We start from the raw sequence: 57,671 nt of genomic DNA, 5'->3' as shown, positions 1-57,671 counted from the left end.
CGCTCGTAGCGAAAACAAAAGTTCGAGGGGAAATCGCTGTCGATGAGGTCGTAGACTACATCAAGACAGCGCTCACCGCGGATGATGACATCACATTAGCGGGTAATGAGGCCAATCTTTATCCTGTCATCCGTTCTGCTTCGTTCTCGACCGAGACGAAACGGGGCGAGACATTGGCGATGACGCCGCATACAGCTGAGACTGCCGTCTTTTACGCCCTAGATTTGGGTAACGGCTATCGCTTGATTGAAGAGCGACATTTGGGCGGGATGACGCTCGAACGCCTTGATGAGTTGGCGCGGGATAACGTCAAAAAATTACCGACCGATTTAAAAGAAGATACCGTTGCCGGCAACACGTTCTATTTCCTGGCGGCACGGGACGGCTACGAGGCGTCACGTATCTTGAACGATGACTTTTTACGAGTTATGGAACGCCGTATCGAAGGCGATATGCTCGTCGGGGTACCGCATCAGGACGTGATGATCATCGCGGACATCCGCAACGATCAAGGTTATGATGCGATGCAACAGCTCATGTTCGACTTTTTCACGAATGGGCGGATTCCGGTGACGGCTCTTTCTTTCCATTATGAGGACGGCGTTCTCGAACCAATTTTCATTGTCGGAAAAAAGAACCCACCAACGGACGCATAATCTGCTAAACTATTTGTGTCTAGTTTGAAAGAAGGGGCGTTTTTACGTATGCAAATCAATGCTTTTTATAACCGTGAAGGAATCGGCGATGTCCTCATGGTCTTGTTAAGAGAAGGCGATCGCCACCACCAAGTCGTTGAACGGAAAGATGATGTCGCCATCGTCAAATCGACGACGGGAAAAGTCAATGGCTATAACATCTTCAATGCCAGTAATTATTTTGACGTCAGCGACTGGCACGGGCCGGTCGAGTTGACGGCCGAGTTGATTGAGACGCTCGGTGTCATCTTGCGTAAACAAAATATCGAAGCCGAGCTTTCGGGCGTGGACTTCACCCCGAAATTTGTCGTTGGCTACGTCAAAGAAGCTGAGAAGCACCCGGATGCGGACAAATTGTCGATCTGTCAAGTTGAGACCGATCAAGGTGATGTCCAGATTGTCTGCGGCGCACCGAACGTCGCGGCCGGCCAAAAAGTCGTCGTCGCGAAACCGGGAGCGGTCATGCCGTCTGGTTTGATCATTCGTCCATCGAAGTTACGAGGTGAAAGTTCACACGGGATGATTTGTTCAGCACGAGAATTGAACTTACCTGATGCACCGCAAGAAAAAGGGATTCTCGTATTGGATGACGAATATGAAGTAGGGAAAGCATTTGAAATCGGTCGCTAAATTCGACCGATTTTTTGCTAAATAGGATTGAGTGAAAAAGCGAGGAATCAAGTATGGATGCATATGAACGTTCATTAAAACAACAAGCAGACCGAATTCGACGCGAACTATCCCAGGAAGGGAAGAAAGGTGCGCCTGCACCGAAGCCCGAGCCGAAGGATGAATTTGTACCGTCGGATGTGCCATCTCCGATTTATGGATACGCCCGACCGAAACCGAAAATCATTCTGCCGACTGAACATTCTCCGGAGACGCGTGACGATTCAGCGATCCGCCAAGCAAAGCGAGTGGCCGTCCCGGTAGAGGAAGTGTCAGAAGCGGTGCCGCCAATCGTAGAGCCTGAGCCTAAGAACGAACCGGTAATTGATTCCGTAGATGAACCGATGGTGGAGTCAGTAGACGAATCCGTGATGGAATCAGTGGATGAACCCGTGGTTGATTCAGTAGACAAATCCGTGCCGACCGTCGATGATGCGCCGACGTCACAGCCTGACCTCGATGTCGCAGCGGACGAATCGCCATCAGCGGAGACGCTTGAGGAAATGGTGTCCGAGCACGCGGATACGCCAAGCGAAGAGACGATTATTTCCACGGAAACGATCGAGGAAAGCCCGTTCGTCTCTGAAGACGAGACAGCTGAACAAGATACTAAACCGCTCCTCGGGGAAGTCTCGATTGTAGAGAGCGGGTTCGCCTCTGTGTTCATGGGTTCGACCGATTTGAAATCATCGAAGATTGCCGTCCGAGAAGAAAAGCAAGACGTGACCGAAGAGGACGTTTCGCTCGATGCGCCGGTTGAGACGGTGGCCCCGGTTGTCGAAGATGTTGCGAAAACATTACAGACTGATGAACCGATTGAAGTGCCTGACGAAGAAGAGTTGACGCCTGCGATGAGCGTCTCGTATAAAGCGGAAGGCCCTCCGCTCAATGTCATGATGACACCGCAAGACCGGATGGCGATGTATAAGAGTCGTCGTTTGGCGAAAAAAAACAATAATCTGTAATAGCATGACTCCTGGAGTTTTGCTATAATGACAAAGGTTTGTCGCATTTTTTCAACAGACCGCAATGAATTAGGGGGGCTATTTACAGATGAACCGTTATCACTTCGTCGGAATTAAAGGAACGGGCATGAGTCCTTTAGCTCAAATTTTAAATGACATGAACAATGAGGTCCGAGGTTCGGACGTTGACAAAGCATTTTTTACTGAAGAAGCATTGAATCGCAAAGGAATTGAAATCCTTCCGTTTGATCCTGAAAATATTACCGAAGGGCAAATCGTCGTACAGGGCAACGCCTTCGCTGACGATCACCCTGAAGTCGTTCGAGCGCGCGAGCTCGGATTGACGATATACAAATACTATGAGTTTCTCGGCGAATTGGCCGACCACTACACGAGTGTCGCCATTACGGGATCTCATGGTAAGACATCGACGACAGGTTTGTTGGCTCACGTCATGCGCGGCATCGAGCCGACGTCGTTCTTGATTGGCGATGGCACAGGAGAAGGGGTCGAAGACTCGAAGAACTTTGTCTTCGAAGCATGTGAGTACAAGCGTCACTTCTTATACTACCGTCCAGACTACGCTATCATGACGAACATCGACTTCGATCACTCGGATTATTTCTCGGGTCTCGATGACGTCATCGATGCGTTCCAAGAGATGGCGAAGCAAGTGAAAAAAGGCATCATCGCTTGTGGCGATGATGAGAACCTGCAACACATTCAAGCAAACGTGCCAATCGTCTATTACGGTTTCGGTGCCCATAACGACTTCCGTGCCGAGAACGTGAACTCGACGGACAACGGAACAACGTTTGACGTCTACTTGCGTGACGACTTCTATGGGACGTTCCGCATTCCGGGATATGGCAACCACAGCGTCTTGAATGCCCTTGCCGTCATCGCGACGTGTGACTATGAGAACTTACCGAAAGAATTGGTTAAAGACCGCCTCGAGACGTTTAACGGCGTGAAACGTCGTTTCAGCGAATCGACGCTCGGAAACCAAGTGTTAGTGGATGATTATGCCCACCATCCACGGGAAATCAGCGCGACAGTCGAAGCGGCACGTAAAAAATACGCCGGCCGTGAAGTTGTAGCCATCTTCCAACCACACACGTATACACGCCTGAAGTCATTCATGGATGATTTTGCTGCGGCATTAGCCGAAGCGGACGCTGTGTACTTGTGTGACATCTTCGGTTCGGCTCGCGAACAAGAAGGTACCGTCACGATCGAAGACTTGCAATCGCGTATCGAAGGCGCGAACGTCTTGAAGCGGGGCGGGGTCAGTGTCTTAAGTCAACATAAAGACGCGGTTCTCCTGTTCATGGGAGCCGGAGACATTCAAACGTACCAACGTGAATACGAGAATCACGTCCAACTCGAAGCGTGAATCGAGAGCGAATGGCTTAAGCCGTTCGCTTTTTTGTGTTTAACATCAAGTCAAGACGGTAATAGTATTAGCGACTGAATTTGGAAAAGGAGATGTTAATGATGGCAAGCCAAGGCGCATTGAGCACATTGAACAAAGAGGTGGCCAACTATGGCCTCTTATTCGTCAAACTGCATAACTACCACTGGTACATTAGCGGACCTCACTTCTTCACGTACCATGAAAAGTTGGAGGAACTGTATAACCTCGTCGCTGAACTGTACGATGACGTGGCGGAGCGGCTCTTGATGAATGACGGCGAACCGTATGCGACGATGAAAGAATATCTCGAACATTCGACGTTGCAAGAAGGGGATCGCCATGCGGATACCGATCAAATGATCAAGGACGTGATCAGTGACTTCAAACAGATCCGTCAAGAGATGCAAGACGCGATGGAAAACTTCGAAGACGGGGACGAAGCCATCGAAGACACGTTCGTCTCTCATATCGAGCGACTCGAGAAAGAGATTTGGATGATGTCGGCAGCGCTCGGCAAAAAGACGAAGCTATAATGAAAACAAGCGTGCCGATTGCGGCACGCTTGTTTTTTGTTATTTCAAATTTTCTGGATTGAGTGGCAAGAGCGAGTCGACGACAAAGCGTCCGTCCTTGCGAATCAATACGTCATCGAACCAAATCTCGCCGCCGCCATAATCAGGACGTTGGATGTTGACGAGATCCCAGTGGATTGAAGAGTCGTTCCCGTTATAGGCGTCGTCATATGCCTGGCCTGGTGTGAAGTGGAAACTACCGTCAATTTTTTCATCGAACAAGATATCTTTCATCGGGTGTTGGATGTACGGGTTGACGCCGATGGCGAATTCGCCGACGTAGCGTGCGCCTTCATCCGTATTGAACACGTCATTGATTCGGTCGGTGTCATTCGCCGTCGCGTTGACGATTTTTCCGTCTTGGAACGTCAACGACACGTTCTCGAAGGTGAAGCCATGATATGGAGATGGCGTGTTATACGTGATGACGCCGTTGATCGAGTCTTTGACCGGCGCTGTGAACACTTCACCGTCCGGAATGTTCATCTGACCGGAACACTTGATGGCCGGGATATCTTTGATCGAGAAGCTGAGGTCCGTTCCTGGCCCTTTGATCGTGACACGGTCGGTCTCGTTCATGAGCGTGACGAGTGCGTCCATGGCCCGGTCCATCTTGCCGTAATCGAGCGTACAGACGTTGAAGTAGAAGTCCTCAAACGCCTCGGTCGATTTGCCGGCGAGTTGCGCCATCGATGGGGACGGGTAACGCAGCACGACCCATTTCGTTCCTTTGACGCGGTCCTCGGTATGCATTTTACCGATGGTGGCCCCGACGAGTTTTTGTTGCTCGGCCGGAACGTCTGATAACTCGTTAATGTTGTCACCGGCCCGAAGTCCGATATAGGCGTCCATGGCCTGCATTTGTTTGCGCTCGATGTCGGCCATGAGCTCAAGTTGCTCTCGGCTTGCTCCGCTGTAGAGCTTACGCAAAATACGGCTCTCTTTCAACAAGACGAACGGATGCCCCCCGGCTTCGTACGCCTTCTCGACAAGCGCTTCGACGAGCGACTCCTCGACACCAAAATTTTCGATTAGAACGCGTTCCCCTGGCTTCAATTCGACCGAATAATTGATCAATCCGTCGGCGAGTTGCGTGATTCTTGGATCTCTCATACGTCCACCCCTTTAACTTTTTTAAATTTATTTCTATTTTAGTGTAATCGAAAACATAAAAACGGGTAAAGGAATAATCAGACCGGATGGCGAAAACGGTTGTGACAAATCTTTTCAGTCATAATGGTGCTATAATGAAAACACCACATTATCGAACAGGAGGAATGGATGCATGGAAATCACATTAGGAGGCATTGCAGGGCTCATCGCGGCACTCGCATTTGTCGTACTCGTATTTTTCTTGGCACGTGTCTTGTCGAACGTCAATCGGACACTCGGCAGCGTCGCCAACACGACTGAAAACTTAGAACGTCAATTAGACGGAATCACAATGGAAGTGACGGCGCTCTTACATAAGACGAACCGTCTTGTAGATAACGTCGAAGAGAAAACAGAATTGCTCGCACCAGTGGCTCACGCGCTTGATGAGCTCGGCACGTCGCTTAACGAAGTGACGGAGTCGGTACGGACGGTTTCTTCTTCTGTTCACGTGGCAGCAGACGAAAATAAAGAACAGATCGCCCAAGCGGTACGATGGGGATCTGTCGCTGTAGAATTATTTAAGAAAAATAAAACCGAGACCTCTTCTGACGAACGACCATCACGTCGTCGCGGACGTCGAGACCGGAAACAAGAACAAGAACCGACAACGGTCTCACCAGGCTTGATTGCGACAGACGATACAATCAAATCATAACCATCACAAGGAGGAAGTAACGATGACATACGACAAGAACAAAACATATAACAACGAACAACAACCGAGCGGTGGATTTTTGGCAGGTGTCGTTCTTGGCGGCGTAATCGGCGCGGCCGTGGCCCTCCTCACATCACCGAAGAGCGGTCGTGAAGTGCGTACGTATTTAGACGAGAAGACGGCGACGTCGCGTGAGCGATTGACGGTCAAATCGAAAGAAGTACGCGAGAAAGCAGAGCCGGTCGTCGGCGAATGGATCAAAGTGGCGAGCGATAAAGCAGCGCCTGTCTTGAACCTCGTCAAAGACAAGGCCCGTGAAGCAGCCGAATTGAAGCAACAAGTCGACGAAGACGAGTTGTCAATCGAAGAAGCGATGGAGAAAGCCGATCAACTCGTAGCCGAGGCAGAAGCCGAAGTGAAAGAACAACTCGACCGCGCTTCAGAAGATCAGTCGAGCGAAACAAAAAAATCGAACGACTCAAACGATTCATCGAAAGCAGACGCCAAAACGGATGCTTCATCTGATAAACCGAAGTCATCAGAAAGCAAGTCGAACGCGAACAAAGCAAACACAAACAAATCGGCGGCGAACAAACAAGAAGCATCAAGCAGCCGTGATCAGTCAGAAGACTATGAATCGGATTTTGAGGCCCCTGTAAAAGACTTACTCGACGATGAGTCGAAACAAGAATTAAAGGACTTGAAAAACGATCTTAAAAACGGCAACAAGTAATGCGTCGAGCGTCCGGACCATCCGGACGCTTTTTTTTGTTGATTTTGTGTCGCTAGCCCATTTCCCTATGACAAAGCGGTTAAAGTTCGATATAATTAGGTTTCTGGAAAGAACGGCTTAGAAATGAGAGGGTATTTATGAGTCCACAAGATCAATTGAATCGTTTACGTCGCGAGATGGATGAGTTGAATCGTGAGATGCTCGACTTGCTCAGCCGCCGCGGCACGCTCGCTGTCGAGATCGGTAAAGTGAAACGTCTGCAAGGCGTCGAACGGTACGACCCGGTCCGGGAACGAGAAATGTTAGACTTTATTGCGGCATCGAATCCTGGTCCTTTCGAGACGGCTCGCTTGCAGCACTTGTTCAAAGAGATGTTCAAAGCCTCGGCCGAGCTTCAAGGAGAAGACCGTGATAAGACGTTGCTCGTCTCGCGTAAGCGTCAAGCCGAAGATACGATTGTCACGCTCGATGATGTCACGATTGGGAACGGACGTCCGCAATTGATTGCGGGACCGTGTGCGGTCGAATCATTCGAACAAGTGAATGCCGTCGCTGAAAAGTTAGCGTTGTCTGGTGTCAAAATTTTGCGCGGCGGGGCGTATAAGCCTCGCACCTCCCCATATGATTTCCAAGGACTTGGGTTTGATGGATTGCAGCTGTTGAAACAAGCAGCGGATCGCCACGACTTGCGGGTCATCTCGGAGATCATGACACCAGGTGCGGTCGAGTCGGCCCTCCCTTATGTGGACATCATCCAAGTCGGCGCGCGTAACATGCAAAACTTCGATTTGTTGAAAGAAGTCGGGAAGACCTCGAAACCGGTCTTGTTGAAACGCGGTCTCGCGGCGACGATCGAGGAGTTCATCTATGCGGCGGAGTACATCATGGCGAGCGGAAATAGCCAAGTCATCTTGTGCGAACGCGGGATTCGGACGTATGAGCGGGCGACACGCAACACGCTCGATATTACGGCGGTACCGATTTTGAAGCAAGAGACGCATTTACCGGTCATGGTCGATGTCACCCATTCGACGGGACGACGTGATTTGTTACTGCCGGCGGCCAAGGCGGCGCTTGCGGTCGGAGCCGATGGCGTCATGGTCGAAGTGCACCCGAATCCGGCGATTGCCTTGTCGGATGCCCAGCAACAACTCGATTTCGACCAATTCGATCAATTCGTGGACGGGCTTACTGCCCAGTTCCCTCAACTTGATTTGGTGAAAAAGTAAGCTTTCCAATTGGAAACGTTTTATATAGCGTGAAGACAGGGTAAAATGATGACAGATACCTGTCTTCCTTTTTTGACACGTTTTTTGAAAATCGTTTGAAAATCATTGCTTGTAGGAGGAGTTTTAATGAATAGTAATAATGTAACCATCTATGATGTCGCACGAGAAGCCGGGGTGTCGATGGCAACCGTCTCACGCGTCGTCAACGGAAACCCGAACGTCAAACCGACGACCCGTAAGAAAGTCCAGGACGCCATCGACCGTCTTGGTTATCGTCCGAACGCCGTTGCCCGCGGACTCGCCAGCAAGAAGACGACGACGGTCGGCGTCATCGTCCCTGATATCTCGAACATCTTTTTCGCAGACCTCGCGCGTGGGATTGAAGACGTGGCGACGATGTACAAGTACAACATCATTCTCGGGAACTCGGACTCGAACCGTGACAAAGAAATCCATTTGTTGAACACGTTGCTCGGCAAACAAGTCGACGGCATCATCTTCATGGGTGGACGTCTGCACGAAGATCTCGTCAACGAGTTCAAGAAGTCGCCGGTGCCAATCGTCCTTGCGGCGACGCTCAACCAAGGATATGACCTTCCGGCGGTCAACATCGATTACGAGCAGGCAGCGTACGATGCGACCGAAATGTTGATCGGCCACGGCCACAAACAAGTTGGCTTCATCACAGGACCACTCGAGCAACAAATCAATGGCGAGAAGAAATTCTCTGGTTACCGCCGTGCCCTTGACGACGCCGGACTTCCGTTCCGTGAGAGTGACGTCGTCCTCGGGAATTACACGTACGCATCAGGCCTTGAGGCGATGCAGAAGATGCTCGAACGTGACGATTGCCCGAAAGCGATTTTCGCCGGTACGGATGAGATGGCACTCGGTGTCATTCACGCGATTCAAGACGCCGGTTTCTCGGTCCCGAACGATTTTGAAGTCGTCGGCCATGATAACACGCGTCTCGCGACGATGATTCGTCCGAAATTGACGACGGTCGTCCAACCGATGTATGATATCGGTGCCGTTGCCATGCGTCTCTTGACGAAAATCTTGAACGCCGAAGAAATCGAAGAGAAAAACGTCGTCTTGCCGCACCGCATCGAACGTCGCGATTCGGTACGTCAAGACTGAATAAAAATCCCCTCGCCAGTCGGAGTCACTCCGCGGACGAGGGGATTTTTTTAGACATATATTGATTTGCGATCGTTCGAGATGAACGGCCAAAAGGCGCGTTTTGACACTTCCCAATTCTTCTCCTCGATTTGTTGCTTTCGTGGAATGTGTTGGAACGTGTACGTGTGGTCATCCCACCGCGTCGGCAACGTTTGATCGGCTTTGGCCTGCCATTGTTCAATCCATTCGACCGGAATGTCACCGCGATACGGCGCCTCACGCGTCAGGCCGGCCCATACTTGGGACCAGGCGCGCGGCACCGTTCGATACCAGTCATACCCGCCGCCGCCAAGGGCGACGAGGCGACCTTCCGTGTACTCATCGGCGAGTCGAGAGGCGATTTGTGGAATCTGTTCGAACGTCCGAATCGTCGAGGCGAGGTGTGTCAGCGGGTCGAACGCATGGGCGTCGGCGCCGTTCTGTGTCAGGATGATATCGGGTTTGAACCACTCGCACGCTTCCCGGAACACGGTCTCGTAACAGCGCAGGAAGGAATCATCTTGGGTGAACGCATCGACCGGGACGTTCCAACTGTATCCATAGCCGTTCCCGTTACCACGCTCCGTGACCGATCCTGTCCCAGGAAACAAGTAGCGGCCGGTCTCATGGATGGATAAGGTCATCACATCCGCATCGTCATAAAACAGCCATTGGACGCCGTCACCGTGATGGGCATCGGTATCGACGTACAAGACACGCGACCCGTACGTCTGACGGACGTGAGCGATAGCGACGGCCGCATCGTTATAGACACAAAAACCTGACGCTTTTCGTCTCATCCCGTGATGCAGACCGCCTCCGACGTGAAACGCACGCTCGACTTTTCCGCTCGCGACCAAGTCAAGGGCGTGCATCGTCCCACCTACCAGCCGGGCCGCCCCTTCATGGATGGTTGGGAAAATCGGAGTGTCTTCAGTACCGAGCCCAAATTTGTTCGCTTTCAACGTCGACAGCTCACCTGCGGCAGCCGCTTGGACCGCCTCGATATAATCGAGGTCGTGCACGAGCGCCAGCGACTCGACTGAGGCGAGGGGAGGAGCGATACACTCGGAGGCCTGAAGCTTGCCTGAGGCGATCAGGAGAGACGTCGTCAGCTCCAGGCGAATCGGATTGAACGGATGATCTTCGTGAAAGCGGTACGAGTTCTCGTTCTCGCCGAATATGTAGGCCGGTCTCATGGGGACATCTCCGGACCGAGCACGTCGAAGCCCTCACGCTTCAACCGTTCGATGATGCGGAGCGGATTCATCGTCTGCACGCGGAACGAGATGATCCGTTTATATGGGTCGGCCGTCGGGTGGACGAACACGTTGATGATATTCACGTTCGTCTTGGCGAGGAGACGTGTCACTTTCTCAAGCGTGCCGGTCGTATTCTCGACTAAGATTTCAATTTGTGAACTTGGCTCGAGTGCACCGGTCAATTGGACGAAATAACGCAATAAATCTGTCTCGGTCAACACGCCGACGAGCTTTCCTTGTTCGATGATCGGAAGACACGTCAAACGATATTCATAAAACAAGGCGGCCGCGTCTTCGAAAAAATCGTACGGGTGCGCCGTCGTCACATCTTGACGCATGATGCTCGAGACGGGGTTTTTAAAGTCAGCGCTCTCGCTTTCGGGGTGGAACACACTCGTCGCACCGCTCATCTCGAACTGGCCGACGATTCCGACGACTTGACGGGCCGGATTTGTGACGATGAGATGGCGTACTTTGTGGTCGCGCATGAGCTTGGCGGCATGGGCAATCGTATTGGTCGGTTGAATCGTCACGACATGACGGTTCATCATTTGTTCAATCAGCATCCAGATCCCTCCTCAGTCATACATGAACCGGCGTCGCAGCCGGAGTGAATCGAAGTGGTCAATCGTCTCTTGCCGGACGTTCTTGCCAATCCGTGCCATGAGACAGTTGGCCGGGTGCGAAGCGATTTCCGGGTCGTCGGTCGGGAAGAAGACGAGCCCGCCGTGGTTCATCATCTTCTCCATCACTTTCCGATAGTCCCAAATGGAGAGTCCGCTTCCTTTTAGATCCCAGTGCCAATAATATTCCGTCGTCAAAATCAGGAAGTCGTCCATATGTGGATCCATCATCGACACTTCGAGCAGCTGTTTGCCGATTCGTTGACCGCGGAAGCGCGGACTCACTTCGATGGCGCCGAGCTCGAGAATGTAAGGGTCGTTCCCTTCGCTCCAACGTTCATACGGGTCTGGATATAAATACGTCACGTAGCCGATGACGAGATCGTCGACGCGGGCCACGATAATGCGACCTTCTTTCAAGTCAGCGATTTCAACGAGGGCCTTATGTTGGTCCTCTGGTTCACGAAATGCGGTCAATCCCTCATCGAGGCGATACGTCGCCAGTACATCGCTTTCGATGGGTCCATCGATGATTACGGCTCCGAGTGAGGTTTCCCACACCTTTGAATGATATTGTTTTTCCATGGAGTCACCACCTTTTCCACCTTCTATTATAGCGCTTTCATTCTCCTTCTTTCACGCTCTTTTGGAGATTTTGGAAATTCATTGATTTGTCACAATATTAACACTATACTGAAAGTGGTTATACCATTCATTACAGGGGAGGCGAATCTTTAGCGATGGAAAAATTGAAAGCGTTATCAGGGGAACATCAATTGGCGTCGTATGAAGAGGCTTGTCAGTCGTTCGAGTGGACTCAAGCAGAAGCACTATTTTCTTGGAATTTGACGGGGAACGTCAACATGGCGTACGAAGCGATCGACCGTCACGCCGAAGGTGAACTTGCCACAAAACTGGCATTGCTCTATTTCGATGGGGAACGAGAAGAGCGCTATACGTATGAAGATATGAAACGAGAAAGCAATCGGTCCGGAAACGTTCTGAAATCGGTTGGAGTGGAGAAAGGCGACCGCGTCTTCATCTTCATGCCGCGGAGTCCAGAACTTTATTTTATTTTGCTCGGCACACTTAAATTGGGCGCCATCGTCGGTCCGTTGTTCGAGGCGTTCATGGAACAAGCCGTTCACGACCGTCTGCTCGACTCGGAAGCGAAAGTCATCGTGACGACCGAGGCGCTCTTGCCGCGCATCCCGGTCGATCAGCTCCCGCACTTGGAAACGATTTTGATCGTTGGCGACGGGGTAGAAGAAGCCGGGAAAATCATCGACTATCGTAAATTGGCGGCTGAAGCTTCGACTGACCTCGACATCACATGGGTCGACCGTGAGGACGGCATGATCTTGCATTATACGTCAGGGTCGACCGGGAAGCCGAAAGGCGTCCTGCACGTCCATAACGCCATGGTGCAGCACTTGATGACGGGAAAATGGGTGCTCGACTTACAACCGGATGATATTTACTGGTGCACGGCCGACCCAGGCTGGGTGACGGGCACGAGCTACGGGATTTTCGCTCCGTTCTTGAACGGGGCGACGAATGTGATCGTCGGAGGACGATTCAATCCGGAGTTCTGGTATTCGGTCATCGAACGGTTCGGGGTCACCGTCTGGTACAGCGCGCCGACGGCGTTCCGGATGCTCATGGGTGCCGGCGAAGAAGCGTTCGAGAAATATGATCTATCATCTCTCCGCCATATCCTCTCGGTCGGTGAACCGCTCAACCCGGAAGTCATTCGTTGGGGGAACGAATCGTTCGGGTTACGGATTCATGATACGTGGTGGATGACAGAGACGGGTGCGATGATGATTTGTAACTATCCGACGATGGATATCAAACCGGGTTCGATGGGGAAAGCCATCCCGGGTTGTGAAGCGGCCATCTTAGACGACCGTGGTCAACCGCTCCCGCCACATCGGATGGGCAACTTGGCCCTCAAGACGCCGTGGCCGTCGATGATGCGGAAGATTTGGAAGAACGACGCCAAGTATGAGAGCTATTTCTGGGGTGATTGGTACGTCTCAGGCGACTCGGCCTATATGGACGAGGATGGTTACTTCTGGTTCCAAGGCCGCGTCGATGACGTCATCATGACGGCAGGCGAACGGGTCGGTCCGTTCGAAGTCGAGAGTCGTCTCGTCGAGCACCCGGCAGTTGCCGAGGCCGGTGTCATCGGGAAACCAGATCCGGTCCGTGGAGAGATTATCAAGGCGTTCATCGCGCTCCGTAAAGGCTATGAGCCGTCAGACGAGCTGAAGACGGAGATTCAAAAGTTCGTCAAAGAAGGGCTCGCGGCCCATGCGGCCCCGCGTGAGATTGAATTCAAAGACAAGCTACCGAAAACACGAAGCGGGAAGATCATGCGTCGCGTCTTGAAAGCTTGGGAATTGAACCTTGAGACAGGTGACTTATCGACAATGGAAGATTGAACGACAAAAGGTCGACACGCGATGTGTCGACCTTTCTTGTCGAGTTAGGCGCCGTCTGCTTCTTCGGCGTCTTCTTTCTTCTTATCTTCCTCAGCCTTTTTCTCAGCCTCGGCTTTCTTTTTAGCTTCTTCTTCAGCTTTCTTCTTGTCGGCTTCAGCTTGTGCTTCAGCTTTTTTCTGCGCTTCCGCTTCAGCTTTCGCTTTAGCCTCAGCATCTGCCTTTTCTTTCGCAGCAGCGTCAGCTTCTTGTTTTTCTTCAGCCTCTTGTTTCTTCTCTTCAGCTTCTTCTTTCTTCTTCTCTTCAGCTTCTTCTTTCTTCTTCGCCTCTTCTTCGGCTTTCTTCTTGGCTTCCTCCTCCTTCTTCTTCTCTTCGACTTTCTTCTTCTCCGAGAATGAGCCAGAGTCTTTGAAGTCAGCGGCAGAAACGCTAGAAGGTTGGTTGAAGCGCGCCCCAGTGTTGAAGATTTCAGGGTTGTCGGCGTATACGCGGTTGGCCGTCTGTGACCAGATCCGTTGCGTCCGTTGATAATACTGACCTACTTCATAACTGTTTTGCATTTCACCGAATTGTGAGTCAAAACCAGACCAAACAGCAAGCGTGACGTTCGGATTCGAGCCGACCAAATACGAGTCGCGCCGGTCGTTCGTCGTACCAGATTTACCCATCCAATCGCCAGGGACGTTCAAGAGTGATCGAGCGTACGTCGCTGTTCCTGACGTATAGACGTCACGTAGCATGTCGATGACGAGGTAAGACGTACGATCGGTATAGATGCGCGTCTTTTTCGGTTGTTTCTCAAAGATAGTTTCACCGTTATATTCAATGCGTTCGATAAAGTATGGTTCCACATGCTCCCCATAGTTCGCGAGCATTGCATAAGACGCGGCCAAGTTGACCGGGCTGACTTCTCCGACCCCTAATGCCATCGATGAAGCGTTTCGGTTCGCTTCCGACACTTCGATGCCCATGTCGACAAGTTTTTGCGTGTCGGCCGGTTTTTGGTTCCGTTCTTCGTAGATCTTAACAGCCGGAACGTTAAGGGAACGTTTCAGCGCTTCGCGAGCCGTTACTGGGCCGCTGTGCGTTCTACTCTCGTTTTCAACTTCTTTTTTCGGTTGACCAGGACCGGTGAATCGGTAGAAGTATTCTTCATCTAAAATCGTCGTTTCGGGCGTAATCATCCGAGCTTCAATCGCATTGGCATAAACCAAGATCGGTTTTGCTGTCGACCCGATTTGACGTTCCATACGCATGGCGCGGTTCACTTCGTCGGTCTTCCCGTTAATATAGCGGCCGCCGACGAAACCTAAGATACGCCCTGTCTTATTCTCGATCATGATTGACGCTGTCTGTTCAGGCAACGTGCGATCTTCTTCTTCGATGTATTGATTTTTATCAAAGTTATTGGCATTTTTAGCGGGTTGTTGCATTGCCTCGTGAACTTTTTTATCAAGCGTCATATGAATCTTGAATCCGCCCTGGCGCAGCATATTGTGGGCGCGTTTGGCGTAAGTCGTTCTAATTTCATTTTGTTCTTTCGTTTTTAAATCTGCCAAGACGATGCCGTCCTGTTCGAGCAAGTAGTTCGTGACAATTTGTCTTGCTTGAAGTTCAGCTTCTTGCACAACATACGGATAGCGATCACGCGGCTTCGATTGCGTCTTCATGAAGTCTTTTGTGATGTCATAGTTGTATGCAGCGTCATAGTCTTCTTTTGTGATTTTCCCAGCAACGTACATCCGGTTGAGTACCGTTTTCATCCGGTTGATGGCCGGTGACACGTCCTCTTTAATGACACCACCTTGATAATACGGTGTATACAGGAACGGGTTTTTCGGGATCCCGGCGAGGAAAGCGGCTTGTGGCAACGTCAACTTCTCAGCCGATGTATTGAAGACACCTCGAGCGGCTGCTTCAATCCCTGAGATGTTGCGTCCCATCGAGTTTCGTCCGAATGAGACGACGTTCAAGTACGCGTTCAAGATCTCATCTTTGTTCATTGCTTTCTCGAGGCGAAGGGCGAGTAAAATTTCTTTCGCTTTTCGTTCGAACGACACTTCGTTCGTCAGCATTTGGTTTTTGATGAGCTGTTGTGTGAGCGTAGAACCGCCGGTCCGGTCTTCCGATCCGGTCGCTTCCTGTAAGATGGCACGGAGCGTCGCTTTCGGCACGACACCATCGTGTTCGTAAAACTCGACGTCCTCTGTGGCGAGTAACGCGTCGACGACGAACGGAGAGACTTTCTCGACGGCGACGGGAACGCGGACTTCATCCGTCGTATAGTTTCCGATGCGTTCACCGCTTCCAAAATAAATGTCAGAAGTCGATGAGTAGGTGTTGATTTGCGACGTCATCGTCTTATATGCGGGTGCCGGCATATCCTTGACGAGGGAAGCGAAATAACCCGCTCCGATCCCGGCGCCTAAAAATCCAATGAGAACGACCGATATAATCGTTAAGAGCAGTACGTTCCACGATACATCGTAAAATACATTGGCATAACGGCGGGCTTTCAAGGACTTTGGTTGGTTCCATGTGTCTCGAATCTTTTGCAGCATGACAGCCTCCTTAATATGGTGTAAAACTATTTTTGACAGTAATATATACGATTATAGCACAAGTCCTTCCTGACCTTACCCCGAATCGACTACCGGATGCAAGTTTCCATATTCTCGGTTGACAATTTGGAAATGGAACTTATAAAATGTAAAGCATAGTCCATAAACAAAGATGCTATGAAGAAAGCGAAGTAGTCGACTGACCGCTTGTCCAGAAAGCTAGTGGGTGCTGTGAACTAGCCAATGTCAGCCGATGAATTACACTTTTGGAGCGTGCCGTTCGGCCGGGTCGAGACCGTTATCTCTCGCTACAAGTGGCCACAGCTGTGGCAATTAGGGTGGTACCGCGGAATCTCCGTCCCTTCTCATATGAGAAGGGACGTTTTTTTATGTCAATCGAAGGAGTGGAACAGATGGAATTATTGAAGGATTTAGAATTTCGAGGTCTCGTCAACCAAATGACGGACGAAGCAGGATTGAAAGAACAGTTGAACAAACCGACGACGCTTTACACCGGGTTCGACCCGACGGCGGACTCGCTTCATATCGGGCACTTGCTCCCGATTTTAACACTCAAACGTTTCCAAGAGGCGGGACACCACGTCATCGCCCTCGTCGGTGGGGCGACCGGCATGATCGGTGACCCGTCAGGTCGTTCGGACGAGCGTTCGCTCAACACGCTCGACACGGTCAAACAGTTCTCGGATCGAATCAAAGACCAATTGAGCCGCTTCTTGCCGCTTGAAGGAGAGAATCCAATCTCAATCCGCAACAACTACGAGTGGACGGAAGAGTTGTCGATCATCGACTTCTTGCGCGACATCGGCAAACACTTCCCAATCAGTTACATGCTCGCCAAAGACTCGGTCGACTCGCGTTTGGAGAACGGGATCTCGTACACGGAATTCTCGTACATGCTCTTGCAATCGTTCGACTTCTTGAAGTTGTACGAAACTGAGAACTGCCGTCTTCAAGTTGGGGGCAGCGACCAGTGGGGCAACATCACGGCCGGTCTCGAACTGATTCGTCGCTTTGGTCACTCGGAGAAGGCGTTCGGTTTGACGGTACCGCTCGTGACGAAGTCGGATGGACAAAAATTCGGTAAGACGGCCGGTGGTGCGGTCTGGCTCGACGCCGATAAGACGACACCTTACGAGTTCTACCAGTTCTGGATCAACGTCGACGACGCCGACGTCATCAAGTTCATCAAATACTTCACGTTCTTGTCGCATGACGACATCGTGGCGCTTGAAAGCGAAGTGGCGTCTGCACCGGAAAAACGTGTCGCCCAACGTCGCCTCGCCGAAGAGATGACGAAACTCGTGCACGGTGAAGCAGGTCTCGATCAAGCGCTCCGCATCACGGCGGCATTCTTCAGCGGTGATTTGAAGACGCTCAAGCCAGAAGATATGGATGCTGCATTCAAAGGCATGCCTCAGTTCGAACTTGACGGCGAACGTAACCTCGTCGATCTTCTCGTCGAAGCGAAGATTGCGCCATCAAAACGTCAAGCCCGCGAAGACGTTCAAAACGGGGCGATCTACTTGAACGGGGAGCGCGAACAAGCGCTCGATAAGACGGTGACACGTGCCGATACACTTGGTGAGTTCACGGTCATCCGCCGAGGCAAGAAAAAATACTTCGTGATCCGTCACGTCTGATGCATTCGTCCATGTCCCAAATGTTGCGGACATGGACGTTTTTTTTATATCTCAAATTGGTTTCGGTCTGATACGATGGCAAGTATAGACGATAAGGAGGCTTTCCTATGGAAATTGAAGAGTTTTTTGGCGAACAGTTCCACCAATGGCGGGAGCGGTTCCGCTACTATGAGATGGCGATCACCGAGCTTGAGAGCGACCTCGGCATCATCGACCTCGATTGGCAGACGCGGCTCGGTTACTCTCCGATCGAACATGTGAAGACGAGGATGAAGACGTTGCCGTCAATTATCAAGAAGATGAACCAAAAAGGGCTCCCACTTGAAGTGGAAGCACTTTGGGACAATATTTATGACGTCGCAGGAGTCCGGATCGTCACGAGTTTCCGCGATGACATTTACGCCATCCTCGATCATTTGAAGAAGCGGGACGATTTACAAATCGATGAGATCAAAGACTACATCAAAGATCCAAAGCCGAGCGGTTATCGGAGCCTGCATCTCATCGTCCGGACGAAAGTCTATTTGGCGGAACGCGTCATTTGGGTGCCGGCTGAGATTCAAATCCGCACGCTCGCCATGGACTTTTGGGCGGCGACGGAGCATAAGCTTCATTATAAATATCAGCACGTCGTCCCGGAGGCGTCGAAACTCGAGTTGATTGAAGCGGCCAAGATGGCGGACGCGCTCGATACGCAGATGGGCCGGATTCGCGAACAAATACTAAAGTAAAAAAAATCCCCTTTCCTGACAAAGCAGGGAAGGGGATAAAAGCATTAACGTGAGTAGTACTCAACGATGAGTTGCTCTTTGATTTGGTCGTTCAATTCAGCACGCTCAGGAAGACGTACGAATGTACCTTCGAGCTTCTCAGCGTCGAATGTTACGTAGTCTTTTGTAGCTGGTGCTACTTCGAGAGCTTCAGCGATCGCTTTGAAGTTTTTAGACTTCTCGCGGACTGAGATGACTTGACCTGGTTTTACACGGTAAGACGCGATGTCTACACGTGAACCGTCAACTTGGATGTGACCGTGGTTGACGAGTTGGCGCGCTCCACGACGTGTGCGAGCGAGACCCATACGGTAAACGAGGTTGTCAAGGCGTGACTCGAGCAAGAACATGAAGTTCTCACCGTGGATACCTTGCATTTTCCCTGCATCGTTGAAGATGCGACGGAATTGCTTCTCGTTGATTCCGTACATGTGACGGAGTGCTTGCTTCGCTTGAAGCTGAAGACCGTATTCAGAGATTTTACGACGACCATTTCCGTGTTGACCTGGTGCGTAAGGACGTTTTGCTAATTCTTTACCCGTTTCGCTAAGCGAGATGCCTAAGCGACGCGAGAGTTTCCAAGCTGGACCTGTGTAACGAGCCATGTTTGGACTCCTCCTTGTTGTTCATGTATTTTGCACAAAAGAACAACGGTGTCAAAGACTGGTGACGCCCCTTTCATAGGTTCAAGCACCTTCACTTGATAGCGAAGCTACGAGATGCTCCTCCGACTCAGTCGAGGCCCGAAAGGTGGATACGTCTGTCAATGACTGCTATCGTCATTTCATGCACAAAAATCAGTATACGACGAAATGATTCGCTTGTCAATCAGATGAAGCGAAGTAATGTTTGGCAGAATTGCTCCAACCCTTGACGGTCGACATCCGAGAAGCGATCGAACTCAGGGCTGTCGATATCGAGCACGCCGATGGTCTTACCGTCACGGACGAGCGGGACGACGATTTCCGAGTTCGAAGCCGCGTCACAAGCGATATGGCCCGGGAACTGATGAACGTCTGCGATGAGTTGTGTCTCTTGCGTCGAGGCGGCTGTCCCGCAGACTCCTTTGCCGAACGCGATATGGACGCAAGCCGGCAGACCTTGGAACGGTCCGAGGATGAGGGCGTCTTCGCCTTCTGTTAAATAGAAGCCGACCCAGTTGATCCGGTCGAGGAATTGGTTGAGCAACGCGCTCGCGTTTGAAAGGTTCGCGACACGGTTCGTCTCGCCTTCGAGTAGCGCGGCGAGTTGTTTGTTTAGTAGGTCGTAACCGGCGGCCAAGTCGCCAGAGTAAGTAGTCGTTTGGAACATGGGATTCCCTCCTAATGAATGAAAGCAAGATTGATTAGCATTATGGTACACGCATTTTTTTATTTTGTCTTCTTAAAAGATTCATGTGAAAAATAACATTCTCTCCCTAAACCGTTGGAAAACCTATGCAAATCATTGGTTCTATAATATGATTAGTATTATCTATACTCATAAAATACTTCATTTATTCATTCAGATACATAAGTCCACGAAAGCGGCTTGGAGGTTGTGACAGAGATGGATTACGGAATCTACGGAATTTTAATTGGAATCATTGTCATCGCATTAGGGGCGATGCTGGGAAGCATGCTCGTGCGAAGGAATTTTTACCAGAAAATTGATGATTTAGACATGCGCAAACAAAGCGTGCTCAGCGCCAGCGTCCCGGCCGAACTGCAGAAGTTCAAACAGTGGCCGATGGAGGGCGAGACGAAAGAAAAGTTCGAGCGTTGGCATCAGTCATGGGACGAACTCGTCAGTGTACATACCGGGCAAATCGATGAGGCGCTCTATCATGCCGAAGAAGATTTGGACAAATATCGCTTCCTCAAAGTCAAATCGGATTTGAATGCGACGGAACAGTTGATTGAAGAGCTCGAGTCGATGGTACACGCCATGCTCGACGAGATGGATGAGTTTAATCAGCATCATTCGTCGCTGCTCGATATCGTCAAAAAAGACGAGAAAGAGCTGTACCAATTCCGGAAGACACTCGTCGCGCAAAACAGTGCGTTCGGCCCGACGTATGAACTCGTCGAATCTGAGATTGCGGCAGCGGAAGCAAAACGGACCGAGATGATCACGTTGAAGCAAGAAGGCCAAGTATCGGAGGCGTACGTCGCCGGCCAAGTCTTGTCTGAGAAAGTGACGAAGATTCGTGAACTCGTCAGTGTCATCCCTCAGTTCGTCCGCACGGTGCAGGTTGACTTGAAACAACAGCTCAACCAGTTGCGTTCGGGGCATAAAGAGATGCAAATGGACGGCTACGCGCTCGAACCGCTCGGTTTAATGGAAGAAATCGAGCAGGCGGAAGATCGCCGATCGGCTCTTATGGACCGCATCGAACAGCTCGACTTCGATCATTTCGAGATGGACATGCAACAGCTCAGTTCGGACATCGACCAGTTGTTCGAAGCGTTCCGGACCGAAGTCGACGCGCGCCAATACGTGAAGAAAGAATTCGCGAGTGTGAAAGACCGTGACCGCCAGACGAGCGAAGTCATGGCGCGACTCCATCAAGAGATGACTCGACTCGTCAGCAACTATGAGATCAACGCTCGAGTCGGTGAAGAATTTGAACAGCTTGAACGTGAGCGGGCGACGCTCACGGCGAACGTGCTCGATATCGAACAGGCGCTCGTCGCCCAAATGATCCCGTTCAGCATGATCAAGTCGAAAGTACAAGAAGCAAAACGGTCGCTCGACCAGTTCAGTGCCATGCATGAACGCTTCATCGAGAATACGAACTCGCTCCGTAAAGAAGAGCTCGAGGTTCGTAACAAGCTCGAGTCTTGGAAGAAGGAATTGTCGGCCCATCGCCGACTCCTTACGAAGAGCGCCATGCCGGTCGTCCCGACGGATTTGACGAGCGATATGCGCCAATTGCAAAAAGGCGTTCAATCGTTGGACGAACAGTTCGAGAAGGCGCCGTTCAATATGACGTATATCGTTGGACTCAGCCACGACGTCGAAGAGACGATGGACAACTTCCGCGACCGGGTCAAAGCGCTCTTACGCCAAGTCACGTACGCCGAGCAGCTGCTGCAATATGCGAACCGCTATCGCCGGCGTGACAACGAGGTCCATATCGCCTTGACGCTCGCCGAGAACAAGTTTTTACACGGAGAGTACGGCACGGCCGTCGAAATCGGTGAACGCGTCCTCGGGCGCTTCGATGAAGGCGCGGCCCGCGAGATTCGTCAGCGTGTCGAAAAAGGTTTGGAGCAACAAGAGCTATTACGAAAATAATGATGCATGAAGATTGACGTAAACGGGAATTAACGTAGACGTCAATCTTTTTTGAATCGAGGAGGAATTTTGTGATGGGAACGCTATGGGTAAACGGAAAGATCTATACGATGAATAAAGAGCATGAACAGGCTCGCGCCATGTATGTCGAGCACGGTCGCATTCTGAAGCTAGGTGAGGAAGGCCACCTTCGTCGTACATACGCCGGAAGGATCAAACAGATTGTGAACCTTGAAGGGAAGAGCGTTTATCCGGCGTTCACCGACTCGCACATCCATTTGATCGGATACGGGGAAGCGCTCGACCGCATCGATGCGACCGAGACGACGGATTTGCAAGCTCTGCTCGAGTCGATGAAACAAAAGGACGGCAGTGACAGAAGTGACGATTGGCTCGTCGCGGAAGGGTTCAATGACCGTCTGCTCGGAGAGATGCCTACGCGTGAGATGATTGATGCCGTCATCCCAGACCGGCCCGTCGTCTTGAAGCGGGTCTGTCGCCACGTCGCCGTCGTCAACTCGAAAGGATTGGAACGACTTGGCTTGATTCACCATACCGTCATCGAAGGCGGAAAGCTCGGACGCGACGCGGAAGGAAAACTGAACGGGGTGCTATACGATGCGGCGCTCGATTTGCTCCATAAAGAACTGGGGGGGAATCGCGAGAAAAATGTCGCCTCACTCCACCGGGCCATCGACTCGCTTTTCGCCCACGGGATTGTCGGCGCCCATACGGAAGACCTGTTCTATCATGGCGACCCGCTCGAGACGATTCAAGCGTATGAGGACGTGTTAGCAGATCTTCCGTTCCACGCCCATCTACTCGTCCATGAACAAGTCGTCGATCAATTAATCCGTCACGATGCGCTCGCGAAACGACCACGTTTCGATTTCGGGGCGATGAAACTGTTCGTCGACGGGTCGTTCGGGGGACGGACGGCACTCTTATCGGAACCGTATACGGACGAACCGGGTCAGCGCGGAATCGAGGTCCATCGTCCAGACCATCTCGAGGCGCTCGTCAAAAAGGCGCGGTCGTATGGTATGAACGTGGCAGCTCACGTCATCGGGGATGCCGCCGCCGAACAGTTCATCACGTTGCTCGAGAAGTATCCGGCCAAGCTCGGGACGCGGGACCGAATCATCCATGCCTCGCTCTTGAACGATGCATTGTTGAAACGGATCCAGGCGCTGCCGGTATTGATTGATGCGCAGCCAATCTTCTTGTCGGACGACATGAACTTGTTGTTCGATCGGCTCGGAAACGACCGGGTCGATAACGCCTACCGCTTCAAATCGATGCTCGACACGGGAGCGCTCGTTCTCGGGGGCAGTGACGCCCCAATCTCTTCGGTCGATGTACGAAAAGGCCTGTATGGTGCCGTCACCCGTCAATCGTTCGAGGAGTCGGGCGCGCTCAATCCGCCGGAACGCCTGTCGATGTATGAAGCGCTCCGTAGCTTCACGTATGCCCCGCGTGTCGCCACAGGCACGCACGGACGTGACGGCTTGTTGATTCAAAGTTATAACGCCACGTTCACGGTGTGGGAAGAAGACTTCTTCGAACTTCGCGGGCGCGACATCCTCGACAACCGACTCGTCATGACGGTCGTCGAAGGGTCGCCGGTGTATGAGGCCGACGTCGTCAACGCATAATAAAAAGGCTAGCCGTCTAAGTAAAATGGACGGCTAGCCTTTTGTCGTTTAGAAGAATGAGCGTTGTACTTTGTGCCAGAACGAGTTGTTTTTCAACTTGACCGTTTTGACGACTTGATCAGAGAGCTCGATATCGATTCGGTCGGTATATTTGAGGCTGAGCGCCTCGTTATCCATCCCGATGATCGGATAGTCGTTCCCGTCTTCGACGATGCGAAGCGACAGTTTGCGTGAATCATGGACGATGAACGAGGAACCGAGTGTACGGTAGCGGTTATTGTTCACCGAAGCGATCTCGCTCACTTGCATGCATGGGATGAGCGGGTCGACGATCGCGCCGTCGAGTGATTTATTATAAGCCGTCGAGCCGGTCGGCGTTGAGACGACCATCCCGTCGCCGCGGAACGTCTCGAAGTGAAGATCGTCGATGTATACCTCAATGGCGAGTGATTTGATGATACTCGATTTGATCGAAGCTTCGTTCAAACAAAGCATTGGTGTCGATTCATTGATTGAAGCCGATAAGAGCGGATATTTCCGTACCTCGAGCCCGGCTTCGATCCGAGCAGAGTTATCTGAGAATAAACGATCGACTTCGTCGAGCTTATGTATGTCGAAGTCGCAATAAAACTCATTCAATCCGCGTCCGAACCCGACGTAGATGGCGTCTTGACGGAAGCCTGTATAACGGACGGCCTGTAAGAACGCGCCATCTCCCCCGATGGCGACGATGATGTTGGCGTCTTCCGGACGATTCACGACGTTGAAGCAATGCTTCTCACCGATCTCGATTAGTTTCTTTACCTCTTTAGTAAAGTCGTTGACGTTACGATGGTACAAATAAACGTTGTTTCTCATCCATGTCATCCCCTTTGTCAATTGAGTCTCTTTCATTATACAGCGTTTTAGACGCTCGATATAGGGAAAATCACAATCAGGCCGTCTGAGGCAGGAAGTTTGTCATCGAGACGGCACCATCGATATGATGAAGAAGTATAAATCAAACCAAAGGGGATGAAACGATGCCAACATTTAAAGGCAATACCGTTACACTGCAAGGGAATCCGGTCAAAGTCGGAGATGCTGCACCGGACTTTACAGCGCTCACGACGGCACTTGAAGAGGTGACGCTCGCGTCATACCCAGGGAAAAAATTGATTAGTGTCGTCCCGTCGATTGATACAGGCGTCTGTGATGCACAAACGCGTGCGTTCAACGAGAAAGCGGCAACGCTTGGAGGGACAGTCTTGACCGTGTCGAACGACTTGCCGTTCGCACAACGTCGCTGGTGTGCGGCCTCGGGCCTCGATAACGTCATCATGTTATCGGACCACCGCGACCAATCGTTCGCGAAATCTTACGGCGTGTTGATGGAAGAGCTCCGTCTACTCGCACGCTCGGTGTTCGTCATCGACTCAGAAGGTACGGTCCAATACGTCCAGTACATGGATGAGATGACAGACGAGGTCGATTTCGATGCGGCGCTCGAGGCGTTTGATAAAGCGAACTGATTCGCTTGGCGAAATGACCACGAATCGCTTACACTAATAGAAGTGAACCGACCGGCTCTCCATCAGAGGGCCGGTTTTGTATGGAAAGGATGATCGAAGATGGAACGATTTGAACAATTGTATCGGGATTGGAAGAAAGAGGCGAAGAAGCTGACGACCGACCTTGATTTGTTACCGCTCGAGGCGTTGATTGAAGTATTTGAAAGGGTCGATGTCGAACAAGAGAAGACGGATGATGTCCGCAAAGCCGTCAGTCTGCTCGTCCTCGAGGAGACGACGACACTCCCGCCGAACCATCAACCGACGCCGGACGCCGTCAGCCTGTTCATCGGGTACTTGGCAACGAAGCTCGTCAAAGACGGGGCGAGCGTGCTCGAACTTGGGAGCGGGACGGGGACACTCGTGCATGCCGTGTTGACACAATTGAAAGACGCCACCGCACAAGCCGTCGAAGTCGATGAGACGATGCTACGTCTGTCTTACGCGATCAGTAACTTACTCGGGAAACCGGTGTCGTATTTCCACCAGGACGCGCTCGCACCGTTGTTCGTCGAACCGAGCGATTTAGCGCTCGTCGATTTGCCGATCGGCTACTATCCGAACGATGAGGTGGCGTCAGGCTACGCCTTGAAACGTGAGGAAGGCCATTCCTATTCCCACTTCTTGTTGATCGAACAAGCGATGCGCCACCTGAAACCGGGCGCGCATGGCATCTTCGTCATCCCGAACAATTTGTTTGAACAGGATGACGAAGGGAAATTAAAACAGTGGATGGACCGTGAGGCCGTCGTCAAAGGAGTTCTGCAACTCCCGACGACGATGTTCAAAGATGAGCGATATGCGAAGAGCCTATTGATGTTACAAAAGCTCGGGGAAGGCGTCAAACGCCCGAAACAAGCGCTCCTCGTCGAATTGCCGTCGTTCACGGACGTACGTGCGGTTGCCAATATTGTGAAACAGATTGACGATTGGTTTAAAACAACATAATTTTTATTGGGCAAAAGACTTGAAAAACATATGCCATATCAAGTATCTTCATTATGATACAGTTATCGGTTTTTAAGAGAACAGATAAAGACTCGTGTTTAAATCGAAAGGTAAGAGGTGTATGACATGACAAAAATTATGGCAGTCAACGCAGGTAGTTCGTCATTAAAGTTCCAGCTTCTCGAGATGCCATCTGAGAAGATGCTCGCCGTCGGGCTCGTCGAGCGTGTCGGAAAAGAAGATGCGATCTTCACGATTAAATATGGCGAAGGACAAAAGTTCCATATCGTCACACCGCTTCATTCACATAAAGAAGCGGTCGAGCTCTCGCTCGAAAAATTAATCGACCTTGATATCATTCAGTCGTTCGACGAAATCGCAGGCGTCGGTCACCGTGTCCTTCACGGAAAAGAGTTGTACGCGGATTCGGTCGTTATCGACGATGAGGTCATGAAGAACATCGAATCGTTCGTCGAACTCGGACCGCTCCACATCCCGCCAAACTTGACGGGGATTCGTGCGTTCCAAACGATTTTGCCGAACGTACCGCAAGTCGCGGTCTTCGACACGGCGTTCCACCAGTCGATGCCGGAAGAGAACTTCTTGTACAGCCTTCCGTACGAGTACTACACGGAGCACGGCGTCCGGAAGTACGGTTTCCACGGAACGAGCCACAAGTACGTCACGCAACGTGCGGCAGAGCTTCTCGGTCGTCCGCTTGAAGACCTTCGTTTGATCTCATGCCACCTCGGTAGCGGTGCATCAATCGCAGCGGTTGCCGGTGGTCGTTCAATTGACACGACAATGGGCTTCACGCCACTCGAAGGAATCACGATGGGAACGCGCTCGGGATCACTTGACCCGGCTCTCATCCCGTTCTTGATGCAGAAGACTGGCAAGTCGGCTGAAGACGTATTGAACGTCATGAACAAAGAGTCAGGTGTCTACGGTCTCTCGGGTATCTCGAGTGACTTGCGTGACATCGAGCAAGCAGCGGCTGAAGGCAACCACCGTGCCGAAGTCTCGCTCAAAATCTTCTCGAACCGCATCCACGGTTATATCGGTCAATATGCGGCAGAGATGAACGGTGTCGATGCGATCATCTTCACAGCTGGTGTCGGAGAAAACTCTGACGTCATCCGTGAGCGCATCCTTCGTGGCCTTGAGTTCATGGGCGTCTACTGGGATCCATCACTCAACAACGGAGCACGCGGCAAAGAGTTGTTCATCAACTACCCGCACTCACCAGTCAAAGTCATCATCATCCCAACGAACGAAGAGTTGGTCATCGCACGCGATACCGTACGCATCGCCAACCTCGTTGAGTCACACGTTTAAGTTATTACAAAGTCCGTCCCGCAACCTTGCGAGACGGACTTTTTTAGTGCTTTTGACGCATGAAGGGGGAAGGGATTGTGACAATGGACCGAATGAATCCAGCTCGTTTGTAATATTCGACGTAAGGAAAGCAGGTTTTCGTAACAATCCAGATATATTAATTCCTTTAAATGGTAATTAATGTGACAAAAACTAAAGATTATTATTAAAACCGTCATCTTTCTTTAAAAGATGGCGGTTTTGTAATCTAACCGTAACTTTGATGACACTCAAATGAATTTTAGTTGTAAACGCACGTCGTCATGTTTCGTCATATAGTTATCTGGACGAAACATTCAGCAATAAACGCGAAATGTGACAGTGAATACGGCACCACAGATTCGACACCATGAACTTACAACTCACAAACCGACTAGGAGAGGACAAACCACATGCTCAAAAAAATTGGAACGGTCTTACTACTGACGGTCATGACACTCGCTATGCTCTTGCCACAACAACAACAAGTTGAGGCATCTTCAAAAGTTTACGTTCAAAGCCAAGTTAACGGATTAAACGTCCGCTCGGCAGGTTCACTCAACGGAAAAGTCATCGGCAAGATCAACAAAGGACAACAATTACAGCGTACCGGCTCAAAAGGGGCTTGGATTCGCGTCAACTACAAAGGCAAAGCAGGTTGGATCGCTACTAAATACTTACGCACCGTGAAAAAGACGGTCGCGAAGGCTAGTGTGAAAACATATACGATGAACGCATCGGCTTACACACCGTATTGCAAAGGGTGTTCAGGTGTGACGGCATTAGGCTGGAACGTCCGGGCCCAAAAACGCAACGTCGTCGCTGTCGATCCGCGCGTCATCCCGCTCGGTAAGAAAGTACAAGTGTACGTCGGCGGGAAGTTGATGGGCACATACACAGCGGCCGATACAGGCGGCGCCATCAAAGGCAACAAAATCGACATCTTGATGTACTCACAAAGTGCGGCCCTCAACTTCGGTCGTAAGACAGTAACTGTCAAAGTATTATAATCAGGCATACAAAAGGGCCATCGCATTTGCGATGGCCCTTTTGTGAATCATGTTATTGGCGGACGATGAGAACGTCACACTTCGAATAGCGAACGATGCTTTCAGAGACGCTACCGATGAAGAAGCGTTCGACGGCGTTCAAGCCGGTCGCTCCACAGATGATGAGGTCAATGTCGTGATTCGGTGCGATTTTTTTAGCGATCGTCACTTTTGGAGAGCCGTACTCGATGACCGTCTCGACTTCTTTGACACCACGTTCTTTCGCGCGATTGACGTAGTCCTCGAGCAATTCCTTCGCATACGTTTCAGCACGCTCGGTAATCGTCCGGTCATATGCTTCGACCGTGGCGAACGTCCGTGTATCGATGACGTGACCGATATACAGCTTGCCATCGTTTCGAAGGGCGACGTCGATTGCTGTTTCAAATGCGCGTTCCGCCTCTTTCGAGCCGTCGACGGCAGATAGAATATGTTTGTAGACAATTGCCATGTAAATCCCAACCTTTCGCTTGAAATGTACGTGCGGCTTACATGTATAGTATACCACTTCTGCCTAAATTCACGCCCGGTTCTTTCAGAAATGTGTGAAATATTCACAACTTTCTCACCGAACAGGTTGAAGTTTGGAAATGAGCAGACGGAACGGGTAAGATGATACAGAGGAGGGATGACGATGAAACACGTAGTCATCACGGCCGGTGCGAAAGGAATCGGCCGCATTGTGACGGAACGACTGTTAGAAGAAGGTTGGCACGTCAGCGTATTGCAACGGAAGCCGATCAATTGGAACCACGAGCGGTTACATATGATTGAGACGCCGTTGACGGACCGCCAGGCCGTCTTGAGTGCCTATGAAGAGGCAGTGGCCAAGTTCGGAGAACCGGACGCGCTCATCTTGAATGCCGGGCCATATATCTTTGAACGGAAATGTCTCGTCGACTTGTCTGACGAAGAATGGGACGAGGTGATCACGGGTAACTTGTCAGCCTCGTTTTGGTTGATGCGCCGAGCCATCCCGAGCATGCGGTCGAAACAGTTCGGCCGCATCATCACGTACGGCTTCCCGGAAAGTGCGACGGCACCAGGCTGGATTCACCGGTCGGCGTTCGCGGCAGCGAAAACGGGACTTGTCAGTTTGACGAAATCGGTCGCGCTTGAAGAGGCGGCCTACGGCATCACAGCCAATATGATCAATCCAGGCAATATTGTCGGGGCACAAAAAGAGATGCGAATCGAAGCGGCCGAACCGGATGATCAAACACCGGTCGGCCGGCACGGGACGGGCGGAGATATCGCACGAATGATTCTGTTCTTGCTCGCTCACGATTCTGACATGGTCACGGGTGCTGTCATTGATGTGACCGGCGGTGTCAACGTCGTCCATCAATACCGGAAATAAGGAGGGGTCTGCATGAAGTTGGCCATATTGACCGATATCCATGGCAACGTCCAAGCGCTCGATGCGGTGCTTGCCGAACTGGACCGGCAACGGATCGATCAAATCTGGAGTTTAGGGGACATGATTGCGATGGGACCCGATTCGAACGAAGTGATGGCGCGACTGCTCGACCGCGGCGTGCACATGATTACGGGCAACCATGACGAGGCCGTGTTGTCGCTCATGGCTGGGACAGGGCATCCCGAAAGCTACGCACACACGCGCCCGCATCATGAGTGGGTGGCGCGTACGTTGAAACCTGCCTATGCGGAGGCGCTCTTCAAGCTGCCGCGCACGATTGAACGTGTTGTCGAAGGGACTCGCGTATACGGCATCCATTACCATATCCCGACCGAGAAACGGGAGACGCCGATCACCGAGGAACCGTTCCACGACATCGTCGAGGCGACACTTTCGAACATGCAGTCGCTTTACGCGGCGTATGAGGCGGATGTCATCTGTTTCGGGCATCATCATCCGGAGCACATGTTTCGGGATGACGCGAAACATTATTTCAATCCGGGAGCGCTCGGTGTCGCCCGTGACGACTTGGCCCGTTACGGCATCCTCGAGTGGGGTGAGGCCGGCTTCTCGATTCACCCACAAGCCGTGCCGTATGACAAACGCTCGTTCCTTGAGACGATGGAACGCCGTGACGTGCCACAACGAGACGTCATGTTCCGACTCTTTTATTGACCGTGAAAAAGACCAGCCGCGCGCGCGGCTGGTCTTTCTTTGTGACTCAATCGATTTCTTGGAGCGTTTTCGGATAACTCGTCAACAGAATCGGGCCACTCTCGGTCATGACGATGTCGTCCTCGATGCGGACGCCGCCGACGCCAGGGAGATAAATCCCCGGTTCGACGGTGAACGTCATCCCGACTTGGGCCGTCATGTCGTTATTGGCGGCCATTGACGGGAATTCGTGTACTTCGATGCCGATACCGTGTCCGACACGATGCGTGAAGTATTCCCCGTAGCCGGCCGTCGTGATGACTTGACGGGCCGCGATATCGATCGAGCCGAGCGTCGTCCCGACGTTCGCCATCTCGATCGCAGCTTCTTCGGCCTTGAGGACGGTCTCGTAAATCTCTCGTTGTTTCGTGCTCGCTTCTCCATAGACGACGGTGCGAGTGATGTCAGAAGCGTATCCTTGCCAAATGACACCGAGGTCGAACAAAGCGAAATCGCCTTTCTTCAAGCGATTGTTGCCGGGTACACCGTGCGGGTCGGCGCTATTCTCACCGAACAACACAAGTGTGTCGAACGACATCTCCCGGACGCCTTGCTTCTTCATCGCATACTCGATTTCCGCGATGACCTCGAGCTCGGTCACGCCTTCACGCAATGCGCGAATCCCTGCCTCGATCGCCATATCGGCGAGTTCGGCGGCGCGCTTCATCAAGCGGACCTCGTCCGGTGACTTGATCATGCGAAGTGCCTGCAACTCTTCCGTCAAGTCGATGATTGACAGTCCCGCGAAACCGGCGCGGAGTTGCTCGGCGCGATTGTACGTCAAATGCTCGCCTTCTACTCCGATTCGCTCGGGGATGATCTGTTGGTCGAGGAACAGTTTGACGACTTTGTCCCATGGGTTTTCATGATCCATGTACGTGACGATATCGCCGTTCCACTCGCTCGCTTCGACGATTCCTTTTTCAAGTGCTGGACAGACGATCGCGGTCGTGCCGTTCTTCAAGACAAGAATGGCGATGAGCCGCTCATGAGCCTCGGCGTATACTCCTGAAAAGTAGAAGACCGATGCTTTCGATGTGACGAAAGCGGCGTCTAACCCTTTCGTGGCCAAAGATTGTGCAATATGGTTGGTTCGTTGATTCAACTCGTTTCCCTTCCTTCTCGTTCATTGGCGTTCTTTCTCATTATAACGTTTTCCAAAACGGAAAGGAAATGTCACCATTTCAGTAGTACAGTTTGAAGAAGAACGACTGATACAGTATACTGAGGATGACAGAAAATGTATTGAGGAAAGGGACTCGTGACATGACAACAAAACATGAACAGATCATAGCACATATCGAGTCGCTCGATGTCGGGTCCAAAATTTCGGTCCGCCAAATCGCGAAAGAGTTGGCGGTATCAGAAGGAACGGCGTATCGGGCCATCAAAGAAGCAGAGAATTTAGGATTTGTGTCGACGATCGAACGGGTCGGGACGATCCGAATCAAGCGTAAGCACAAAGAGAATATCGAAAAACTGACGTTCGCTGAAGTCGTCAATATCGTGGACGGGCAAGTGCTCGGCGGCCGTGACGGGCTGCATAAGACGCTCTCGAAGTTCGTCATCGGGGCGATGAAGCTCGAAGCGATGATGCGTTACATCGATGTCGACTCGCTCGTCATCATCGGAAACCGGGAAAAGGCGCATGAACTCGTGCTCCAGTCTGGCGGTGCCGTCTTGATCACAGGTGGATTCGATACGACCGACGAAGTGAAGCGGATGGCGGATAAATACCACATGCCGGTCATCTCGACTTCCTATGATAGTTTCACCGTCGCGACGATGATCAACCGTGCCATCTATGACCGTTTGATCAAAAAAGAGATTCTACTCGTATCGGATATCGTCATTCCGCTCCACGACACGTTCTATTTAAAAGTGGACGATACGGTCAAACGCTGGCATGAGCTGAATGAACGGACGAAACATAATCGCTATCCCGTCATCGACGAACAGATGAAAGTCGTCGGGGTCATCACGGCGAAAGACTTGATTGACCGCCCGCATGACACCGAAATCGAGAAAGTGATGACGAAGAGCCCGATCACGGTCGGCGTTCAGACGAGCGTCACCAATGCCGCCCATCAAATGGTATGGGAAGGTATCGAGATGTTGCCGGTTGTCGACAACTACGGCCGTCTGCTCGGAATCATCAGCCGCCAAGACGTCTTGAAGGCGCTCCAACTCGCCAACCGTCAACCGCAAGTCGGCGAGACGTTCGACAATATGATCACGAACCAATTGAAAGAAGATCCGAACTCGAACGGGACCGCGTTCACCGTCGAGGTCGCGCCGCAAATGACGAGCCACATGGGGACGGCGTCGTCAGGTGTCTTGACGACGTTACTTGTCGAAGGGGCGACCCGGAGTCTGCGTCATATGAAAAAAGGCGACCTCGTCGTCGAGAATATCACGGTCTATTTCATGAAACCGATTCAAATCGAGAGTCAAATTCGAGTCTCGGCCAACGTGTTCGACCTCGGTCGGAAGTTCGGGAAAGTCGACGTCGAGATGACGCAAGGCACGCAACTCGTTGCCAAAGCGCTCGTTACGGCGCAATTGATCGACCGTTAACTAAAAAACGAGCTGATGATGTCATCAGCTCGTTTCTGTCTGCCCTTATGCTTGTTTGATCGGCTCTTCGTTCGCGAGCGGATAGATTTTACGGTACCGGATGAACCCGACGACGGCATTGCCTAGCCCTAGGACGAGCATGGCGATGCTGACGATCCAACCGATTGTCGAGCCGAGCCCGAGGCCGCCGATCATCTGGTTGACGGCGAAAAGTGCGAGGAACAGGCTCAACCAGATGAGCGCTTGCGTGTTAAAGAGCGCTTTCCGGTATGGTGTCTTCGTCAAATAGGCGCGTCGTTTAGAAACGAAATAGGCACCTAACGAAAACAAAATGAGTCCGATCATAATTAATTGACCCAAGTGAAGAAACCCCTTTCAGACGTGTAATCTGTTATCATCATACCATAGAATAGTGTTCAAGAAAGCGAGGAATGGCGATGGCACACTGGCCAGAGGCAGCAACGATATTGAAATTGATTGAAGCGGCGGATACGATCATGATCCACCGACACGTCCGTCCTGACCCTGACGCGCTCGGCAGTCAGCTAGGGTTGAAGCGGATGTTAGAGGTCGCTTATCCGGAAAAACGAATTTACGTCGTCGGCGGCATCGTCCGCGACTTAGAATTTTTAGGCAAGATGGAGCATGTTGAAGCCGACATGTACAAAGACGCGCTCGTCATCGTGCTCGACACGGCTAACCACGAACGAATCGATGGGCCACACGCCTTAACAGGCAAGACGGTCGTCAAAATCGATCACCACCCTGATGAGGACGCGTATGCGACCCATCAAATCGTCGACACGACGGTCAGTTCGACGTCGGAGATGATTGCTGAACTTGCGGGAATCTGGGGGCTTGCCCTTGACGAGGCGTCCGCATTCTTGTTGTTCGCCGGAATCGTCGGCGACACGGGACGGTTCCAGTTCCGCAATGCGACGCCGCGCACGTTTGAGGTCGCCGCCGAATTGATCAACTACGGCATCGATACGAATCGGTTGTATCGTCAAATGTATAAGACGAACTTGGCGACGTTACAGCTCCAAGGCTATGTGCTTCAAAACGTCAACGTGACAGAAGCGGGTGTCGGCTATGTCAAGATCGATGCGGACGTCTTGCGCACGTTCCACGCGACACCGGAAGCGGCATCGTTGCTCGTCAACAGTTTCTCAGGACTCGAAGGATTGAAGTGCTGGGTCATGTTCGTCGAGAACAAAGATGAGATTCGGGTCCGAATCCGTTCGAAAGGGCCGGTTATCAATGAAGTGGCGAAACGCTATCGCGGTGGCGGCCATCCGATGGCAGCCGGTGCCACGATCGATACATGGGAAGAGATGGACGAAGTGATTGCGGCACTCGATGAAGTCGCGGCGCCATTCACGTTCGAAACAGAAGAGAGCTGACCCGTTGGTCAGCTCTCTTCAGCTTTTGTCCTGATCTTGTGGGATGAACCATGTGCCGCGGTCGGTCACGTCCTCGACGACGTCGAGTTGATACTCGGCGATATAGCGGCGAAGTCGGTCGATAATCTCCGGGCTATCGGCGAAGACGGTCTGGCCGTTCTGTAAATTTTCGAGCTTGTCTCGTGCGATTTTACCCCGATTAATAATCATACGGTTTATACCCCCTTTTAGGAGAAGTTTTGTCTATAATTATTGTATCAGACAAGTGCCGGAATGAGTTTGACAATTGTGAAAAAAAGAAAGGGGGGATCTTGTGATCCACTTGAATGTACGATCGGCTTTTAGTTTGATGCAGAGCACGATTCGACTTGAACAATACGTCGCGCTGATGGCTGAGAGAGGGAGTCGGGCCGTCGCGCTCGCTGACGATGCATTATACGGCTTGCCGCAGTTCGTCCGATTGTGCGAACGCTATGCGGTCAAACCTGTCATCGGGTTGCGGACCAAGCTGCGGATGGACGGGTTTGACGTGTCTGTCCTCGTCTACGCGTTGACCGAGGAACAGTTGCCGGAACTGTATCGCCTTGTGCAGGCCGATGGAGTGACCGAGACGACCGAACTGGCGGTAGTCGTCTTACCGGAGAATTGGAAGACGAACGACCCAGTTCACCGCAGGCGCTTGTATAACCATCTGCTCGGTTACGTGAACGAGGAGAAACTATGGCTCGGATTGCCGGCGCCCCAAACGACGGAGCAGACGTTGATGCTCAGGCAGCTCCGCGAGATGCGGGAGGAGCTCGGCACGAAGCTCGTGCCGGCCCCCGAGACGTGTTACATGCGCCCAGAAGATTTCGAGGCGTATCGTGCCATCGTCGCCATCGGCGAAGGAGAGCTCATCTCGCAAGAAGACGTTCACCAGAAAGGGAAATACGTCCGCCTACCGAGTGAGATGAACGATTGGTTTGAACCGATCGAACTCGAGGCACTCGACCGATTCGAATCTCTCGTGTCCGTCACTCGGTTGCCGCAAGCGACAACATCCATCCCAGAATTCGAAGGTGCCATCGACCGGTTGAAGCGACTCGTCGCCGACCGCTTAAAGGCGCTCGACCTATTCCAAGAAGATTATATAGAACGGGCCCGCTATGAACTCGATATCATCGCGCGGACGGGTTTCGCCTCTTACTTCCTCATCGTCGAAGATATCGTTCGCTATGCGAAGGAACAAGGGATCGAGGTCGGTCCGGGTCGTGGTTCCGCGGCCGGGTCGCTCGTCAGTTTCGCGCTTCACATCACCGAGGTCGACCCAGTCCGGTTCGGTCTCTTGTTCGAACGATTTTTGAATCCGGAACGAATCACGATGCCGGATATCGACTTGGACTTCGAGGATGAACGACGCGATGAGGTCGTTCGCTACGTGTTGGAGAAGTATGGTGAAAACCATGCGGCCCAAATCGGTACGCTCGCCACGTTCGGTGCAAAGGCGGCGTTACGGGATGTCGCGCGGGCGCTCGGTCTGACGCTTGAAGAAGGACAAGCGGCCAGCAAACAAGTAAAAGATGACGGGTTGGCCGGGATTTTGGCCAACCCTTCGAAAGTGAAATGGTTCGCCGGCAGTCAAAAGCGCTCGCAGCTCTTGAAAATCGCCTCCGAGTTGGAAGGGTTACCGCGCCAAGCTTCGGTCCATGCGGCCGGCCTTGTGCTCAGCCGGGAGGCACTTGATGCGATCACACCGTTGCAGCCGACGACAGGGGAGCAAGTGACCCAATATAATATGAAGGATCTCGAAGCGCTCGGTCTGTTGAAAATCGATTTGCTCGGCCTGCGCAACTTGACGAGGCTCCGGCAGATGGAGGCGCTGATTCGGGAGACGGATGAACTGTTTTCGCTGAAGACGATCCCATTGAATGACGCCAAGACGTTCCGCGTGCTCGCCCGGGGTGACACGGACGGGATCTTCCAATTTGAGTCGGAAGGGATGAAACAAGCGCTTCGGCAAGTGAAGCCGACCGAGTTCGAGGATATCGTTGTCACGATGTCGCTCTATCGTCCGGGGCCGATGCAGTTCATCGATACGTATGCGAAGCGCAAGCATGGGATGCCTTATCAAGCGGTCCATCCGGTCGTCGGCGACATCATGCGGACGACGAACGGCGTGCTCGTCTATCAGGAACAAGTCATGCGCTTGTTGCGGGAGCTCGCGGGGTATTCATACGCCGAGGCGGATTTGATACGCCGCGCCATCGCCAAAAAAGACGTGGCAGCGATTGACGTCGAGAAAGCCCGCTTCTTAGAACGTTCGTCGGAGCGGTTCAACATTGACTCGATGCGGCAAGTGTTCTCGTGGATCGAGAAGTTCGCTGGTTACGGCTTCAACCGTTCCCACGCCGTCGCCTACAGTTTGATCAGTTACCGTCTAGCTTATGTGAAGGCGCACTTTGAACGAATCTTCTACCTCGTGACGTACGACAAGACGAATCAGCTCGTCCGCATGTTGCGGAAAGGAAAAATCCCTGTCTATCCGCCCGACGTTCTGCACGGACAAGCCGCCGCCTTTTTAGAAGGGCCCGGCGTGCGTCTCGGACTGAAGGCGGTCCAAGGGTTGACGAAACGCGATGTCGAGCGGTTGATTGAGCATCATGCCGAGTTCACGGATGTGAAGCGTCTGCTTGAACTCATGGACTGGGGAACGAAAGACCATATGAAACTGCGACGCCTGCTCGGTGCTGGGGCGTTGGATCGGATGTACCACGGTGAGCGTCGACGTGCCTTTGAAGCGGTCGAACGGCTTCGCGAGGAGACGGAGACGCATCTGCTCCCGGATGAGTTGTCCGCGCTCGGATTAAAACGATCCGCGCCGATTGAGCCGAATTGGTCCGAGGAAGAACGAGAGGCGCTCGGGACGTGGATCGTCCATTCGCCATTGACGACGGTCGCGCCGCTCTCGATCGAGACGGTGACGATTGATGAAGTGCTCCATGGCGAACGCGGATTCATCGTCGTCTATGTGGACGCGATTCGGACGTTCAAGACGAAGAAGAACGAAGAGATGGGTGTCGTCATGGTCGATGACGGTGTGTCGCAAGATGAGGTCGTCATCTTCCCGCGGGTGTTCGCGCAATTTTCGCGCTCGCTTTACGTCGGGAACGTCCTCTTGCTCGAGGTTCATCCAAATGAACGGGACGGACGGCGTCAACTCGTCGTCGAGCGGGTCCGGCCGCTCCATGGACAAGCGCTCTTTGTCCGTCTGCGCTTGGAGTCGTTCGCCGACCTCGAAGAGTTGCTCCATACGTCCAAAGGGGATGTGCCGGTTATTTGTCGGTTCTCGGATTCAAAGGAAGTGAAGCAACTTGCCTCGGCGTATGCGATCAATCCGACGGAGTCATTGCTCTTGGCGTTGAAACAACGGTTTGGTGAAACGGATGTCGTGTTGAAGCGGGTCGACTCGAAATTGCCCGGTACGAAAACTAGTACCAAGTCATAAAAAGTGGTATAATCTGATTAATTGGTCTGACCACTTTAGAGAAAATGCCATCCAAAAAGGGAGTTGAACGGTCAGATGCATGGAAAACACGCATCCTCATTTCACGAAAACATTTCAAAAATTAGAACGTTGATCGTCCAGGCCTCACTCGAGCCAGGCGACCGTCTCCCGTCAGAACGGGAACTCGCCGAGACGCTATCCATCAGCCGTGCCTCGGTCCGTGAAGCGTTACGGGCACTCAGCTTCCTTGGAATCGTTGAGACGAGACATGGCGGCGGCACGTTTTTATGTGAGCAAGATCGGCATCGGTATATTGAGATTTTGTCAGAGTTTATCGTCACGAAACAGACGAAGGCGTCGGACATTGTCGATATGTTGCGACTGCTCGAACGCTTGGCGTTGACGGAAGTCGAACCGACCCCGGAACGCATCGCGTTGCTCGAGGGGAGTGTGGAGACGGACCGTGCCTTCCGGCAGCATCTCATCTTCGGGTTGAAGAATGAACTGTTCATTCGAATTTGGAGTGAAGTAAACCGATTTTATGACGGGACGGACGCGGGCGACTTGTATACTGAAGATGAACGTAGACGATTGTTGGAGATGTGGCGTGAGGCGGGGATGCCGGAATGAACGAGGGGGAAGCGATGACTGCTTTTTTCAAGAAACCGAAACGATATATGCCTTTGCGTCAACGAGAACCAAAAATTGACGCACCACAAGGCTTGATGACAAAATGTCCATCCTGTAAATATATGCATTACACGAAACAGTTAAACGAAAATCATAAAGTGTGTGATTGCGGCTACCATTTCCCGCTCAGTGCAGATGAGCGGATTCACATGTTGGTCGACGGTCAATCGTTTGAAAAATTTGCGGGACCGCTCGTCAAAGAGAACCCGCTTGATTTTCCAGATTATGAAGATAAATTGAAAAAAGACAGGGAGCGAACTGGGATTGAAGAAGCCATCGTCTGTGGCCGCGCCACGATCGATGGGCTCCCGGTCGTCGTCTGCGTCATGGATGCCCGCTTCCGTATGGGATCGATGGGGGCGTATGTCGGAGAAGCGATCGCCTCGGCCGTCCGGACCGCGACGAAAGAACGATTGCCGGTCGTCCTGTTCACCGCTTCAGGCGGAGCGCGCATGCAAGAAGGCATGGTCAGCTTGATGCAGATGGCCAATACGTCGATTGCGTTGAAACAACATGACGAGGCCGGTCTCTTGTACGTCGCCTACTTGACGCACCCGACGACAGGCGGCGTATCAGCCAGTTTCGCGATGCTCGGTGATGTGAACGTCGCCGAACCTGGGGCGTTGATCGGCTTCGCCGGGCGCCGCATCATCGAACAGACGATTCGTGAGAAATTGCCAGACAACTTCCAAACTGCCGAGTTCTTGTTAGAAGCGGGGCAACTGGACGCCGTCGTTCACCGTGAACAGATGCGTTCGTTCTTGAAGAAGATGATCGAGTTACACGGCGGGGAGGTCCATCATGTTTGATCCAATCAAAGAAGTAAACGAACAGCTCGGGAAGTTGCGCGAGACGGCAGAGACGAAAGGCATCGACTTATCTCGAGAAATCCGTCATCTTGAAGCAAAGCTTCATCGATTAGAAAAAGACATTTATGGGAATATGAAACCGTGGGATCGCGTGCAACTGGCGCGTAACCCGAAACGGCCGACGACGCTCGATTATATCACCCAACTGTTTCCAGATTTCATCGAGTTGCACGGTGACCGTCACGGCTATGATGATGCTGCCATCGTAACGGGATTGGCCACACTCGACGGGACAGCGGTGACAATTATCGGCCATCAACGAGGTCGTAACACGAAAGAGAACATGAAACGTAACTTTGGGATGCCGCATCCAGAAGGCTATCGCAAAGCGCTTCGCTTTATGAAGCAAGCGGAAAAGTTCAATCGTCCTGTCATCACGTTCATCGATACGAAAGGCGCTTACCCTGGGAAAGCCGCCGAAGAGCGTGGACAAAGCGAGGCGATTGCGCGCAACTTGTTCGAGATGGCGACGTTGAAAGTGCCGATTATCTCGATCGTCATCGGAGAAGGCGGGTCGGGCGGAGCGCTCGGGATTGGTGTCTGTGACCGTCTGCTCATGTTAGAGAACAGCACGTATTCGGTCATTTCACCAGAAGGCGCCGCCGCGCTCTTGTGGAAAGACGCGAAGCTCGCAGAACGCGCAGCGGAGACGATGAAGATCACAGCACAAGATTTGCTGAATTTAGGGATTGTCGATGAAGTCGTCACCGAGGTATTCGGCGGCGCCCACATCGATGTGTCATTACAGTCATCACTCTTAAAGCCTGTATTAGCACAACACATGACGGAGTTGCGAGGCCGGACTCAAAATGAGTTGTTGCAAGGGCGGGCCGCCAAATATCATCAAATTGGCACAATTGGCTCGTGAAAACGTTAACAACCGCTTCGGGTTCACGTTCATTCACTCACGAGATGACTGGTTTTGAGCACACCCCATGCTTTTTTTTCACATACTTGTGTTGTAAAACAAAGGTCAGACATGGTATTTTATTTTCAGATTTCGTTAAAACACATAAGAGGTGAGTGACGTGAATTTAAAACGTATTGCGGTATTGACAAGTGGGGGAGACGCCCCTGGAATGAACGCTGCAGTCCGTGCCGTGACCCGAAAAGCAATTTTCGAAGGTCTAGAAGTGTACGGTGTGTATAACGGCTATCAAGGTCTAATCGAAGGAGATCTCGTCGAATTGAACCTCGGTTCGGTCGGCGATATCATTCAACGCGGAGGAACATTCTTACGTTCGGCCCGTTGCCCTGAGTTTAGAACGGAAGAGGGTCGTGCGAAAGCGGTCGAGCAGTTGAAGAAATTCGACATCGACGCGCTCGTAGTAATTGGTGGAGACGGTTCATACCGTGGCGCCCAAAAGTTGACAGAACTCGGTTTCCCAACAATTGGTCTGCCGGGAACGATCGACAACGATATCCCGGGTACAGATGCGACAATCGGATTCGACACAGCGCTCAACACGGCGCTTGACGCGATTGACAAAATCCGTGACACGGCGTCGTCGCATGAACGGACGTATGTCATTGAAGTGATGGGCCGTGACGCAGGTGATATCGCACTTTATGCCGGTCTTGCCGGCGGTGCCGAGTCAATCCTCGTCCCAGAACGTCCAGAAGACTTGAGTGCGATCGTGGAACGCATCAACCATGGTGTGGCTCGCGGTAAGAAACACTCGATCGTCGTCGTCGCTGAAGGCGCCGGCAGTGCGGAAGAGATCGGAAAGATGATCGCTGAGAAGACAAACTCAGAGACACGCGTGACGATTCTTGGACACATTCAACGTGGCGGTTCCCCGACTGCTGCGGACCGCGTGCTTGCGAGCCGCATGGGTGCTTACGCTGTCGAGATTTTACTCGAAGGCAAGGCAGGACGTGTCGTCGGCATTCGTGCCGGTAAGATGATGGATCTCGATATCGACGAAGCGCTCGATCACAACAAGCACACGCTCGATATGCAGTTGATCGATCTTTCGAACCAACTTTCGATTTAACGAGTACCAGTGAACTCCACAGAGACGGGATCAGGTCGGTTGACCCCCCGTTTTCTGTGTGTAAATGTAATACATCCCCTAGGAGGTTTTTATTTATGCGTAGAACGAAAATTGTATGTACGATTGGACCAGCTTCAGAGAAACGTCTTCCGGAAATGATTGAAGCCGGTATGAACGTCGCCCGTCTCAACTTCTCACACGGTGACTATGAAGAGCACGGCGCACGTATCCGCGACATCCGTGAAGCAGCAAAAGCTGCCGGCAAAGTCGTGACGGTTCTTCTTGACACGAAAGGTCCTGAAATCCGTACACATACGTTTGAAGACGGAAAAGCACTCCTCGAAAAAGGCAAAGAAGTCATCATCGTCTCAACAGAAGAAATCGTCGGAACGAAAGATCGTTTCTCGGTCACATACGAAGGTCTCTACGAAGACGTTGAAGTCGGTTCACGCATCATGCTCGACGACGGACTCATCGGTCTCCTTGTCGTTGAGAAGCTCCCGAACCGTGACCTTCGCTGCGTCATCGAAAACGAAGGCGTCATCAAGACGAAGAAAGGTGTCAACTTGCCTAACGTCAAGGTAAACCTTCCTGCCCTTACAGACAAAGACATCGCGGACATCGAGTTCGGGATTTCACAAGACATCGATGTCATCGCGGCATCGTTCGTCCGCCGTGCGTCTGACGTCGTTGAGATTCGTCAACTTCTTGAACGCAACAACGCGTCACACATCAAAATCTATCCGAAAATCGAGAACCAAGAAGGTGTCGACAATATCGACGAAATCTTGGCGATTTCTGACGGTTTGATGGTCGCTCGTGGTGACCTCGGAATCGAGATCCCAACGGAAGAAGTCACACCAGTTCAAAAAGAATTGATCAAGAAGTGTAACGACCTCGGGAAACCGGTCATCACGGCTACACAAATGCTTGATTCAATGCAACGCAACCCGCGTCCAACACGTGCGGAAGCATCTGACGTTGCCAACGCCATCCTCGATGGTACGGATGCGGTCATGCTTTCAGGTGAGACGGCAGCAGGGGACTACCCAATCGAGTCAGTTCAAATGCAAGCAGCAATCGCTGTACGTACTGAGCAAATGCTCGACTACAAAAACTTGCTTAAAGATCGTCAGAAACGCAGTGAGCACACGGTCACGGATGCAATCTCACAAGCGGTTGCCCACACGGCAATCAACTTGAACGCGAAAGCGATCTTGACACCGACACAATCAGGTTACACGGCTGCTCGTACAGCGAAGTATCGTCCAGAGGCGAACATCATCGCGGTCACAGAGTCAGAGCGTGTGGCACGTCAATTGAACCTCGTTTGGGGCGTGTACCCGATCATTGCTGACACAATGCCGAACAACACGGATGAGATGTTGGTACAAGCTTCAGAAGCGGCTCGTCACGCTGGATTCGTCACAGACGGTGACCTCGTCGTCATCTCGGCTGGTATCCCGGCTGCGACTGCGGGTACGACGAACATGATGAAAGTTCATATCGTCGGTCACGCCCTCGCAAACGGCCGCGGGATCGGTGAGCGCGGTCTCGTCGGTGAAGTCGTCATTGCGAACAATGCAGACGAAGCGAATGCGAAAGCGAAAGACGGCATGATCCTCGTCGCACCATTCACAGACAAAGAAATGATGCCAGCGATTGAAAAAGCAGCTGGAATCATCACTGAAGACGGCGGATTGACGAGCCATGCTGGTATCGTCGGGCCATCACTCCGTAAACCGGTCATCGTCGGTGTCGAATCAGCGACATCAACGTTCCGTGACGGACAGATGATTTCGATCGACCCACTTACTGGTAAAATCTACAACGCGTAATCGAATGCCAATCGAACCGACTCTCTCATGAGTCGGTTCTTTTTCCATTCAGAAAGAGAGTCTATAATGAGTGCGTATTTGTTCTTATTGCTGCTCGTGTTGATCGGCGTCATTGCCCATAACCAATCGATCATCATCGCCAGCAGCGTCCTATTGATTATTAAAGCAATCGGATTCGGTGATCAACTGTTCCCGACGCTCGCCTCAAAAGGCATCCATTGGGGCGTGACGATTATCACGATTGCCGTGCTCGTCCCGATTGCGACCGGTGACATCGGGTTTAGGGAATTGTGGAATAGTATTAAAGGGCCGGTCGGCATCATCGCTTTCGGCTCAGGAATCTTCGTCGCGCTCGCCGCGGCCCAAGGCGTTCAATTGATGCGAGTCGAACCCGTCGTGACGACGGCACTCCTCGCGGGCACCATTCTAGCCGTCGGTTTCATGAAAGGTGTGCCGGTTGGACCGCTGATTGGAGCCGGGATCGCCGCTTTGATTTTAGGTGGATTTAGCCTGTTAGAAAAATGGTTCTGACATTTTTTGACGGCTGGATACGCTTACATTTCTTTTTTTCAGTAAATTGTTTATACTAGATAAAGGACAGGGTGGAGCGAGCTCGAAACGGATTGGGGAAAGTGTTCGACTTCCCGCCCTTATTCCCTACACAACAGACTGTATGATGCGGTCGATCACTTTTAAAGACTGAGGGGGAGTTATTGATGTCAACGACAAAAGGATTAGAAGGAATTGTGGCAGCGGCCTCAAAAGTCAGTTCGATCATCGACGGACAATTGACTTACGGAGGATACACAATCGACGATTTGGCGGACCACGCCACTTTTGAAGAGGTTGTTTTCCTATTATGGAACGACCGTCTTCCAAAAGCAGATGAATTAACTGAGCTCTCTGAAGCGCTCGTGAAAGAAGCCAAATTACCAGAAGAAGTCATCGCGACGCTCGAACGGGCGCCGAAATCGGCCAATGCGATGGCGACGATTCGGACGGCCCTTTCACAGCTCGCGCTTTATGATGAAGAGGCTGAAGATATGAGTACAGAAGCGAACATGCGCAAAGCGATTCGTCTCCAAGCTCAAATTGCGACGATTGTAACGGCGTTCGCTCGTCTTCGTAAAGGCGAACAACCGGTTGCGCCGAAACCTGGCTTGTCGTATGCGGCCAATTTCCTATACATGTTGAACGGAGAAGAACCAAGTGAGGTAGCCGAGAAGACGATTGATAAGGCACTCATCCTTCACGCCGACCATGAATTGAACGCTTCGACGTTCACGGCCCGCGTCTGCGTTGCCACGTTGTCTGATATTTACTCAGGCGTGACGGCAGCGATGGGAGCGCTCAAAGGCCCGCTTCACGGCGGTGCGAATGAGGCAGTCATGAAAATGCTCCACGAGATTGGTTCGGTCGACAAAGTCGAAGACTACGTTCGCGGCAAGTTCGAGCGTCGTGAGAAAATCATGGGCTTCGGTCACCGTGTATATAAGGACGGCGACCCGCGTGCGAAACATTTGAAAGAGATGAGCCGCCAACTGACGGCCCAAATCGGCGAGCCGGAATGGTACGAGATGTCTGAGAAGATCGATCACCTCGTCGAGACAGAAAAAGGCTTGAAGCCGAACGTTGATTTCTATTCAGCATCGACTTATTATGCGCTCGGTCTCGATGAAGAGTTGTTCACACCGATCTTCGCCGTCTCACGCATGTCGGGCTGGATCGCCCACATTCTCGAACAGTATGCGGACAACCGCTTGATTCGTCCACGCGCCGAGTACGTTGGCGAGACGAACCGGTCATACGTCCCGGTGAATGAGCGTTAATTGACGCGACACGAGAAGATCGAGTCACAATTTAGACATAAACTTTGGTAAACTAACAATTGACGTAGGTCGGCGTTCGCGTCGGCCTACATAAATGTACTTAGGGGGATTCATTATGTTGACACAAAACGAAAAAATCACAGTTGAAAACGGTGTATTAAACGTACCGAACGTACCGACGATTCCATTTATCATCGGTGACGGCACAGGACCAGACATCTGGAACGCATCGGTGCGCGTCTTTGATGCGGCTGTCGAAAAAGCATACGGTGGCGAGAAGAAAATCGAATGGATGGAAGTGTACGCTGGGGAGAAGGCCTTCAACCAAAAAGGCGAATGGCTTCCAAACGAGACACTCGATCAAATCCGTGAATATTTGATTGCCATCAAAGGTCCATTGACGACACCGGTCGGCGGCGGAATCCGTTCACTCAACGTAGCACTCCGTCAAGAACTTGACTTGTACACGTGCTTGCGTCCGGTCCGTTACTTCACAGGCGTCCCATCACCGGTCAAGCGCCCAGAAGATACAGACATGGTCATTTTCCGTGAGAACACAGAAGATATCTACGCTGGGATTGAGTACGCGTCAGGCAGCGACGAAGTGAAAAAATTGATCTCATTCTTAAAAGAAGAGATGAACGTCAACAAAATCCGTTTCCCAGAAACGTCTGGAATCGGCATCAAACCGATCTCGTCTGAAGGAACAAAACGCCTTGTTCGCGCGGCTCTCGAGTACGCGATCGCGAACAACCGTAAATCGCTCACGCTCGTCCATAAAGGGAACATCATGAAGTTCACAGAAGGCGCCTTCAAAAACTGGGGCTATGAGCTCGCAGAAGAAGAATATGGCGACAAAGTCTTCACATGGGCTCAGTACGACCGCATCAAAGAAGAGTCAGGCGAAGCGGCTGCAAACGAAGCTCAATCGAAAGCAGAAGCGGAAGGCAAAATCATCGTAAAAGATTCGATCGCCGATATCTTCTTGCAACAGATTTTGACACGTCCACGTGAATTCGATGTCGTGGCAACGATGAACTTGAACGGGGACTACATCTCGGATGCACTCGCTGCCCAAGTCGGCGGAATCGGGATCGCGCCAGGAGCGAACATCAACTACGTGACGGGCCATGCGATCTTTGAAGCGACACACGGTACGGCACCGAAATATGCCGGCCTCGACAAGGTCAACCCGTCATCGGTCATCTTGTCAGGTGAGATGATGCTTCGTCATATGAACTGGAACGAAGCAGCTGACCTCATCATCAACTCGATGGAGAAGACAATCGCCTCGAAAGTCGTCACATACGATTTCGCCCGCCTTATGGACGGCGCGACAGAAGTGAAGTGTTCAGAGTTTGCAGATGAACTAATCAAAAACATGTAATTCATCAGTTAAACCAAGGGGGAGAGCACAATGATTCGTCGCAATAAAATTTCGGTGATCGGTAGCGGATTCACGGGAGCCACGACTGCACTTTATCTGGCTCAAAAAGAGCTCGGTAACGTCGTCCTGCTCGATATCAAAGAAAACGAGAACCCGACGAAAGGAAAAGCGCTCGATATGCAAGAGACGGCGCCGATTCAAGGGTTTGACTCGTGGATCACGGGGACGTCGGATTACGCCGACACGGCGGATTCGGATATCGTCGTTATCACGGCCGGGATTGCCCGGAAACCTGGCATGAGCCGGGACGACCTCGTCTCGACGAACGCCAAAGTGATGCGGGCCGTCACGAAAGAAGTGGCCCGCTATTCACCCGATGCGATTTTAATCGTCTTGACGAACCCGGTCGATGCGATGACATATGCCGCCTTCAAAGAGTCAGGCTTCCCGAAAGAGCGCGTGATCGGTCAATCCGGTGTGCTCGATACGGCCCGGTTCCGGACGTTCGTCGCTGCGGAGTTGAATATCTCCGTGAAGGACGTCTCTGGATTCGTGCTCGGCGGGCACGGGGATGACATGGTCCCGCTCATTCGTTACTCGTACGCGGGAGGCATCCCACTCGAGAAGCTATTGCCGAGCGACCGAATCGATGCGATCGTCAATCGGACCCGTAAAGGTGGCGGCGAAATCGTCCAGCTACTCGGGAACGGATCGGCCTACTATGCGCCGGCAGCGGCCATCGTCGAGATGGTCGAAGCGATCTTGAAAGATCAACGACGTATTTTACCGGCCATCGCGTATCTCGACGGTGAGTACGGCTTCCACGACTTGTATCTCGGTGTCCCGACGATACTTGGCGCGAACGGGATTGAACGTGTGCTCGAACTTGAATTGACGGAAGAGGAGACGGCCGCGCTTGAGCGCTCGGCTGAATCGGTCCGCTCCGTCTTGAACGTCCTTAACTGATTCGTCACCTCGTCTGCTGAGCAGGCGAGGTTTTTTGTACGCTTGGTTTTTGAGGGTCGCGTGCTACACTGAAAGAAGAACGTGGATTTGTTTTGTTTTTGTAAAGATTTGCTTTGATGTTGGTCGGACGTGGCATTGATTTGTAAAATAGGTAGTGTACGTGACAGAACAGATAGATTAGAGGAGGAACTAAGCGTGGCCGAAAAAGTGATTGTTGTCGATGACGAGGTGTCGATTGCGACGTTATTGAAATTTAATTTGGAGCAAGCCGGTTTTGAGGTTGAGACGGCCCATGATGGGAAGACCGGTCTCGAACTCGCCGAGAAGCAGGATGCGGTATTGATCGTCCTCGATTTGATGTTGCCCGAGATGGATGGTCTCGAAGTTTGTAAGCGACTCCGCCAACAGAAAGTGAACACGCCGATCCTGATGTTGACGGCAAAAGACGATGAGTTCGATAAAGTGCTCGGACTCGAACTAGGGGCAGATGATTATTTGACGAAACCGTTCAGTCCGCGTGAAGTTGTGGCCCGGGTCAAAGCGATCTTACGGCGTTCGGCTCCACAAGAGGTGCCGGCGGTGGACGCGGACGTCATTGAAATCGGTGACGTGAAAATTATCGCTTCGAACTATGAAGTGTTCAAAAACGGGGAGCGGCTTGAGTTGACCCCAAAAGAGTTCGAACTGTTGGCCTATCTTGCTAAAAACAAAGGCCGTGTCTTGACGCGTGATCAACTCTTATCGGCTATTTGGAATTACGATTTCGTCGGCGATACGCGCATCGTCGATGTCCATATTAGCCACCTTCGGGAAAAGATTGAACCGGTGACGAAAAAACCGACATATATCAAAACGATTCGCGGTCTCGGCTATAAGATGGAAGAGCCGATGCCCGAATGAAGACGTACCGCTCGCGTTTTTTGACGACGCTCATCCTGCTCGTGACGGGCGTCTTGTTGACCCTCGGGATCGTGCTTGGTCAATTGTTCAAAGACTTCTATTTGGACTCCGAACGCGATCGTTTGAAAGAGGACACGGAGCTCGCCGCCTTATATTTAGAAGGGGGCGACCTCGAGGCGATTCAAGACTATGTCCGGCAAATCGATGACGAGAGCAGTTTCGACATTCTGCTCCTCAATCGCCGAATGGAAGTGATTGCCGGGACACCGTTTCGGGTCGGTTCGTTCGATTTTCGGATGGACGCTGCTTCAATCCCAGACGACGGGACGTTTGGGAACGAGACGCGCGATGATTTGATTCAGTTCACAAAACCGATCGAACTCTCCTCGGGTGATACGGTGTATCTCAGTTTCATCCGCTACGTCTCCGATCTAGAAGGGGTATATGACCGGATTTGGCTGACGATTGCCTTGGCCTTGATTTTCTCATTCTTCTTGATTTTGTTCGTGTTGCATAATTTGACGAATCAGTTTATCCGACCAATCGATGAGGCGACAATCGTGTTACGTGAACTTGCCGACGGAAACTATCGGGCCCGTGTGTACGAATTGCGCAATGATGAAGAAACGGGCAGTCTGGCCGGGTCGATCAACGTTCTCGCCCGTAACTTGGAGACGATCTCACTTGGTGAATCCGTGCAACGGGCAAGGCTCGAGTCACTCATCGAATACATGGGGGCAGGGTTGCTTTTGGTCGACGAACGTGGCATCGTGACGCTCGTCAACCGCTCATATCGTGACATGTTCCAATACGACGACTTGATGATTGGTCAATTTTATCACGGCATTTTACCGAGTCCGGATGTCGAGACGTTGATCGAGGACGTCTATTTGACCGAAGAGCCCCACCGCCGTCAATTGTCGATTCGAACTGGATTCAACCAAAAGACGTATATGGTGTCGGCCGCACCAATCTTCAGTGATACAGGCATGTTGCGCGGGACGACGCTCCTGTTTAACGATATTTCTGAATTGAAACGACTCGAGAAGATGCGGAAAGATTTCGTCGCGAACGTCAGCCATGAGTTGAAGACGCCGCTCACATCGATCCGAGGTTTCAGTGAGACACTCCTTGACGGGGCAAAAGAAGTGCCCGAGTTGCGCGATCAATTTTTGGATATCATTCAAAAAGAAGCGACGCGCATGCAGATGCTCGTTGAGGACTTACTCGAGCTGTCACGGCTTGAACGTGAAGATTTCCATTTGGACTTCACCCCGGTCCAGCTCAATCAGCTCGTTGAGGAAGTGTGTCTCGTGTTGAGCCAGAAAGCGGAGCAGAAGTCGATTCATTTGGAGTCGCGCCACGACGGGGAAGTCGTCTTGCAGGCAGACATGAACCGAATCAAGCAAGTCATCTTGAACCTTGTCGCCAACGCCATCAACTACTCGCCGGAAGGCAGCCGTGTCGAAATCGCGGTCGAAAAGAGAACGGACGGATCATATTTGATTGTCAAAGACAACGGGATTGGCATCGCGCCGAAAGAAGTGAGCCGAATCTTCGAACGATTCTACCGGGTCGATAAAGCGCGAAGCCGGAACTCCGGAGGGACAGGTCTCGGCCTTGCCATCGTTAAACATATCATCGATCTTCATCACGCGACGATTCACGTGGATAGTGTTGAAGGCGTCGGGACAACGTTCACAATCAAATTCCCAATCGCTTAACATGGAATTTATGTCGGGTTCATACCGGCTTTACAAAGCGATGCTACTCTATAGATGAGACCTCTTCATCATCTCGTGTCCCGGCCGGTGCTCATCTCCACTCGGTCAGGAAGATTGACCCTTTTCTAGCTACTAGAAAAGGGTCTTTTTTTTCGAACGCATGTGCCCGTATGATATGATGGAATCAGATAGAATGGAGGTTGACCAATGAATAAACTACTACTTCTTGATGGAAACTCACTCACATATCGTGCGTTTTTCGCGCTGCCTCCGATGACGGATGCGAGCGGTCGAAATACGAACGCCGTGTACGGGTTCACCATGATGTTGTTAAAACTGATGGAAGACGAGCAACCGACGCATTTCGCGGTCGCATTTGATGCGTCGAAGAAGACATTCCGGCACGACACGTATGCTGACTATAAGGGGGGACGGCAGAAGACCCCGGGGGAACTCCGCGAGCAATTCCCGATTGTCCGCGAGATTTGTGAGGCGTTCGGGATCAAAGTGCTCGAACTCGACCAGTACGAGGCCGACGATATTATCGGGACGCTCTCAAAAAATGAGGCGTTCGATCAAGTGACGGTCGTCACTGGGGATAAAGATTTACTGCAACTGATTGACGATCGCGTCACCGTCTATTTGACGAAGCGTGGGATCACCGATGTGGAGACGATGGACGCGGCGGCGTTCAAAGAGCGCTATGACGGTCTCACCCCGCTCCAAATGATCGATTTGAAAGGCTTAATGGGGGATAAGTCCGATAATATCCCCGGAATCCCGGGGGTTGGTGAGAAGACGGCGCTTAAACTGCTCACGGCTTACGGATCTGTCGAAGGACTATATGAACATACGCATGAATTAAAAGGGAAACAAAAAGAGAAAGTCGAGGCGAACGAGCGGGAAGCACTCATGTCGAAACAATTGGCGACAATCTATACGGACGTCCCGATCGATATTAGCACGGACGACCTTACGTTCCATCCGTATGACGCTGGAAAAGTGAAGCCGTTGTTCATGAGCCTTCAGTTCAAATCGCTTCTGAGCAAACTGAACCTTGAAGCGTCGAGCGAGGAAGCGGTCGAAGCGCGTGAGGTGAATCATATCGCGATCGACGAGCAAGATTTGACAGAAGCGGTCCTCATCCTCGAGCAACTCCGTGACGACTATTTCGAAGAACCGGTCATCGGTGTGGCCATCGCCTCGAAAGCCGGCGTGACGGTCGGCGATGTGTCGCTTTTAGACGTCCCGGCAGTACGAGACTGGTTGGCCGACGAGAACCGAGCCACGATTTGTCTCGATGCGAAACAGACGATCGTCCAATTGAAGCGACATGGTGTGACGCTCCGAGGCTATGACGATTTGCTCGTCGCCGGATATTTGCTGAACCTGTCGGGCGGGACGACACTCGATTCGATTGCCGCTCATTTCGATTACACGTTACCGGAAGACGAGGCGGTTTATGGTAAGGGTGCGAAGCTGCACGTCCCGGAACAGGACGTGCTCGAGCAACATCTCGGCGAGAAGGCGATGGCGATCTTGACGCTGTTCGTAAACGTCGGCAAAGAACTCGACCAAAACGAACAGACGTCGCTGTATGAAGATTTGGAACGTCCGCTCGCCTCGGTGCTTGCAGAGATGGAGTGGGCCGGGATTCACGTCGACGTGGCGACGCTGAAAGTGATGGAAGACGATTTGCGGGAACGGTTGCTTCAACTCGAGGCGGAGATTCACAGTCTCGCCGGTGAGGCGTTCAATATCAACTCGCCGAAACAGCTCGGCGTCATCCTATTCGAGAAGTTGGCGTTGCCACCGGTCAAAAAGACGAAGACCGGTTACTCGACGGCAGCGGACGTGCTCGAGAAACTCGCGCCGCTCCATCCGATCGTCGAACATATTATGCATTTCCGTGAGCTCGGCAAGTTGCAATCGACATATGTCGAAGGCTTGCAAAAAGTCATCAAAGACGACGGGAAGATCCATACCCGCTATACGCAGACGTTGACGCAGACCGGACGGTTGTCCTCGGTCAACCCGAACTTACAGAACATCCCGATCCGCCTGGAAGAAGGGCGGCGCATTCGCAAGGCGTTCACCGCGAGTGAGGCCGACTGGATGCTGTATGCGGTCGACTATTCGCAAATCGAGCTTCGGATCATGGCCCACATGTCGCAAGATGAGAAGATGCTCGAGGCGTTCCTCCATGATGAGGATATCCATACGTCGACGGCTGCCAACGTGTTCCGAGTCGCCAAAGAAGAAGTGACATCGCTCATGCGTCGCCAAGCCAAAGCCGTCAACTTCGGCATCATTTACGGCATTAGCGACTATGGGCTGTCGCAAAACCTCGGCATTAGCCGAAAAGAAGCACAGACGTTCATCGATACGTATTTCGAGCAGTTCCCAGGTGTGAAACGGTTCATGGATGCCGCGATCGAACGGGCGCGGGAACACGGTTATGTTGAGACGATGCTGAAGCGTCGCCGCAATATCCCGGACATCCATTCCCGCAACTTCAACTTGCGCGGTTTCGCGGAACGTACAGCGATCAACACGCCGATTCAAGGGACGGCCGCCGATATTATCAAAAAAGCGATGATTGATGTCGACGTGGCACTCCGTGAGTCAGGACTTCAGTCGAAATTATTGCTTCAAGTCCACGATGAACTTATCTTTGAAGGACCTAAAGCAGAAATGGACTCGCTCGAGACGATCGTTAAACAAGCGATGGAACACACGGTCACCTTGGACGTGCCGCTCCGCGCGGACGGTTCGTTCGGTGAGACATGGTTCGACACGAAATAAAGACGAGAAAGGAAATCGATATGCCAGAATTACCAGAAGTGGAGACAGTCTGTCGCCGATTGCGGCCATTCGTCTCGGGAAAAACAATTGCAAATGTCGAGGTGCTCGACGCAAAAATCATTCGAGGTCACGAACCGGAGATTTGGAAACAACAGTTGCTCGACGAGACGATTCAAGACGTCGAGCGACGCGGCAAGTTCATTTTGTTCAAATTGACGAACGGCTATCTCGTTTCGCATCTGCGAATGGAAGGGAAATTCTTCCCGCATGACGAAATGGTCAGTCCGGTCAAGCATACGCATGTCGTCTTCACCTTCACGGACGGGACGACGCTTCATTATAACGATGTCAGGAAGTTCGGGACGATGGAGTTGAAGACGAATGAAGAGTTGTTTGTGACACCGCCATTGTCGCTGCTCGCCCTCGAACCGTTCGATCCTGAAGTGACAGCGGAGACGCTTCACAGCCGTCTGAAGCGGATGAACGTTCGTGCGATCAAGACGGCGCTGCTCGATCAATCGATTTTCGTCGGGCTCGGCAATATTTATGTCGATGAGACGTTATATCGGGCCGGTGTCCATCCGACCCGTCCGGCAGCGACACTCTCGCTTGACGAGGTCCGTCGGGTGCATCAAGAGGCTGTGGCCGTATTGACGGAAGCGATTGAACGAGGCGGAAGCACGATTCGGAGCTATACGAATCCGGATGGGGCGAGCGGGACGTATCAAGAGACACTGTATGTATATGGACAGACCGGGGAGCCATGTAAGCGATGCGGCCAACCGATTGAAAAGATGAAATTAGGCGGACGGGGCACCCATTACTGTCCGCACTGCCAACAGTAAGAGGTGGACATGATGTTGAAGATTGGTTTGACAGGTGGAATTGCGACAGGAAAGTCGACCGTATCCAGACTGTTTCGAAAGCAGGGCATCCCGATCATCGACGCCGACAAGATGGCACGGATCGTCATCGAGCCAGGCGGCAAAGCGTTCGCGGGCGTCCGCGAGGCGTTCCCGCAATGTTTCACGGGCGACGAGTTGAACCGCCAGGCGCTCGGACGAGAAATCTTTCATGATGATGCCAAACGTCAGTTGCTGAATCAGCTCATGCATCCGGCCATCCGAGAAGAGATGCTCGAGGAGATGCGCGGATACGAGGCTGCAGGGGAGACGGTCGTCATATTCGATATCCCGCTCTTGTTCGAGGGAACGATGCGGGACCTCGTCGATTATACGGTCGTCGTCTATTGCCGTGAAGAGATTCAACTGATGCGTCTCATGGAGCGCAACGGGTTGACGAAAGAAGAAGCGCTCGCTCGGATCCATGCGCAAATGCCGATCGAAGAGAAGAAACAACAGGCTGATTTTTTAATCAACAACAACGGTGCGTTAGGCGACTTGTCGGCCCAAGTGGTCCGCCTCGTCGAACAATTTGAAGACATGAAAAAAGAAGGCGACTGACGACGCCTTCTTTTTTTGTTCAGTTGAGTGGGTCTGAGTCAGGCTTCCCTTTTTTCCACGTGTCGAAGATGGCGCGTCCGTCGCTCGGATGGCCGTTCGAATAGTAAATCGGATAGAGTGAGAAGAAGACATAATAGAACGAGAAGTATGCGAACTGGTACGTGTAAATTGTCGGCTCGATCTCTCGCGTCAAGATGAAGGCGTTCACAATCAAAATACTCGATAAGTTAAAAATTGAACCGCCCGCGTAGACGAGACTCCGCGTCAGGCGATTGCTGTACTTCAAGTCACTGAATTGGCACCAGGCGTCATAAAAATAAACGCGGTTAAATTGAAGGCGTCCGATTTTAAACAATTTTTTCCCGGTCCCAATCTCCATGTCGAGCGAACCCCCAAATAGTTTCGCGAAGAAGAAATGACCGAATTGATGGATAATCGTCACAATCGGTAAGATGATGAAAAATGAGATGACAAATTTATCTAGGTCTGTCCAATCAAACATATAGTCTTAGCTCCTTTCCAAGCTCTACACCAAATTTCCCTCTTTTTCAAATCTGAAACTGTAAAAAAGTGAAAAAAATGTGACGATTCATAGTGAAAACGCTTCCAATTTTCCGTTATAATGGTGTCGTAACGCAGAAAAAAGGGGGATTCAGAATGGGGACGAAAGTTGCAATCAATGGATTTGGTCGAATCGGCAGAATGGTATTTCGGAAGTTGATGCTCGAAGGGCGTCACGACGTGGTCGCCATCAATGCGAGTTATCCGGCGGAAACGCTCGCGCACTTGATCAAACACGACACGGTCCACGGACCGTTCACACTGACGGTCCGAGCGCATGGGGATGCGCTCGAAGTCGATGGGAAACGCATCATGCTCGTATCCGAGCGAGACCCGGAGCGATTGCCGTGGGCTGAACTCGGTGTCGAGATCGTCATCGAGGCGACGGGGAAATTCAATTCTGATGTCGGGGCGAAAAAACATTTGACGGCCGGTGCGAAAAAAGTCATTTTGACGGCACCAGGAAAAGGCGAGTTGCGGACGATTGTCATGGGGGTGAACGATCGGGATTATTTACCGGAGCACGATCACGTCATTTCGAACGCCTCGTGTACGACGAACTGTCTCGGCCCGGTCGTCAAAGTATTGGATTCGACGTTCGGGATTGAAACGGGGCTCGTGACGACGGTGCATGCCTATACGAACGATCAAAACAATATCGACAATCCGCATAAAGATTTGCGTCGTGCCCGTGCTTGTGGCAGTTCCATTATACCGACTTCGACTGGTGCTGCGAAAGCCATCGGGCTCGTCTTGCCGGAACTTCAGGGCAAATTGAACGGGATGGCGCTACGAGTGCCGACGCCGAACGTCTCGCTCGTCGATCTCGTCGTCGAGTTGCGTCGAGATGTGACGGTCGACGAAGTGAATCAGGCGTTCGAGCGTGCTGCACACGGGGAAATGACAGGCGTGCTCGGCGTCTCGAACGAACCGCTCGTCTCGATCGACTTCAATGGAGATGAGCGTTCGTCAATCATCGATGCCGATTCGACGATGGTGCTCGGGGGCAATCATGTCAAAGTGCTCGCTTGGTACGACAACGAATGGGGCTATTCGTGCCGCGTCGTCGACTTGTTGGACATGGTCGCGAGCTACCTGCAAATCGGACAACAAGAAACCCACGTCTGAAAAAATATATTTATCTAAAAATATTTTTAAAGAATTGAAACAAATGTCTTGTAACGACGTCCTAAACAAGATACACTCTAACTCGTGAACTTCAATTGGTCTGACAAACGCAACTTAAAGGGTTAGGACCTCTTAGGACTAACTTGCCCCCGTGGTTGTGGGCGATTCAGGCACAAAGTGAGTGATCATCAACTACTTTGAGACCATTGATGTAAAGGGGGATCCACTAATATGGATACTATGGGACGTCACATTATTACAGAACTTTGGGAGTGCAATCCCGACAAATTAAACGATATCGACTACATCGAGCGCTTATTCGTCGATGCAGCACTTCGTTCGGGCGCTGAAGTCCGCGAAGTCGCTTTCCACAAATTTGCGCCGCACGGTGTAAGTGGAGTCGTTATCATTTCAGAATCACACTTAACGATTCATAGTTTCCCAGAGCATGGCTACGCATCAGTCGATGTGTTCACATGTGGGGATCGAATCGATCCAGCTACAGCCTCGCAATACATTGCAGAAGGCTTGGAAGCAAAAGTTCGTGAAGATGTGAAACTTGACCGTGGGATGGGACCGATTCGTGTTCCTGAAGCGCAAGTGGCAATCAGCAAATAATCAGATTGACCTTATGAGGCTGGCCGATTTTCGGTCAGCCCTTTTAATTGTTTTGTTAACCGCTTAATTTTGATATGCTTAACCTATATAAATAAGGTGTCGAGGTGGATAATGGGATTATTTGATAAGTTTCAAACACATGTCCAAACGGACGATTCGCATAAAAATGAGGCGTTACGGACGCGTTACGTGGCGGCATCGCCAAGCGCCGTGCTCACATGGCTCCGCGAACGGATTCAAGCAGAAGGTCAAACGGTTCGCCGGGTCGATGCAGACCGGGGCGAAGTGGCGTTTCATGGAGACGGATGGGACGCATTGGCGACCATCGTCCAAGTGGACGGCGGACGCACGGCCGTCGATTTTACATTGAACCGTGACCAGATGCTCGGACCGGACCTCGGTCAAATCGTCACCACATATTATGAGGCGCTATCCGTGAAGTTCCCGCTCCGCGCCATCGGGAATCAATCTGTCGAACGATAAGGAGGGCTGAGCATGCGTTGTCCTAAATGCGATCATAATGGAACGAGAGTGCTCGACTCCCGGCCAGTACAAGATTTCTATTCGATTCGTCGCCGTCGCGAATGCGAGGAGTGCGGCTATCGCTTTACCACGTTTGAAACGGTCGAACAGACACCGCTCATCATCGTCAAAAAAGACGGGAATCGGGAAGAGTTCAGCCGTGAGAAAGTGCTTCGCGGGATTATTCGGGCGTGCGAGAAACGTCCGGTCACGCTGGAGCAACTTGAAGGTGTGGTCACGAAAGTCGAACAACAGTTACGCGCCCTCGGCCAGTCCGAGATTCCGAGTGAACAGGTTGGGGAGCTCGTCATGAACGAGCTCGCGCGGGTCGACGAAGTGGCATACGTCCGCTTCGCGTCCGTCTATC

General features: G+C 51.8%; 54 protein-coding genes and 1 other annotated feature (2 of these 55 cut by a window edge). Of the genes, 41 read left to right on the top strand and 13 right to left on the bottom strand.

What is annotated here, in order from left to right; genetic code table 11:
- The 5 genes from AC13H5_RS10020 to AC13H5_RS10000 all read left to right on the top strand — a co-directional run.
- Positions 1–656: the 3' portion of a DUF1444 family protein gene (locus tag AC13H5_RS10020; RefSeq protein ID WP_483545670.1), read on the top strand. The gene continues 136 nt to the left of window position 1, outside the view; 656 of the gene's 792 nt are visible here — the last part of the coding sequence; its start codon lies off the left edge, out of view; it ends in the stop codon at positions 654–656.
- 48 nt (positions 657–704) lie between these two features.
- Entirely contained in the window at positions 705–1,325 is a 621-nt protein-coding gene (gene ytpR, locus AC13H5_RS10015; protein WP_138859168.1) for a YtpR family tRNA-binding protein, read from the top strand.
- Between the two features lie 53 nt (positions 1,326–1,378).
- Positions 1,379–2,329 carry a hypothetical protein gene (locus tag AC13H5_RS10010; RefSeq protein ID WP_483545669.1) on the top strand — a complete coding sequence of 317 codons (951 nt, stop codon included), beginning with the start codon at positions 1,379–1,381 and terminating at the stop codon, positions 2,327–2,329.
- An 88-nt stretch (positions 2,330–2,417) separates the two neighbouring features.
- Positions 2,418–3,725, top strand: coding sequence for a UDP-N-acetylmuramate--L-alanine ligase (gene murC / locus AC13H5_RS10005; protein WP_034778269.1), 1,308 nt, complete (start codon positions 2,418–2,420; stop codon positions 3,723–3,725).
- A gap of 98 nt (positions 3,726–3,823) precedes the next feature.
- Positions 3,824–4,279, top strand: coding sequence for a Dps family protein (locus AC13H5_RS10000; protein ID WP_251130426.1), 456 nt, complete (start codon positions 3,824–3,826; stop codon positions 4,277–4,279).
- A 39-nt stretch (positions 4,280–4,318) separates the two neighbouring features.
- On the opposite strand, the gene AC13H5_RS09995 is transcribed toward AC13H5_RS10000, so the two are convergent.
- Positions 4,319–5,431, bottom strand: a complete 1,113-nt coding sequence (locus tag AC13H5_RS09995) for an aminopeptidase (protein ID WP_034778267.1) — start codon at positions 5,429–5,431, stop codon at positions 4,319–4,321.
- 172 nt (positions 5,432–5,603) lie between these two features.
- On the opposite strand from AC13H5_RS09995, the gene AC13H5_RS09990 reads away from it, so the two are divergent.
- The 4 genes from AC13H5_RS09990 to ccpA all read left to right on the top strand — a co-directional run bounded on the left by AC13H5_RS09990 (position 5,604) and on the right by ccpA (position 9,230).
- Positions 5,604–6,128, top strand: coding sequence for a DUF948 domain-containing protein (locus AC13H5_RS09990; protein WP_034778266.1), 525 nt, complete (start codon positions 5,604–5,606; stop codon positions 6,126–6,128).
- Between the two features lie 22 nt (positions 6,129–6,150).
- Positions 6,151–6,861, top strand: a complete 711-nt coding sequence (locus AC13H5_RS09985; RefSeq protein WP_214797293.1) for a YtxH domain-containing protein — start codon at positions 6,151–6,153, stop codon at positions 6,859–6,861.
- Positions 6,862–6,998: 137 nt separating this feature from the next.
- Positions 6,999–8,090, top strand: coding sequence for a bifunctional 3-deoxy-7-phosphoheptulonate synthase/chorismate mutase (locus AC13H5_RS09980; protein WP_034778264.1), 1,092 nt, complete (start codon positions 6,999–7,001; stop codon positions 8,088–8,090).
- A gap of 126 nt (positions 8,091–8,216) precedes the next feature.
- Complete coding sequence (gene ccpA, locus AC13H5_RS09975) at positions 8,217–9,230, top strand: catabolite control protein A (protein ID WP_034778263.1); 1,014 nt, start codon at positions 8,217–8,219, stop codon at positions 9,228–9,230.
- Between the two features lie 50 nt (positions 9,231–9,280).
- Here ccpA and AC13H5_RS09970 read toward each other — a convergent pair whose 3' ends face one another.
- The 3 genes from AC13H5_RS09970 to AC13H5_RS09960 are packed head-to-tail and all read right to left on the bottom strand — an operon-like array spanning position 9,281 to position 11,721.
- On the bottom strand, positions 9,281–10,450 hold the full coding sequence (locus AC13H5_RS09970) for an acetoin utilization protein AcuC (RefSeq protein ID WP_214788791.1): 1,170 nt from the start codon (positions 10,448–10,450) through the stop codon (positions 9,281–9,283).
- Positions 10,447–11,079 carry an acetoin utilization AcuB family protein gene (locus AC13H5_RS09965; RefSeq protein ID WP_214753029.1) on the bottom strand — a complete coding sequence of 211 codons (633 nt, stop codon included), beginning with the start codon at positions 11,077–11,079 and terminating at the stop codon, positions 10,447–10,449. Before AC13H5_RS09965 ends, AC13H5_RS09970 begins: the two co-directional genes overlap by 4 nt.
- 12 nt (positions 11,080–11,091) lie before the next feature.
- Positions 11,092–11,721 (bottom strand): GNAT family N-acetyltransferase, encoded by a 630-nt coding sequence (locus tag AC13H5_RS09960; protein WP_214706431.1) that lies wholly within the window; start codon positions 11,719–11,721, stop codon positions 11,092–11,094.
- Positions 11,722–11,876: 155 nt separating this feature from the next.
- Here AC13H5_RS09960 and acsA point away from each other — a divergent pair, with 155 nt between their 5' ends.
- Positions 11,877–13,583 carry an acetate--CoA ligase gene (gene acsA / locus AC13H5_RS09955; RefSeq protein WP_034778256.1) on the top strand — a complete coding sequence of 569 codons (1,707 nt, stop codon included), beginning with the start codon at positions 11,877–11,879 and terminating at the stop codon, positions 13,581–13,583.
- Between the two features lie 44 nt (positions 13,584–13,627).
- Here the strand turns inward: acsA and AC13H5_RS09950 are convergent, their stop codons facing one another.
- Positions 13,628–16,141, bottom strand: a complete 2,514-nt coding sequence (locus tag AC13H5_RS09950) for a transglycosylase domain-containing protein (RefSeq protein ID WP_483545668.1) — start codon at positions 16,139–16,141, stop codon at positions 13,628–13,630.
- 168 nt (positions 16,142–16,309) lie between these two features.
- Positions 16,310–16,507, top strand: a binding site (T-box leader).
- A 47-nt stretch (positions 16,508–16,554) separates the two neighbouring features.
- On the opposite strand from AC13H5_RS09950, the gene tyrS reads away from it, so the two are divergent.
- Together tyrS and AC13H5_RS09940 are read left to right on the top strand one after the other, a co-directional pair.
- The gene (gene tyrS / locus AC13H5_RS09945) at positions 16,555–17,802 is read left to right on the top strand and encodes a tyrosine--tRNA ligase (RefSeq protein WP_214823158.1); all 1,248 of its coding nucleotides are present in this window, start codon (positions 16,555–16,557) and stop codon (positions 17,800–17,802) included.
- A gap of 107 nt (positions 17,803–17,909) precedes the next feature.
- Entirely contained in the window at positions 17,910–18,533 is a 624-nt protein-coding gene (locus AC13H5_RS09940) for a GTP pyrophosphokinase (protein ID WP_034778254.1), read from the top strand.
- 44 nt (positions 18,534–18,577) lie between these two features.
- Here the strand turns inward: AC13H5_RS09940 and rpsD are convergent, their stop codons facing one another.
- On the bottom strand, positions 18,578–19,177 hold the full coding sequence (gene rpsD / locus AC13H5_RS09935) for a 30S ribosomal protein S4 (RefSeq protein ID WP_029595169.1): 600 nt from the start codon (positions 19,175–19,177) through the stop codon (positions 18,578–18,580).
- Positions 19,178–19,400: 223 nt separating this feature from the next.
- A complete protein-coding gene (locus AC13H5_RS09930; RefSeq protein ID WP_138859180.1) occupies positions 19,401–19,883 on the bottom strand; it encodes a GAF domain-containing protein in 483 nt (160 codons plus the stop codon).
- A gap of 237 nt (positions 19,884–20,120) precedes the next feature.
- Here AC13H5_RS09930 and ezrA point away from each other — a divergent pair, with 237 nt between their 5' ends.
- On the top strand, positions 20,121–21,851 hold the full coding sequence (gene ezrA / locus AC13H5_RS09925; protein WP_214711728.1) for a septation ring formation regulator EzrA: 1,731 nt from the start codon (positions 20,121–20,123) through the stop codon (positions 21,849–21,851).
- 74 nt (positions 21,852–21,925) lie between these two features.
- The gene (locus AC13H5_RS09920) at positions 21,926–23,506 is read left to right on the top strand and encodes an amidohydrolase (RefSeq protein ID WP_483545667.1); all 1,581 of its coding nucleotides are present in this window, start codon (positions 21,926–21,928) and stop codon (positions 23,504–23,506) included.
- Positions 23,507–23,554: 48 nt separating this feature from the next.
- Here AC13H5_RS09920 and AC13H5_RS09915 read toward each other — a convergent pair whose 3' ends face one another.
- Positions 23,555–24,373 carry an NAD kinase gene (locus tag AC13H5_RS09915; protein WP_483545666.1) on the bottom strand — a complete coding sequence of 273 codons (819 nt, stop codon included), beginning with the start codon at positions 24,371–24,373 and terminating at the stop codon, positions 23,555–23,557.
- A 155-nt stretch (positions 24,374–24,528) separates the two neighbouring features.
- Here AC13H5_RS09915 and tpx point away from each other — a divergent pair, with 155 nt between their 5' ends.
- From tpx to AC13H5_RS09895, 4 genes are all read left to right on the top strand, one after another.
- The gene (gene tpx / locus AC13H5_RS09910) at positions 24,529–25,017 is read left to right on the top strand and encodes a thiol peroxidase (protein ID WP_131471299.1); all 489 of its coding nucleotides are present in this window, start codon (positions 24,529–24,531) and stop codon (positions 25,015–25,017) included.
- Positions 25,018–25,116: 99 nt separating this feature from the next.
- Positions 25,117–26,004, top strand: a complete 888-nt coding sequence (locus AC13H5_RS09905) for a class I SAM-dependent methyltransferase (protein ID WP_034778248.1) — start codon at positions 25,117–25,119, stop codon at positions 26,002–26,004.
- A 126-nt stretch (positions 26,005–26,130) separates the two neighbouring features.
- Positions 26,131–27,342 (top strand): acetate kinase, encoded by a 1,212-nt coding sequence (locus AC13H5_RS09900; RefSeq protein WP_021065605.1) that lies wholly within the window; start codon positions 26,131–26,133, stop codon positions 27,340–27,342.
- A 431-nt stretch (positions 27,343–27,773) separates the two neighbouring features.
- Positions 27,774–28,370 carry a 3D domain-containing protein gene (locus AC13H5_RS09895; protein ID WP_034778247.1) on the top strand — a complete coding sequence of 199 codons (597 nt, stop codon included), beginning with the start codon at positions 27,774–27,776 and terminating at the stop codon, positions 28,368–28,370.
- A 52-nt stretch (positions 28,371–28,422) separates the two neighbouring features.
- Here the strand turns inward: AC13H5_RS09895 and AC13H5_RS09890 are convergent, their stop codons facing one another.
- The gene (locus AC13H5_RS09890; protein WP_021065608.1) at positions 28,423–28,860 is read right to left on the bottom strand and encodes a universal stress protein; all 438 of its coding nucleotides are present in this window, start codon (positions 28,858–28,860) and stop codon (positions 28,423–28,425) included.
- Positions 28,861–29,043: 183 nt separating this feature from the next.
- Here AC13H5_RS09890 and AC13H5_RS09885 point away from each other — a divergent pair, with 183 nt between their 5' ends.
- A complete protein-coding gene (locus AC13H5_RS09885; protein WP_483545665.1) occupies positions 29,044–29,769 on the top strand; it encodes an SDR family oxidoreductase in 726 nt (241 codons plus the stop codon).
- A gap of 12 nt (positions 29,770–29,781) precedes the next feature.
- Complete coding sequence (locus tag AC13H5_RS09880; RefSeq protein ID WP_483545664.1) at positions 29,782–30,504, top strand: metallophosphoesterase family protein; 723 nt, start codon at positions 29,782–29,784, stop codon at positions 30,502–30,504.
- A 46-nt stretch (positions 30,505–30,550) separates the two neighbouring features.
- On the opposite strand, the gene AC13H5_RS09875 is transcribed toward AC13H5_RS09880, so the two are convergent.
- Positions 30,551–31,648, bottom strand: coding sequence for a M24 family metallopeptidase (locus tag AC13H5_RS09875; protein WP_034778239.1), 1,098 nt, complete (start codon positions 31,646–31,648; stop codon positions 30,551–30,553).
- Positions 31,649–31,809: 161 nt separating this feature from the next.
- Between AC13H5_RS09875 and AC13H5_RS09870 the strand changes: the two genes are divergently transcribed.
- A complete protein-coding gene (locus AC13H5_RS09870) occupies positions 31,810–33,120 on the top strand; it encodes a DRTGG domain-containing protein (RefSeq protein ID WP_034778238.1) in 1,311 nt (436 codons plus the stop codon).
- A 45-nt stretch (positions 33,121–33,165) separates the two neighbouring features.
- Here the strand turns inward: AC13H5_RS09870 and AC13H5_RS09865 are convergent, their stop codons facing one another.
- Positions 33,166–33,480 carry a YtpI family protein gene (locus tag AC13H5_RS09865; RefSeq protein ID WP_233004412.1) on the bottom strand — a complete coding sequence of 105 codons (315 nt, stop codon included), beginning with the start codon at positions 33,478–33,480 and terminating at the stop codon, positions 33,166–33,168.
- Between the two features lie 77 nt (positions 33,481–33,557).
- Between AC13H5_RS09865 and AC13H5_RS09860 the strand changes: the two genes are divergently transcribed.
- Entirely contained in the window at positions 33,558–34,523 is a 966-nt protein-coding gene (locus AC13H5_RS09860; RefSeq protein WP_214706652.1) for a DHH family phosphoesterase, read from the top strand.
- An 18-nt stretch (positions 34,524–34,541) separates the two neighbouring features.
- Here the strand turns inward: AC13H5_RS09860 and AC13H5_RS09855 are convergent, their stop codons facing one another.
- A complete protein-coding gene (locus tag AC13H5_RS09855) occupies positions 34,542–34,733 on the bottom strand; it encodes a YtzJ family protein (RefSeq protein ID WP_034778236.1) in 192 nt (63 codons plus the stop codon).
- A gap of 103 nt (positions 34,734–34,836) precedes the next feature.
- Between AC13H5_RS09855 and dnaE the strand changes: the two genes are divergently transcribed.
- From dnaE to coaE, 15 genes are all read left to right on the top strand, one after another.
- Positions 34,837–38,007: a DNA polymerase III subunit alpha gene (dnaE, locus tag AC13H5_RS09850; protein WP_214823154.1), complete on the top strand. Its 3,171-nt coding sequence runs from the start codon at positions 34,837–34,839 to the stop codon at positions 38,005–38,007.
- Positions 38,008–38,082: 75 nt separating this feature from the next.
- A complete protein-coding gene (locus AC13H5_RS09845) occupies positions 38,083–38,637 on the top strand; it encodes a FadR/GntR family transcriptional regulator (RefSeq protein WP_034778231.1) in 555 nt (184 codons plus the stop codon).
- Positions 38,638–38,651: 14 nt separating this feature from the next.
- Positions 38,652–39,506 carry an acetyl-CoA carboxylase, carboxyltransferase subunit beta gene (accD, locus tag AC13H5_RS09840; RefSeq protein ID WP_034779984.1) on the top strand — a complete coding sequence of 285 codons (855 nt, stop codon included), beginning with the start codon at positions 38,652–38,654 and terminating at the stop codon, positions 39,504–39,506.
- On the top strand, positions 39,499–40,434 hold the full coding sequence (locus tag AC13H5_RS09835; protein WP_034778229.1) for an acetyl-CoA carboxylase carboxyltransferase subunit alpha: 936 nt from the start codon (positions 39,499–39,501) through the stop codon (positions 40,432–40,434). Before accD ends, AC13H5_RS09835 begins: the two co-directional genes overlap by 8 nt.
- A gap of 160 nt (positions 40,435–40,594) precedes the next feature.
- On the top strand, positions 40,595–41,563 hold the full coding sequence (pfkA, locus tag AC13H5_RS09830; protein WP_034778227.1) for a 6-phosphofructokinase: 969 nt from the start codon (positions 40,595–40,597) through the stop codon (positions 41,561–41,563).
- A 95-nt stretch (positions 41,564–41,658) separates the two neighbouring features.
- Positions 41,659–43,401: a pyruvate kinase gene (gene pyk, locus AC13H5_RS09825; protein WP_214753045.1), complete on the top strand. Its 1,743-nt coding sequence runs from the start codon at positions 41,659–41,661 to the stop codon at positions 43,399–43,401.
- 66 nt (positions 43,402–43,467) lie between these two features.
- Positions 43,468–43,932 carry a DUF441 domain-containing protein gene (locus AC13H5_RS09820; protein ID WP_034778223.1) on the top strand — a complete coding sequence of 155 codons (465 nt, stop codon included), beginning with the start codon at positions 43,468–43,470 and terminating at the stop codon, positions 43,930–43,932.
- A gap of 185 nt (positions 43,933–44,117) precedes the next feature.
- On the top strand, positions 44,118–45,230 hold the full coding sequence (gene citZ, locus AC13H5_RS09815; RefSeq protein ID WP_034778221.1) for a citrate synthase: 1,113 nt from the start codon (positions 44,118–44,120) through the stop codon (positions 45,228–45,230).
- Positions 45,231–45,348: 118 nt separating this feature from the next.
- Complete coding sequence (icd, locus tag AC13H5_RS09810) at positions 45,349–46,617, top strand: NADP-dependent isocitrate dehydrogenase (protein ID WP_034779982.1); 1,269 nt, start codon at positions 45,349–45,351, stop codon at positions 46,615–46,617.
- 30 nt (positions 46,618–46,647) lie between these two features.
- Positions 46,648–47,583 (top strand): malate dehydrogenase, encoded by a 936-nt coding sequence (gene mdh / locus AC13H5_RS09805; protein WP_483545663.1) that lies wholly within the window; start codon positions 46,648–46,650, stop codon positions 47,581–47,583.
- Between the two features lie 195 nt (positions 47,584–47,778).
- Positions 47,779–48,483: a response regulator transcription factor gene (locus tag AC13H5_RS09800; RefSeq protein ID WP_034778217.1), complete on the top strand. Its 705-nt coding sequence runs from the start codon at positions 47,779–47,781 to the stop codon at positions 48,481–48,483.
- Positions 48,480–50,207, top strand: a complete 1,728-nt coding sequence (pnpS, locus tag AC13H5_RS09795) for a two-component system histidine kinase PnpS (RefSeq protein WP_483545662.1) — start codon at positions 48,480–48,482, stop codon at positions 50,205–50,207. The genes AC13H5_RS09800 and pnpS overlap by 4 nt, the downstream gene beginning before the upstream one ends.
- Positions 50,208–50,414: 207 nt before the next feature.
- On the top strand, positions 50,415–53,012 hold the full coding sequence (gene polA, locus AC13H5_RS09790) for a DNA polymerase I (protein WP_483545661.1): 2,598 nt from the start codon (positions 50,415–50,417) through the stop codon (positions 53,010–53,012).
- A gap of 20 nt (positions 53,013–53,032) precedes the next feature.
- The gene (gene mutM, locus AC13H5_RS09785; RefSeq protein WP_483545660.1) at positions 53,033–53,857 is read left to right on the top strand and encodes a DNA-formamidopyrimidine glycosylase; all 825 of its coding nucleotides are present in this window, start codon (positions 53,033–53,035) and stop codon (positions 53,855–53,857) included.
- 12 nt (positions 53,858–53,869) lie between these two features.
- Positions 53,870–54,475, top strand: a complete 606-nt coding sequence (gene coaE, locus AC13H5_RS09780; RefSeq protein ID WP_214823148.1) for a dephospho-CoA kinase — start codon at positions 53,870–53,872, stop codon at positions 54,473–54,475.
- Positions 54,476–54,494: 19 nt separating this feature from the next.
- On the opposite strand, the gene AC13H5_RS09775 is transcribed toward coaE, so the two are convergent.
- On the bottom strand, positions 54,495–54,977 hold the full coding sequence (locus AC13H5_RS09775; RefSeq protein WP_034778208.1) for a site-2 protease family protein: 483 nt from the start codon (positions 54,975–54,977) through the stop codon (positions 54,495–54,497).
- Positions 54,978–55,132: 155 nt separating this feature from the next.
- Between AC13H5_RS09775 and AC13H5_RS09770 the strand changes: the two genes are divergently transcribed.
- The 4 genes from AC13H5_RS09770 to nrdR all read left to right on the top strand — a co-directional run.
- Positions 55,133–56,164 (top strand): glyceraldehyde-3-phosphate dehydrogenase, encoded by a 1,032-nt coding sequence (locus AC13H5_RS09770; protein WP_034778206.1) that lies wholly within the window; start codon positions 55,133–55,135, stop codon positions 56,162–56,164.
- Positions 56,165–56,395: 231 nt separating this feature from the next.
- Entirely contained in the window at positions 56,396–56,782 is a 387-nt protein-coding gene (gene speD / locus AC13H5_RS09765; RefSeq protein ID WP_029595188.1) for an adenosylmethionine decarboxylase, read from the top strand.
- 111 nt (positions 56,783–56,893) lie between these two features.
- Positions 56,894–57,265, top strand: coding sequence for a hypothetical protein (locus tag AC13H5_RS09760; RefSeq protein ID WP_034778204.1), 372 nt, complete (start codon positions 56,894–56,896; stop codon positions 57,263–57,265).
- Positions 57,266–57,277: 12 nt separating this feature from the next.
- Positions 57,278–57,671, top strand: the 5' portion of a protein-coding gene (gene nrdR / locus AC13H5_RS09755) for a transcriptional regulator NrdR (RefSeq protein ID WP_021065634.1). It continues 74 nt past the right edge of the window; the window shows 394 of its 468 coding nt (coding positions 1–394); its start codon is at positions 57,278–57,280; its stop codon lies beyond the right edge, outside the window.

Source organism: Exiguobacterium sp. FD-YE-25-4, from assembly GCF_057004685.1.
Note: the sequence above shows the minus strand (reverse complement) of the source record. Positions and strands in the feature narration are given on the sequence as shown.

What these genes read in the sequence shown, in the direction of transcription:
- AC13H5_RS09895 (WP_034778247.1), top strand. Translation starts at nt 27,774, where the DNA reads ATGCTCAAAAAAATTGGAACGGTCTTACTACTGACGGTCATGACACTC.
- AC13H5_RS09775 (WP_034778208.1), bottom strand. Translation starts at nt 54,977, where the DNA reads ATGTTTGATTGGACAGACCTAGATAAATTTGTCATCTCATTTTTCATC.
- murC (WP_034778269.1), top strand. Translation starts at nt 2,418, where the DNA reads ATGAACCGTTATCACTTCGTCGGAATTAAAGGAACGGGCATGAGTCCT.
- AC13H5_RS09890 (WP_021065608.1), bottom strand. Translation starts at nt 28,860, where the DNA reads ATGGCAATTGTCTACAAACATATTCTATCTGCCGTCGACGGCTCGAAA.
- ytpR (WP_138859168.1), top strand. Translation starts at nt 705, where the DNA reads ATGCAAATCAATGCTTTTTATAACCGTGAAGGAATCGGCGATGTCCTC.
- coaE (WP_214823148.1), top strand. Translation starts at nt 53,870, where the DNA reads ATGTTGAAGATTGGTTTGACAGGTGGAATTGCGACAGGAAAGTCGACC.
- AC13H5_RS09905 (WP_034778248.1), top strand. Translation starts at nt 25,117, where the DNA reads ATGGAACGATTTGAACAATTGTATCGGGATTGGAAGAAAGAGGCGAAG.
- AC13H5_RS09855 (WP_034778236.1), bottom strand. Translation starts at nt 34,733, where the DNA reads ATGATTATTAATCGGGGTAAAATCGCACGAGACAAGCTCGAAAATTTA.
- acsA (WP_034778256.1), top strand. Translation starts at nt 11,877, where the DNA reads ATGGAAAAATTGAAAGCGTTATCAGGGGAACATCAATTGGCGTCGTAT.
- AC13H5_RS09960 (WP_214706431.1), bottom strand. Translation starts at nt 11,721, where the DNA reads ATGGAAAAACAATATCATTCAAAGGTGTGGGAAACCTCACTCGGAGCC.
- AC13H5_RS09990 (WP_034778266.1), top strand. Translation starts at nt 5,604, where the DNA reads ATGGAAATCACATTAGGAGGCATTGCAGGGCTCATCGCGGCACTCGCA.
- AC13H5_RS09870 (WP_034778238.1), top strand. Translation starts at nt 31,810, where the DNA reads ATGACAACAAAACATGAACAGATCATAGCACATATCGAGTCGCTCGAT.
- AC13H5_RS09995 (WP_034778267.1), bottom strand. Translation starts at nt 5,431, where the DNA reads ATGAGAGATCCAAGAATCACGCAACTCGCCGACGGATTGATCAATTAT.
- AC13H5_RS09970 (WP_214788791.1), bottom strand. Translation starts at nt 10,450, where the DNA reads ATGAGACCGGCCTACATATTCGGCGAGAACGAGAACTCGTACCGCTTT.
- tyrS (WP_214823158.1), top strand. Translation starts at nt 16,555, where the DNA reads ATGGAATTATTGAAGGATTTAGAATTTCGAGGTCTCGTCAACCAAATG.
- AC13H5_RS09950 (WP_483545668.1), bottom strand. Translation starts at nt 16,141, where the DNA reads ATGCTGCAAAAGATTCGAGACACATGGAACCAACCAAAGTCCTTGAAA.
- AC13H5_RS09980 (WP_034778264.1), top strand. Translation starts at nt 6,999, where the DNA reads ATGAGTCCACAAGATCAATTGAATCGTTTACGTCGCGAGATGGATGAG.
- AC13H5_RS09920 (WP_483545667.1), top strand. Translation starts at nt 21,926, where the DNA reads ATGGGAACGCTATGGGTAAACGGAAAGATCTATACGATGAATAAAGAG.
- AC13H5_RS10010 (WP_483545669.1), top strand. Translation starts at nt 1,379, where the DNA reads ATGGATGCATATGAACGTTCATTAAAACAACAAGCAGACCGAATTCGA.
- pyk (WP_214753045.1), top strand. Translation starts at nt 41,659, where the DNA reads ATGCGTAGAACGAAAATTGTATGTACGATTGGACCAGCTTCAGAGAAA.
- AC13H5_RS10000 (WP_251130426.1), top strand. Translation starts at nt 3,824, where the DNA reads ATGATGGCAAGCCAAGGCGCATTGAGCACATTGAACAAAGAGGTGGCC.
- ccpA (WP_034778263.1), top strand. Translation starts at nt 8,217, where the DNA reads ATGAATAGTAATAATGTAACCATCTATGATGTCGCACGAGAAGCCGGG.
- tpx (WP_131471299.1), top strand. Translation starts at nt 24,529, where the DNA reads ATGCCAACATTTAAAGGCAATACCGTTACACTGCAAGGGAATCCGGTC.
- AC13H5_RS09985 (WP_214797293.1), top strand. Translation starts at nt 6,151, where the DNA reads ATGACATACGACAAGAACAAAACATATAACAACGAACAACAACCGAGC.
- AC13H5_RS09940 (WP_034778254.1), top strand. Translation starts at nt 17,910, where the DNA reads ATGGAAATTGAAGAGTTTTTTGGCGAACAGTTCCACCAATGGCGGGAG.
- AC13H5_RS09760 (WP_034778204.1), top strand. Translation starts at nt 56,894, where the DNA reads ATGGGATTATTTGATAAGTTTCAAACACATGTCCAAACGGACGATTCG.
- rpsD (WP_029595169.1), bottom strand. Translation starts at nt 19,177, where the DNA reads ATGGCTCGTTACACAGGTCCAGCTTGGAAACTCTCGCGTCGCTTAGGC.
- polA (WP_483545661.1), top strand. Translation starts at nt 50,415, where the DNA reads ATGAATAAACTACTACTTCTTGATGGAAACTCACTCACATATCGTGCG.
- AC13H5_RS09900 (WP_021065605.1), top strand. Translation starts at nt 26,131, where the DNA reads ATGACAAAAATTATGGCAGTCAACGCAGGTAGTTCGTCATTAAAGTTC.
- AC13H5_RS09915 (WP_483545666.1), bottom strand. Translation starts at nt 24,373, where the DNA reads ATGACATGGATGAGAAACAACGTTTATTTGTACCATCGTAACGTCAAC.
- AC13H5_RS09880 (WP_483545664.1), top strand. Translation starts at nt 29,782, where the DNA reads ATGAAGTTGGCCATATTGACCGATATCCATGGCAACGTCCAAGCGCTC.
- AC13H5_RS09885 (WP_483545665.1), top strand. Translation starts at nt 29,044, where the DNA reads ATGAAACACGTAGTCATCACGGCCGGTGCGAAAGGAATCGGCCGCATT.
- AC13H5_RS09860 (WP_214706652.1), top strand. Translation starts at nt 33,558, where the DNA reads ATGGCACACTGGCCAGAGGCAGCAACGATATTGAAATTGATTGAAGCG.
- citZ (WP_034778221.1), top strand. Translation starts at nt 44,118, where the DNA reads ATGTCAACGACAAAAGGATTAGAAGGAATTGTGGCAGCGGCCTCAAAA.
- mdh (WP_483545663.1), top strand. Translation starts at nt 46,648, where the DNA reads ATGATTCGTCGCAATAAAATTTCGGTGATCGGTAGCGGATTCACGGGA.
- AC13H5_RS09770 (WP_034778206.1), top strand. Translation starts at nt 55,133, where the DNA reads ATGGGGACGAAAGTTGCAATCAATGGATTTGGTCGAATCGGCAGAATG.
- AC13H5_RS09965 (WP_214753029.1), bottom strand. Translation starts at nt 11,079, where the DNA reads ATGCTGATTGAACAAATGATGAACCGTCATGTCGTGACGATTCAACCG.
- accD (WP_034779984.1), top strand. Translation starts at nt 38,652, where the DNA reads ATGACTGCTTTTTTCAAGAAACCGAAACGATATATGCCTTTGCGTCAA.
- mutM (WP_483545660.1), top strand. Translation starts at nt 53,033, where the DNA reads ATGCCAGAATTACCAGAAGTGGAGACAGTCTGTCGCCGATTGCGGCCA.
- ezrA (WP_214711728.1), top strand. Translation starts at nt 20,121, where the DNA reads ATGGATTACGGAATCTACGGAATTTTAATTGGAATCATTGTCATCGCA.
- pnpS (WP_483545662.1), top strand. Translation starts at nt 48,480, where the DNA reads ATGAAGACGTACCGCTCGCGTTTTTTGACGACGCTCATCCTGCTCGTG.
- AC13H5_RS09845 (WP_034778231.1), top strand. Translation starts at nt 38,083, where the DNA reads ATGCATGGAAAACACGCATCCTCATTTCACGAAAACATTTCAAAAATT.
- speD (WP_029595188.1), top strand. Translation starts at nt 56,396, where the DNA reads ATGGATACTATGGGACGTCACATTATTACAGAACTTTGGGAGTGCAAT.
- AC13H5_RS09820 (WP_034778223.1), top strand. Translation starts at nt 43,468, where the DNA reads ATGAGTGCGTATTTGTTCTTATTGCTGCTCGTGTTGATCGGCGTCATT.
- AC13H5_RS09835 (WP_034778229.1), top strand. Translation starts at nt 39,499, where the DNA reads ATGTTTGATCCAATCAAAGAAGTAAACGAACAGCTCGGGAAGTTGCGC.
- AC13H5_RS09930 (WP_138859180.1), bottom strand. Translation starts at nt 19,883, where the DNA reads ATGTTCCAAACGACTACTTACTCTGGCGACTTGGCCGCCGGTTACGAC.